This is a genomic window from Enterobacter sp. FW301-JW81 (assembly GCF_058788735.1).
This window is the reverse complement of sequence record NZ_JBYTBA010000004.1, coordinates 353,912-409,722: the sequence shown is the minus strand read 5'-3', so window position 1 is coordinate 409,722 and position 55,811 is coordinate 353,912. Positions and strand designations below refer to the sequence as shown.

52 protein-coding genes, 1 tRNA gene and 1 pseudogene are annotated in these 55,811 nt (G+C 58.5%); 32 read left to right on the top strand and 22 right to left on the bottom strand.

What is annotated here, in order from left to right; genetic code table 11:
• Nucleotides 1–170 precede the first annotated feature (170 nt).
• Nucleotides 171–701, bottom strand: coding sequence for an inorganic diphosphatase (ppa, locus tag AC3WOK_RS15345; RefSeq protein WP_010427397.1), 531 nt, complete (start codon nt 699–701; stop codon nt 171–173).
• A 309-nt stretch (nt 702–1,010) separates the two neighbouring features.
• On the opposite strand from ppa, the gene ytfQ reads away from it, so the two are divergent.
• The 5 genes from ytfQ (at nt 1,011) to AC3WOK_RS15320 (ending at nt 7,263) form a co-directional block, all read left to right on the top strand.
• Entirely contained in the window at nt 1,011–1,967 is a 957-nt protein-coding gene (gene ytfQ / locus AC3WOK_RS15340) for a galactofuranose ABC transporter substrate-binding protein YtfQ (protein WP_014882271.1), read from the top strand.
• Nucleotides 1,968–2,071: 104 nt separating this feature from the next.
• Complete coding sequence (gene ytfR / locus AC3WOK_RS15335; protein WP_492354768.1) at nt 2,072–3,574, top strand: galactofuranose ABC transporter, ATP-binding protein YtfR; 1,503 nt, start codon at nt 2,072–2,074, stop codon at nt 3,572–3,574.
• Between the two features lie 10 nt (nt 3,575–3,584).
• Nucleotides 3,585–4,610, top strand: coding sequence for a galactofuranose ABC transporter, ATP-binding protein YtfT (gene ytfT, locus AC3WOK_RS15330; protein WP_186437550.1), 1,026 nt, complete (start codon nt 3,585–3,587; stop codon nt 4,608–4,610).
• Nucleotides 4,597–5,598, top strand: a complete 1,002-nt coding sequence (yjfF, locus tag AC3WOK_RS15325) for a galactofuranose ABC transporter, permease protein YjfF (protein WP_492354767.1) — start codon at nt 4,597–4,599, stop codon at nt 5,596–5,598. Before ytfT ends, yjfF begins: the two co-directional genes overlap by 14 nt.
• Nucleotides 5,599–5,691: 93 nt before the next feature.
• Nucleotides 5,692–7,263: a methyl-accepting chemotaxis protein gene (locus tag AC3WOK_RS15320; RefSeq protein ID WP_059311896.1), complete on the top strand. Its 1,572-nt coding sequence runs from the start codon at nt 5,692–5,694 to the stop codon at nt 7,261–7,263.
• Here AC3WOK_RS15320 and AC3WOK_RS15315 read toward each other — a convergent pair.
• Entirely contained in the window at nt 7,235–7,591 is a 357-nt protein-coding gene (locus tag AC3WOK_RS15315) for a helix-turn-helix domain-containing protein (protein WP_047346166.1), read from the bottom strand. The two genes, AC3WOK_RS15320 and AC3WOK_RS15315, sit on opposite strands and share 29 nt — an antisense overlap.
• A 150-nt stretch (nt 7,592–7,741) precedes the next feature.
• Complete coding sequence (fbp, locus tag AC3WOK_RS15310; RefSeq protein WP_023310178.1) at nt 7,742–8,740, bottom strand: class 1 fructose-bisphosphatase; 999 nt, start codon at nt 8,738–8,740, stop codon at nt 7,742–7,744.
• Nucleotides 8,741–8,936: 196 nt separating this feature from the next.
• On the opposite strand from fbp, the gene mpl reads away from it, so the two are divergent.
• On the top strand, nt 8,937–10,316 hold the full coding sequence (gene mpl, locus AC3WOK_RS15305) for a UDP-N-acetylmuramate:L-alanyl-gamma-D-glutamyl-meso-diaminopimelate ligase (protein ID WP_059311895.1): 1,380 nt from the start codon (nt 8,937–8,939) through the stop codon (nt 10,314–10,316).
• A 101-nt stretch (nt 10,317–10,417) separates the two neighbouring features.
• On the opposite strand, the gene yjgA is transcribed toward mpl, so the two are convergent.
• Entirely contained in the window at nt 10,418–10,969 is a 552-nt protein-coding gene (gene yjgA, locus AC3WOK_RS15300; RefSeq protein ID WP_023334300.1) for a ribosome biogenesis factor YjgA, read from the bottom strand.
• A 95-nt stretch (nt 10,970–11,064) separates the two neighbouring features.
• On the opposite strand from yjgA, the gene pmbA reads away from it, so the two are divergent.
• Together pmbA and cybC are read left to right on the top strand one after the other, a co-directional pair.
• Nucleotides 11,065–12,417, top strand: coding sequence for a metalloprotease PmbA (gene pmbA, locus AC3WOK_RS15295; RefSeq protein ID WP_063430236.1), 1,353 nt, complete (start codon nt 11,065–11,067; stop codon nt 12,415–12,417).
• Between the two features lie 38 nt (nt 12,418–12,455).
• Complete coding sequence (gene cybC, locus AC3WOK_RS15290) at nt 12,456–12,842, top strand: cytochrome b562 (protein ID WP_023334302.1); 387 nt, start codon at nt 12,456–12,458, stop codon at nt 12,840–12,842.
• A 70-nt stretch (nt 12,843–12,912) separates the two neighbouring features.
• Here cybC and AC3WOK_RS15285 read toward each other — a convergent pair whose 3' ends face one another.
• Nucleotides 12,913–13,035: a Hok/Gef family protein gene (locus AC3WOK_RS15285; RefSeq protein ID WP_231686671.1), complete on the bottom strand. Its 123-nt coding sequence runs from the start codon at nt 13,033–13,035 to the stop codon at nt 12,913–12,915.
• 451 nt (nt 13,036–13,486) lie between these two features.
• Here AC3WOK_RS15285 and AC3WOK_RS15280 point away from each other — a divergent pair, with 451 nt between their 5' ends.
• From AC3WOK_RS15280 to AC3WOK_RS15225, 12 genes are all read left to right on the top strand, one after another.
• The gene (locus tag AC3WOK_RS15280) at nt 13,487–13,825 is read left to right on the top strand and encodes a glycine dehydrogenase (RefSeq protein WP_088208733.1); all 339 of its coding nucleotides are present in this window, start codon (nt 13,487–13,489) and stop codon (nt 13,823–13,825) included.
• Nucleotides 13,826–13,835: 10 nt separating this feature from the next.
• Nucleotides 13,836–14,198 (top strand): SFCGS family glycine-rich protein, encoded by a 363-nt coding sequence (locus AC3WOK_RS15275; RefSeq protein WP_023293430.1) that lies wholly within the window; start codon nt 13,836–13,838, stop codon nt 14,196–14,198.
• 2 nt (nt 14,199–14,200) lie between these two features.
• Nucleotides 14,201–14,500, top strand: coding sequence for a DUF4312 family protein (locus AC3WOK_RS15270; protein WP_006810338.1), 300 nt, complete (start codon nt 14,201–14,203; stop codon nt 14,498–14,500).
• A gap of 22 nt (nt 14,501–14,522) precedes the next feature.
• Nucleotides 14,523–15,299, top strand: coding sequence for a DUF4311 domain-containing protein (locus AC3WOK_RS15265; protein WP_024907277.1), 777 nt, complete (start codon nt 14,523–14,525; stop codon nt 15,297–15,299).
• 13 nt (nt 15,300–15,312) lie between these two features.
• Nucleotides 15,313–15,954, top strand: coding sequence for a DUF4310 family protein (locus AC3WOK_RS15260; RefSeq protein WP_014068673.1), 642 nt, complete (start codon nt 15,313–15,315; stop codon nt 15,952–15,954).
• 42 nt (nt 15,955–15,996) lie between these two features.
• Nucleotides 15,997–17,130 carry an amidohydrolase/deacetylase family metallohydrolase gene (locus AC3WOK_RS15255; RefSeq protein WP_492354766.1) on the top strand — a complete coding sequence of 378 codons (1,134 nt, stop codon included), beginning with the start codon at nt 15,997–15,999 and terminating at the stop codon, nt 17,128–17,130.
• A complete protein-coding gene (locus AC3WOK_RS15250; RefSeq protein ID WP_059311891.1) occupies nt 17,114–18,232 on the top strand; it encodes a DgaE family pyridoxal phosphate-dependent ammonia lyase in 1,119 nt (372 codons plus the stop codon). The genes AC3WOK_RS15255 and AC3WOK_RS15250 overlap by 17 nt, the downstream gene beginning before the upstream one ends.
• Nucleotides 18,229–18,969 carry a 2-dehydro-3-deoxy-phosphogluconate aldolase gene (dagF, locus tag AC3WOK_RS15245; protein WP_047346172.1) on the top strand — a complete coding sequence of 247 codons (741 nt, stop codon included), beginning with the start codon at nt 18,229–18,231 and terminating at the stop codon, nt 18,967–18,969. The genes AC3WOK_RS15250 and dagF overlap by 4 nt, the downstream gene beginning before the upstream one ends.
• Before the next feature lie 84 nt (nt 18,970–19,053).
• A complete protein-coding gene (locus tag AC3WOK_RS15240) occupies nt 19,054–20,190 on the top strand; it encodes a lactonase family protein (protein ID WP_063957381.1) in 1,137 nt (378 codons plus the stop codon).
• Nucleotides 20,191–20,209: 19 nt separating this feature from the next.
• Nucleotides 20,210–22,120 carry a BglG family transcription antiterminator gene (locus tag AC3WOK_RS15235; RefSeq protein ID WP_063431769.1) on the top strand — a complete coding sequence of 637 codons (1,911 nt, stop codon included), beginning with the start codon at nt 20,210–20,212 and terminating at the stop codon, nt 22,118–22,120.
• Nucleotides 22,121–22,197: 77 nt separating this feature from the next.
• Entirely contained in the window at nt 22,198–22,440 is a 243-nt protein-coding gene (locus AC3WOK_RS15230) for a type II toxin-antitoxin system RelB/DinJ family antitoxin (protein ID WP_025759087.1), read from the top strand.
• Entirely contained in the window at nt 22,430–22,714 is a 285-nt protein-coding gene (locus AC3WOK_RS15225; protein WP_447855005.1) for a type II toxin-antitoxin system RelE family toxin, read from the top strand. Before AC3WOK_RS15230 ends, AC3WOK_RS15225 begins: the two co-directional genes overlap by 11 nt.
• Nucleotides 22,715–22,717: 3 nt before the next feature.
• Here AC3WOK_RS15225 and nrdG read toward each other — a convergent pair whose 3' ends face one another.
• From nrdG to treR, 5 genes are all read right to left on the bottom strand, one after another.
• Nucleotides 22,718–23,182 (bottom strand): anaerobic ribonucleoside-triphosphate reductase-activating protein, encoded by a 465-nt coding sequence (nrdG, locus tag AC3WOK_RS15220; protein ID WP_447855006.1) that lies wholly within the window; start codon nt 23,180–23,182, stop codon nt 22,718–22,720.
• 123 nt (nt 23,183–23,305) lie between these two features.
• Complete coding sequence (gene nrdD, locus AC3WOK_RS15215) at nt 23,306–25,444, bottom strand: anaerobic ribonucleoside-triphosphate reductase (protein WP_059311886.1); 2,139 nt, start codon at nt 25,442–25,444, stop codon at nt 23,306–23,308.
• 376 nt (nt 25,445–25,820) lie between these two features.
• Entirely contained in the window at nt 25,821–27,464 is a 1,644-nt protein-coding gene (treC, locus tag AC3WOK_RS15210) for an alpha,alpha-phosphotrehalase (RefSeq protein WP_492354765.1), read from the bottom strand.
• 51 nt (nt 27,465–27,515) lie between these two features.
• Nucleotides 27,516–28,934 (bottom strand): PTS trehalose transporter subunit IIBC, encoded by a 1,419-nt coding sequence (gene treB, locus AC3WOK_RS15205; protein WP_047346434.1) that lies wholly within the window; start codon nt 28,932–28,934, stop codon nt 27,516–27,518.
• A 127-nt stretch (nt 28,935–29,061) separates the two neighbouring features.
• Nucleotides 29,062–30,009 carry a trehalose operon repressor TreR gene (gene treR / locus AC3WOK_RS15200; RefSeq protein WP_447855008.1) on the bottom strand — a complete coding sequence of 316 codons (948 nt, stop codon included), beginning with the start codon at nt 30,007–30,009 and terminating at the stop codon, nt 29,062–29,064.
• 391 nt (nt 30,010–30,400) lie between these two features.
• Between treR and mgtA the strand changes: the two genes are divergently transcribed.
• Both mgtA and AC3WOK_RS15190 read left to right on the top strand, forming a co-directional pair.
• Nucleotides 30,401–33,109: a magnesium-translocating P-type ATPase gene (mgtA, locus tag AC3WOK_RS15195; protein WP_492354764.1), complete on the top strand. Its 2,709-nt coding sequence runs from the start codon at nt 30,401–30,403 to the stop codon at nt 33,107–33,109.
• A 202-nt stretch (nt 33,110–33,311) separates the two neighbouring features.
• Complete coding sequence (locus tag AC3WOK_RS15190) at nt 33,312–35,696, top strand: beta-N-acetylhexosaminidase (RefSeq protein WP_492354763.1); 2,385 nt, start codon at nt 33,312–33,314, stop codon at nt 35,694–35,696.
• 51 nt (nt 35,697–35,747) lie between these two features.
• On the opposite strand, the gene ridA is transcribed toward AC3WOK_RS15190, so the two are convergent.
• From ridA to AC3WOK_RS15170, 4 genes are all read right to left on the bottom strand, one after another.
• Nucleotides 35,748–36,134, bottom strand: coding sequence for a 2-iminobutanoate/2-iminopropanoate deaminase (ridA, locus tag AC3WOK_RS15185; protein WP_003863373.1), 387 nt, complete (start codon nt 36,132–36,134; stop codon nt 35,748–35,750).
• A 73-nt stretch (nt 36,135–36,207) separates the two neighbouring features.
• A complete protein-coding gene (pyrI, locus tag AC3WOK_RS15180) occupies nt 36,208–36,669 on the bottom strand; it encodes an aspartate carbamoyltransferase regulatory subunit (RefSeq protein WP_028016502.1) in 462 nt (153 codons plus the stop codon).
• Between the two features lie 12 nt (nt 36,670–36,681).
• Entirely contained in the window at nt 36,682–37,614 is a 933-nt protein-coding gene (gene pyrB, locus AC3WOK_RS15175; protein ID WP_492354762.1) for an aspartate carbamoyltransferase, read from the bottom strand.
• 34 nt (nt 37,615–37,648) lie between these two features.
• On the bottom strand, nt 37,649–37,753 hold the full coding sequence (locus AC3WOK_RS15170) for a pyrBI operon leader peptide (RefSeq protein ID WP_022646880.1): 105 nt from the start codon (nt 37,751–37,753) through the stop codon (nt 37,649–37,651).
• Here AC3WOK_RS15170 and AC3WOK_RS15165 point away from each other — a divergent pair.
• Nucleotides 37,733–37,850, top strand: a pseudogene (locus AC3WOK_RS15165) (hypothetical protein). The gene AC3WOK_RS15170 and the pseudogene AC3WOK_RS15165 sit on opposite strands and share 21 nt — an antisense overlap.
• 3 nt (nt 37,851–37,853) lie before the next feature.
• Here the strand turns inward: AC3WOK_RS15165 and AC3WOK_RS15160 are convergent.
• The 5 genes from AC3WOK_RS15160 to arcA all read right to left on the bottom strand — a co-directional run bounded on the left by AC3WOK_RS15160 (nt 37,854) and on the right by arcA (nt 43,131).
• Nucleotides 37,854–38,333 carry an arginine repressor gene (locus AC3WOK_RS15160; protein WP_059311914.1) on the bottom strand — a complete coding sequence of 160 codons (480 nt, stop codon included), beginning with the start codon at nt 38,331–38,333 and terminating at the stop codon, nt 37,854–37,856.
• Nucleotides 38,334–38,413: 80 nt separating this feature from the next.
• A complete protein-coding gene (locus AC3WOK_RS15155) occupies nt 38,414–39,817 on the bottom strand; it encodes a YfcC family protein (RefSeq protein ID WP_492354761.1) in 1,404 nt (467 codons plus the stop codon).
• Nucleotides 39,818–39,863: 46 nt separating this feature from the next.
• Complete coding sequence (gene argF / locus AC3WOK_RS15150; RefSeq protein ID WP_032651476.1) at nt 39,864–40,868, bottom strand: ornithine carbamoyltransferase; 1,005 nt, start codon at nt 40,866–40,868, stop codon at nt 39,864–39,866.
• Between the two features lie 120 nt (nt 40,869–40,988).
• Entirely contained in the window at nt 40,989–41,900 is a 912-nt protein-coding gene (gene arcC / locus AC3WOK_RS15145) for a carbamate kinase (RefSeq protein WP_492354760.1), read from the bottom strand.
• A gap of 10 nt (nt 41,901–41,910) precedes the next feature.
• Nucleotides 41,911–43,131 carry an arginine deiminase gene (arcA, locus tag AC3WOK_RS15140; RefSeq protein ID WP_029739276.1) on the bottom strand — a complete coding sequence of 407 codons (1,221 nt, stop codon included), beginning with the start codon at nt 43,129–43,131 and terminating at the stop codon, nt 41,911–41,913.
• A 675-nt stretch (nt 43,132–43,806) separates the two neighbouring features.
• Here arcA and AC3WOK_RS15135 point away from each other — a divergent pair.
• The 5 genes from AC3WOK_RS15135 (at nt 43,807) to AC3WOK_RS15115 (ending at nt 50,620) form a co-directional block, all read left to right on the top strand.
• Nucleotides 43,807–44,259: a YhcH/YjgK/YiaL family protein gene (locus AC3WOK_RS15135; protein WP_492354759.1), complete on the top strand. Its 453-nt coding sequence runs from the start codon at nt 43,807–43,809 to the stop codon at nt 44,257–44,259.
• A 239-nt stretch (nt 44,260–44,498) separates the two neighbouring features.
• Complete coding sequence (gene yagE, locus AC3WOK_RS15130; RefSeq protein WP_492354758.1) at nt 44,499–45,407, top strand: 2-keto-3-deoxygluconate aldolase; 909 nt, start codon at nt 44,499–44,501, stop codon at nt 45,405–45,407.
• Nucleotides 45,408–45,421: 14 nt separating this feature from the next.
• Nucleotides 45,422–47,389 (top strand): xylonate dehydratase YagF, encoded by a 1,968-nt coding sequence (gene yagF, locus AC3WOK_RS15125; protein WP_492354757.1) that lies wholly within the window; start codon nt 45,422–45,424, stop codon nt 47,387–47,389.
• 226 nt (nt 47,390–47,615) lie between these two features.
• Nucleotides 47,616–48,998 (top strand): MFS transporter, encoded by a 1,383-nt coding sequence (locus tag AC3WOK_RS15120; RefSeq protein WP_059445123.1) that lies wholly within the window; start codon nt 47,616–47,618, stop codon nt 48,996–48,998.
• Between the two features lie 11 nt (nt 48,999–49,009).
• Nucleotides 49,010–50,620: a glycoside hydrolase family 43 protein gene (locus AC3WOK_RS15115; RefSeq protein ID WP_492354756.1), complete on the top strand. Its 1,611-nt coding sequence runs from the start codon at nt 49,010–49,012 to the stop codon at nt 50,618–50,620.
• A 4-nt stretch (nt 50,621–50,624) separates the two neighbouring features.
• On the opposite strand, the gene xynR is transcribed toward AC3WOK_RS15115, so the two are convergent.
• The 3 genes from xynR to argL all read right to left on the bottom strand — a co-directional run bounded on the left by xynR (nt 50,625) and on the right by argL (nt 53,009).
• Nucleotides 50,625–51,383: a DNA-binding transcriptional repressor XynR gene (gene xynR, locus AC3WOK_RS15110; RefSeq protein ID WP_492354755.1), complete on the bottom strand. Its 759-nt coding sequence runs from the start codon at nt 51,381–51,383 to the stop codon at nt 50,625–50,627.
• A gap of 556 nt (nt 51,384–51,939) precedes the next feature.
• Nucleotides 51,940–52,944, bottom strand: coding sequence for an ornithine carbamoyltransferase (argF, locus tag AC3WOK_RS15105; RefSeq protein ID WP_492354754.1), 1,005 nt, complete (start codon nt 52,942–52,944; stop codon nt 51,940–51,942).
• The gene (gene argL / locus AC3WOK_RS15100; RefSeq protein WP_213014347.1) at nt 52,914–53,009 is read right to left on the bottom strand and encodes a putative translational regulatory protein ArgL; all 96 of its coding nucleotides are present in this window, start codon (nt 53,007–53,009) and stop codon (nt 52,914–52,916) included. Before argL ends, argF (AC3WOK_RS15105) begins: the two co-directional genes overlap by 31 nt.
• 99 nt (nt 53,010–53,108) lie before the next feature.
• Between argL and rraB the strand changes: the two genes are divergently transcribed.
• From rraB to AC3WOK_RS15080, 4 genes are all read left to right on the top strand, one after another.
• Nucleotides 53,109–53,534 carry a ribonuclease E inhibitor RraB gene (rraB, locus tag AC3WOK_RS15095; protein ID WP_006810300.1) on the top strand — a complete coding sequence of 142 codons (426 nt, stop codon included), beginning with the start codon at nt 53,109–53,111 and terminating at the stop codon, nt 53,532–53,534.
• 46 nt (nt 53,535–53,580) lie between these two features.
• Nucleotides 53,581–54,339: a tRNA isopentenyl-2-thiomethyl-A-37 hydroxylase MiaE gene (gene miaE / locus AC3WOK_RS15090; RefSeq protein WP_095440249.1), complete on the top strand. Its 759-nt coding sequence runs from the start codon at nt 53,581–53,583 to the stop codon at nt 54,337–54,339.
• Nucleotides 54,340–54,369: 30 nt separating this feature from the next.
• Nucleotides 54,370–55,092, top strand: a complete 723-nt coding sequence (locus tag AC3WOK_RS15085) for a topoisomerase II (RefSeq protein ID WP_492354753.1) — start codon at nt 54,370–54,372, stop codon at nt 55,090–55,092.
• Nucleotides 55,093–55,197: 105 nt separating this feature from the next.
• Nucleotides 55,198–55,282: transfer RNA gene (locus AC3WOK_RS15080), tRNA-Leu, on the top strand.
• Nucleotides 55,283–55,811 lie beyond the last annotated feature (529 nt).

Below are 55,811 nucleotides of genomic sequence, written 5' to 3'. Positions count from 1 at the left end.
ACAGCCAGGCTATTCAACCACTCCCACCATAAATGATAGGGTGTCTTTTCTGTTTTTAATATCCAAATCAAAAAGAATGGGAATTATCTTAAATGATCCGTTTGTCCCGATTTTAACCAAAGAAATAAAAAAGCCCCGACCAGCGGGGCTTTATCGATTGGCAGTAAGAATTACTTCTTAGCAGCGCGTTCGAAAGAGGCGATGATTTCTGCTTTCGCCGCTTCTGCGTTGTCCCAGCCGTCAACTTTAACCCACTTGCCTTTTTCGAGGTCTTTGTAGTGCTCGAAGAAGTGAGTGATCTGCGCTTTCAGCAGTTCTGGCAGGTCGTTCACATCTTTGATGTGATCGTATTCTTTGCTCAGCTTGGTGTGCGGTACCGCAACCAGCTTCGCATCTTCACCGGATTCGTCGGTCATTTTCAGCACGCCAACTGGACGGCAGCGAATGACGGAGCCTGGCTCCAGTGGGTATGGCGTTGGGACCAGCACGTCAACCGGGTCACCGTCCAGAGACAGGGTGTGGTTGATGTAACCGTAGTTGCACGGATAGAACATCGCGGTAGACATGAAACGGTCTACGAACAGGGCGCCGCTCTCTTTGTCCACTTCGTATTTGATCGGATCTGCGTTAGCCGGGATTTCGATAACTACGTAGATGTCTTCTGGCAGTTCTTTACCCGCTGGGACGTTGAGTAAGCTCATGTCGGTGTCCTTTAAAATGGATGGTAAACAAGTGGCAGGTATTATAGCCAACTCGCGCTGAATGTCTCCGCCTGTTTTCGCCTTCTCTCCACGTTGTTACCACTTTTCAGACCGATTTCATGACAGGAAAATCCATAAACTCAGCCGCATTTTTCATGAAGAAATGAAAGCGATTACAAACTTGTGATTAACGTTTTATTCACTTTTCTGAAGTGTGATGTAACGCAATTCGTTACATATTTCATCGGCTATAGTCATTCCGCAGAACATCTTTTAACCAACAATAACTCACCCTACGAGGACGTTCATATGTGGAAGCGCTTACTCCTGGTCACAGCAGTTTCGGCAGCCATGTCGTCTATGGCGATGGCCGCCCCCTTAACCGTAGGTTTTTCGCAAGTCGGCTCTGAATCTGGCTGGCGAGCGGCGGAAACCAACGTGGCGAAAAGCGAGGCCCAGAAACGCGGCATCACCCTAAAAATCGCCGATGGTCAGCAAAAACAAGAGAACCAGATCAAAGCCGTACGCTCCTTTATCGCTCAGGGCGTGGATGCCATCTTTATTGCCCCCGTCGTGGCGACCGGCTGGGAGCCTGTCCTGAAGGAAGCGAAAGACGCCGAAATCCCGGTCTTCCTGCTCGATCGTTCCATAGATGTGAAAGACAAATCTCTCTATATGACCACCGTGACGGCCAACAACGTGCTTGAAGGGCAGTTAATTGGTGACTGGCTGGTGAAACAGGTCGACGGCAAGCCGTGTAACGTGGTTGAGCTGCAGGGAACCGTCGGCGCGAGCGTGGCCATCGACCGTAAGAAGGGGTTTGCTGAGGCCATTGCGAAAGCGCCAAACATCAAGATTATCCGCTCTCAGTCCGGCGACTTTACCCGCAGCAAAGGCAAAGAGGTCATGGAGAGCTTCATCAAGGCTGAAAACAACGGCAAAAACATCTGCATGGTTTATGCCCATAACGATGACATGGTGATCGGTGCGATTCAGGCGATTAAAGAAGCGGGCCTGAAGCCGGGCAAAGATATCCTGACCGGCTCTATCGACGGCGTGCCTGACATCTACAAAGCGATGATCGACGGCGAAGCCAACGCCAGCGTGGAACTCACGCCAAACATGGCGGGCCCGGCATTCGATGCGCTGGAGAAATTCAAGAAAGACGGCACGATGCCTGAGAAGGTGACGGTCACCAAATCCACGCTCTACCTGCCTGACACGGCGAAAGAAGAGTTAGAGAAGAAGAAAAATATGGGCTACTGATCCAGTGAAATTGCCGGGTGGCGCTGCGCTTACCCGGCCTACGATACGCTCTTTTGTAGGCCGGATAAGCGTAGCGCCATCCGGCTTGATGCAGGGGAAAAACCATGACCACTGAACAACACCAGGAAATCCTCCGCACAGAGGGCTTGAGTAAATTTTTCCCCGGCGTAAAAGCGCTGGATAACGTTGATTTCAGCCTGCGGCGCGGTGAGATTATGGCGCTGTTGGGCGAGAACGGCGCGGGGAAATCGACGCTGATTAAATCCCTGACCGGCGTTTATCACGCCGATCGCGGCACCATCTGGCTGGAAGGCAACGCCATTTCGCCAAAAAATACCGCCCATGCCCAGGAGCTGGGGATCGGGACGGTGTACCAGGAAGTGAACCTGCTGCCCAATATGTCGGTGGCGGATAACCTGTTTATTGGCCGCGAGCCACGGCGTTTTGGCCTGCTGCGCCGCAAAGAGATGGAGGCGCGGGCGACAGCGCTGATGGAATCTTACGGCTTCTCTCTTGACGTTCGCGAGCCGCTGAACCGCTTTTCCGTCGCCATGCAGCAGATTGTCGCGATTTGCCGCGCGATCGATCTCTCCGCAAAGGTGCTGATCCTCGACGAACCCACCGCCAGCCTCGATACCCAGGAAGTGGAGATGCTCTTTACCCTGATGCGCCAGCTGCGCGATCGGGGCGTCAGCCTGATTTTCGTGACGCACTTCCTCGATCAGGTGTATGAGGTGAGCGATCGCATTACGGTGCTGCGCAACGGCAGCTTTGTCGGCTGCCGCGAAACCCGCGAGCTGCCGCAGATCGAGCTGGTGAAAATGATGCTGGGCCGTGAACTCGACACCAACGCCCTTCAGCGCGCAGGCCGCACGCTGCTGAGCGATAAACCGATCGCAGCCTTCAGCGATTACGGCAAAAAAGGGGTGATCTCGCCGTTTAACCTGGAAGTCCGCCCGGGCGAAATTGTCGGTCTGGCGGGCCTGTTAGGATCGGGACGTACCGAAACCGCCGAGGTGATCTTCGGGATCAAACCTGCGGACAGCGGCAGCGCGCTGATCAAGGGCAAACCGCAAACTCTGCGATCGCCGCATCAGGCCTCTTGCCTCGGGGTGGGCTTCTGCCCGGAAGACCGGAAAACGGATGGCATCATTGCCGCGGCCTCGGTGCGGGAGAACATTATTCTGGCCCTGCAGGCCCAGCGCGGCTGGCTACGGCCGATCCCACGCAAAGAGCAAAACGCCATTGCCGAGCGCTTTATCCGCCAGCTCGGCATCCGCACCCCGAGCGCGGAACAGCCGATTGAATTTCTCTCCGGCGGTAACCAGCAGAAAGTGCTGCTGTCACGCTGGCTGCTGACCAAACCCCAGTTCCTGATCCTCGACGAACCGACCCGCGGCATAGACGTGGGGGCGCACGCCGAAATTATCCGCCTTATCGAAACGCTGTGTGCGGACGGGCTGGCGCTGCTGGTCATTTCGTCCGAGCTGGAAGAGCTGGTGGGGTATGCCGATCGCGTCATTATCATGCGCGATCGCAAACAGGTGGCAGAGATCCCGCTGGATAAGCTGTCCGTTCCGGCGATCATGAATGCCATCGCGGCATAAGGAGTGAATCGTGATGCCCCGTTCGCTTTCGCAAACCGGTGAGACAAAGCGCCGCTTCAGCTGGCCAACCGGCACGCCGCAAATCGCGGCGCTGCTGGTGGTACTGCTTATTGATAGCCTGGTCGCACCGCATTTCTTCCAGATTATTGTTCAGGATGGCCGCCTGTTTGGCAGCCCGATAGACATTTTAAACCGTGCCGCACCCGTGGCGCTGCTGGCCATCGGAATGACGCTGGTTATCGCCACCGGCGGGATTGATCTCTCCGTCGGCGCGGTGATGGCCATCGCCGGGGCCACGGCAGCCTCAATGACCGTCGCCGGGCATAGCCTGCCGGTCGTTCTGCTGGCGGCGTTAGGTACCGGCGTGCTGGCAGGATTATGGAACGGCATTCTGGTGGCGGTGCTGAAAATTCAGCCCTTTGTCGCCACCCTGATTTTAATGGTGGCCGGGCGCGGCGTGGCGCAGCTCATTACCTCCGGTCAGATCGTCACCTTTAATTCCCCGAGCCTCGCGTGGCTCGGTAGCGGCAACCTTCTGTTCTTCCCGACGCCGGTCATTATTGCCCTGGTGACGCTAGCGGTGTTCTGGCTCTTCACCCGCAAAACGGCGCTGGGGATGTTCATAGAAGCCGTCGGGATCAATATTCGTGCGGCACGCAACGCCGGGGTCAACACGCGGCTGATGGTCATGCTGACCTACGTGTTGAGCGGCGTGTGCGCCGCCATCGCCGGGGTCATCGTCGCGGCGGATATCCGCGGGGCCGACGCCAACAACGCGGGACTCTGGCTGGAGCTGGACGCGATCCTCGCGGTGGTGATCGGCGGCGGGTCGCTGATGGGCGGGCGCTTTAACCTGCTGCTCTCGGTGATTGGCGCGCTGATCATTCAGGGCATGAACACCGGGATCCTGCTCTCCGGTTTTCAGCCGGAACTCAACCAGGTGGTGAAAGCCGTGGTCGTGCTCTGCGTGCTGATCGTCCAGTCACCGCGCTTTGTCAGCATCATTAAGGGGATCCGTGGCCATGATAAAACGTAATTTACCGTTAATGATCACCCTGGGCGTGTTTGTTCTGGGGTATCTCTACTGCCTGACCCAGTTCCCGGGGTTTGCATCGACGCGCGTGATTTGCAATATCCTGACCGATAACGCCTTTTTAGGCATCATCGCCGTCGGCATGACCTTTGTGATCCTCTCCGGCGGGATCGATCTCTCCGTCGGCTCGGTGATCGCGTTTACGGGCGTGTTCCTTGCGAAGGCGATCGGCTTCTGGGGGATCTCTCCTCTGGTGGCGTTTCCGCTGGTGCTGGTGATGGGCTGCGCGTTTGGCGCCTTTATGGGGCTGCTGATCGACGCGTTAAAAATTCCGGCGTTTATCATTACCCTCGCGGGCATGTTCTTCCTGCGCGGGGTGAGCTATCTGGTGTCGGAAGAGTCGATTCCGATTAACCACCCCATCTACGACACGCTCTCCAGCCTGGCGTGGAAAATCCCCGGCGGCGGCCGTCTGAGCGCGATGGGGCTTCTGATGCTGGGCGTGGTGGTCATTGGCATCTTCCTCGCCCACCGCACCCGGTTTGGCAACCAGGTGTACGCCATTGGCGGCAACGCCACGTCGGCCAACCTGATGGGGATTTCTACCCGCAGCACCACCATCCGCATCTATATGCTTTCGACCGGGCTGGCGACGCTGGCGGGCATTGTCTTCTCGGTTTATACCCAGGCCGGTTACGCGCTGGCGGGCGTCGGCGTTGAGCTGGATGCGATTGCTTCTGTGGTCATCGGCGGCACGCTGCTCAGCGGCGGGGTAGGTACGGTGCTGGGCACGTTGTTCGGCGTGGCGATCCAGGGGCTGATACAAACCTATATCAACTTTGACGGCACGCTCAGCTCGTGGTGGACGAAGATCGCCATCGGCATTTTGCTGTTTATTTTTATTGCCCTGCAGCGCGGTCTGACGGTGCTCTGGGAGAACCGCCAGAGCTCGCCTGTTACACGCGTAGACACATCAGTAACAGAGCCATAACACGCTGAAATTGCTTAAAGTCTAAACATTTTCCGGTAGCGGCCGATACTCTTCTTTTACGCCAAGAAATATCTCGCTACCGGAAATAACATCATGCTTAAAACGCTATCGATTCGTACCGGCTTGCTCTCTTTACTGGCCGTTATGACCCTTCTGCTGCTGATTGTCAGCGGCATTGGTATTTATGCCCTCACACAGAGTTCTTCTTCGCTGCAGCGCATCAACCACCTTCAGGGTGAGCAGATGGTGCAGCTTAATTCTGGCTATACGCTGATCCTGCGCGCGCGCAACGAGGCGGGTCAGGCCGTCCGTATGATGGAAATCGGCATGCTGGACGATGCGGCCAAATCGGTAAAAAACATCAATCAGGAAGTGGCCGTCGCCCAGAAAACGCTCAAAGGCGTGATCGACGGCGGCGTGGCCGACAGGCAGGGGCAGCAGCTTCTCGATAAAGTCGCGGCCAGCCTGGCGACGTATAACCAGCAGGGGATCAACCCGATGCTGAAAACCCTGAATGACCAGAGCGCGGACAGCTATTACGATCTGCTGGAGAACGCGCTAATCCCGGTTGCGAAGCAGTTTGATAACGATATGCAGGCGTTTCAGAAATGGAGCGAAGCGCGGGGTCAGGCGGAAGTGAGTGCCGTGCAGGCGAGTAAAACCCGCGTGCTGATCCTGATTATCGTTGCGGCGCTGCTGACGGCAGGCATTATCGTGCTGGCCTGGCTGGTGCTGCGCCACATGCTGCTCAAGCCGCTCTCGGCGTCGATCGCTCAACTGGAGAACGTGGCGGCGGGCGATTTAACCCATACCCTGAATGCGCCAGCGAGCCAGGAGTTTAACCGTCTCAACGCGGCGATAGAGGAGATGCGCCAGTCGCTGATGAACTCGGTTCTGCGGGTACGTGATGCCAGCTCGCAAATTGACACCGGTAGCCGCGAGCTGACGGCGGGGAACCGGGATCTTGCCGAGCGTACGGAATCCACCGCCACCTCGCTGGAACAGACGGCGGCCAGCATGGAACAGATCACCGCCACGGTGAAACTCAACGCCGATAACGCCGAGCAGGCGCACCAGCTGGCGAAGTCAGTGTCCGACACGGCCGATCACGGCAGCGAAATGGTCTGCTACGTGATTGAAAAAATGCGCGATATCTCCGGCAGCTCGGCGCGGATCGCCGACATCCTGAGCGTGATCGACGGCATTGCCTTCCAGACCAATATTCTGGCGCTTAACGCCTCCGTGGAAGCGGCGCGCGCGGGCGAGCAGGGGCGCGGGTTTGCCGTCGTCGCTGGCGAAGTGCGAAATCTTGCCAGCCGCAGCGCCGACGCGGCGAAAGAGATCCGTTCGCTTATCAGCGATTCGCAGACCCACGTTAACGAGGGCAGCGAGCTGGCTCAGCAGGCTGGCGAAACGATGGATGAGATTGCAACAGAAGTGCTGCGCATGACTAAACTGATGCGCGAGATTGCGACCGCGTCCCAGGAGCAGAGCCGCGGCATTGAGCAGGTGAATATTGCGGTGAACCAGATGGACGAAACCGCGCAGCAGAATGCGGCGCTGGTGCAGCAATCCTCCGCCGCGACCCGCTCCCTTGAGGAGCAGTCGCGTCAGCTGATGGAAGCCATGTCATCATTCAAAGTGACGTCTCAGACCGCGGCATAATATTCCCCAGCCCCGGAACGTTCTGTGCCGGGGCTTTATTCCTCGCGGAATTAACTGCCGCAATATTATCGTGAATATCGCCCATTAATATTTCCAGTGAGCTGGTTAAGGCTAACGCTTTTTCAGTCGGCTCAAGATATAAACCCTTGCGGAAAAATAACGGCTCATCAAACAGCTGATTAAAACGCTTCAGGGCCAGACTTACCGCCGGGCGTGACATATCGAGGCGCACAGAGGCCTTTGCCATGCTGCCGCAGCGGACGATTTCAATAAATACAGGGATAAGATTTAAATCAATACCGGTAGTAGCACGAGAATAATTTTTCATTGCGGTTCTGCTCCAGGAAATATCTGTCAAACTGTTATGGAAATAATGCAGGAGCAGTGGTGAATATTAAAGCGTGTTTTTTATAAACACTTATACGTTAAAATATATAAATGACCAGGGGAGCCAGAACGGCTCCCCTGAAGAAAGGTATTACGCGTCCGGGTACTCACGGATAAAACGTTCAACGTCTTCAACCATGTGGTTGTTGCCGACGAAGAATGAACGGCGCTGGTGAAGGCTTTCCGGCACGATATCCAGAATACGCTCTTTACCGTCGCTCGCCTTACCGCCCGCCTGCTCGGCGAGGAACGCCATCGGGTTGCATTCGTACAGCAGGCGCAGCTTTCCGTCAGGGTGGCTTGCGGTGCTTGGATAGAGGTAGATACCGCCTTTCAGCAGGTTACGGTGGAAATCCGCGACCAGAGAGCCAATATAGCGGGAGGTGTAAGGGCGCTGCGTCGCTTTATCTTCTTCCTGGCAGAATTTGATGTACTTCTTCACGCCGTTCGGGAAGCGAATGTAGTTGCCTTCGTTGATGGAGTAGGTGTTGCCCTTCTCCGGGAAGCGCATGCGTTCCTGGCTCAGACAGAAAACGCCCAGTGAAGGATCGTACGTAAAGGCGTGAACCCCGCACCCGGTGGTGTATACCAGCATGGTGGAGGAGCCATAAACGACGTAACCGGCAGCCACCTGATTAATGCCCGGCTGCAGGAAATCTTCTTCGGTCACCGGCGTGCCAACAGGCGTGACGCGGCGGTAGATGGAGAAAATGGTACCGACAGAAACGTTAACGTCGATGTTTGAGGAGCCGTCGAGCGGATCCATCAGCACAACGTATTTCGCGTGTTCACACCCTTCGAAAACAACAATTTCATCTTCTTCTTCGGAGGCGATACCCGCAACGATGTCGCGCGCGCGCAGTGCAGCTTTCAGTTTTTCATTTGCGAACAGATCGAGTTTCTGCTGAACCTCGCCCTGAACGTTCTCGGCACCGCTGGCACCCAGGATATCGACCAGACCGGCCTTGTTGATATCACGGTGGATGATCTTAGCGCCCAGCTTTATTGCCGACAGCAAAGCAGTGAGCTCACCGGTAGCATGAGAGAACTCGTGCTGCTTTTCGACAATAAATTCACCTAACGTTTTCATAACACTTTCCCTGCATCTTTGTGAGTAGAGCGATTTATGTTCACTAAAACGACTAAAGCCCAACAATCTTAACAAATATTCAAATAGTAGCGCAGAGGTGAATCGCGCCAGCAGGATACGGATTTTCCTGAAATGCGTTTCACACCCGCTGACATGTGAGTAAAATGTGCGCCACATTGAAGAAGGATAGTGACGTATGCGCATTCATATATTGGGGATTTGTGGCACTTTCATGGGCGGACTGGCAATGCTGGCGCGCTCGCTGGGCCACGAAGTGACAGGTTCGGACGCCAATGTGTATCCGCCAATGAGCACGCTTCTGGAAAAGCAGGGCATCTCTTTAATTCAGGGCTACGATGCCAGCCAGCTGGATCCCGAGCCGGATCTGGTGATCATTGGCAACGCCATGACCCGCGGCAATCCGTGCGTCGAGGCGGTACTGGAACGCAATATTCCGTTCATGTCCGGCCCGCAGTGGCTGCATGATTTCGTGCTGCGCGACCGTTGGGTGATTGCCGTGGCCGGCACGCACGGCAAAACGACCACCGCCGGGATGGCCACCTGGATCCTCGAAGCCTGCGGCTACAAGCCGGGCTTTGTGATCGGCGGCGTACCGGGCAACTTTGACGTTTCTGCCCGCCTGGGAGACAGCCCGTTCTTCGTTATCGAAGCCGACGAATATGACTGCGCGTTCTTCGACAAACGCTCCAAATTCGTCCATTACTGCCCGCGGACGCTGATCCTCAATAACCTTGAGTTCGACCATGCGGATATCTTTGACGACCTGAAAGCGATCCAGAAACAGTTCCACCACCTGGTGCGCATCGTGCCGGGTCAGGGACGCATCATCCTGCCGGAAAACGACATCAACCTGAAACAGACGATGGCGATGGGCTGCTGGAGCGAGCAGGAGCTGGTGGGCGAGCAGGGCCACTGGCAGGCGAAGAAACTCAACGCCGATGCCTCCGAGTGGGAAGTGCTGCTCGACGGCGAGAAAGTGGGCGAGGTGAAGTGGGGACTGGTGGGCGAGCACAACATGCACAACGGCCTGATGGCCATTGCTGCCGCACGCCACGTGGGCGTTCTGCCTGCGGATGCAGCGAATGCGCTGGGCTCGTTTATCAATGCCCGTCGCCGCCTGGAGCTGCGCGGTGAAGCCCACGGCGTCACGGTGTACGACGATTTCGCGCACCACCCAACGGCGATTCTGGCGACGCTTGCGGCTCTGCGCGGAAAAGTCGGCGGTACCGCGCGCATTCTGGCGGTGCTGGAACCGCGCTCGAACACCATGAAGATGGGCATCTGTAAAGACGATCTCGCGCCGTCATTAGGACGCGCCGACGAGGTCTTCCTGCTGCAGCCGCAGCATATTCCGTGGCAGGTGGCGGAAGTGGCCGATGCCTGCATTCAGCCTGCGCACTGGAGTGCGGATGTGGATGTGCTCGCGGATATGGTCGTAAAAGCGGCCCAGCCCGGTGACCATATTCTGGTCATGAGCAACGGCGGTTTCGGTGGTATCCATCAGAAGCTGCTGGACGGTCTGGCGAAAAAAGCGGAAGCGGCCGCCGACGCGTAAAAAAAAGCCCGGTGGCGCTCGCGCTTACCGGGCTTACATTTGCACGACCTTGTAGGCCGGATAAGGCGTTTACGCCGCCATCCGGCGCAAAACCGCACGGATTACTCTTCGTTCTCAGACAGCTCGCGCAGATACTGGAAAATCAGGCGCGCAGACTTCGGCGGCTTATTCCCTTCTTTCTCTTTCTTCGCGTTGCGGATCAAGGAACGCAGCTGCTGGCGGTCGGCATCCGGCCACAGGTTCAGCACTTCCGGTACGGCGTCATCACCCTGTTCAATCAGACGATCGCGGATCTGCTCAAGCTTATGGAAAAACGCAACCTGCTGGTTGTGGCGGTTTTTCAGCTTGTCCAGCGCCTGGCGGATCGGATCGACGTCGCGCTGACGCAGCATTTTCCCGATAAGCTGAAGCTGGCGACGACGGCCTTCTTTTTTGATTTTCTGTGCCAGTTCAATGGCATCACGCAGATCCTGGTCGAGCGGGATCTTATCCAGCGCGTTTTTACCCAGTTCTACCATTTCCGCGCCAAGCTGTTTTAACTCTTCGGCGTCACGTTTAATTTCACTTTTACTGACCCAGATGATCTCATCATCTTCGTCTTCGATGTCATCACCGGGAACGTCGTCGAGCCAGTCTTCGGGCTGCTTAGTCATGTCAGGCTCCTTAAAAAAAGAGGCTAATGTTACCAGTTAAGACGCGCACTGAAAAACGGTTCTCTGTTAGACTTCAGATAACTCTCTCTTACAGTATGGCATTTGCGATGAAAGTAACCTCACAAGTTGAAGCGCAGCGTAAGATTCTGGAAGAAGCCGTCTCCACCGCGCTGATGCTTGCTTCAGAAAAATCAGATGGCGCCGAAGTGGCGGTCAGCAAAACCACCGGCATTAGCGTGAGCACCCGCTATGGCGAAGTGGAGAATGTTGAATTCAACAGCGATGGCGCGCTGGGGATCACGGTCTATCACCAGAATCGCAAAGGCAGTGCGTCATCCACCGATCTCAGTCCGGATGCCATCGCCCGTACGGTGCAGGCCGCGCTGGATATTGCCCGTTACACCTCGCCGGATCCTTACGCTGGCGTGGCGGATAAAGAGCTGCTGGCGTTTGATGCGCCGGATCTCGATCTTTTCCACCCGGCAGAGGTTACGCCGGACGAAGCGATTGAACTGGCTGCCCGCGCAGAGCAGGCGTCTTTGCAGGCTGACAAGCGCATCACCAATACCGAAGGCGGCAGCTTTAACAGCCACTACGGCATCAAAGTGTTCGGCAACAGCCACGGCATGCTGCAGGGCTACTGCTCCACCCGCCACTCGCTCTCCAGCTGCGTCATCGCCGAAGAGAACGGAGACATGGAGCGCGACTACGCCTACACCATTGGCCGCGCGTTGGGGGATTTACAGTCTCCGGAGTGGGTGGGTAAAGAGTGCGCCGAGCGCACGTTGTCCCGCCTGTCGCCGCGCAAGCTCTCCACCATGAAGGCCCCGGTCATTTTTGCCAACGAAGTGGCGACCGGTCTGTTTGGTCATCTGGTGGGCGCGATTGCCGGTGGCTCCGTTTACCGTAAATCGACCTTCCTGCTCGACTCGCTGGGCAAGCAGATCCTGCCGGAATGGCTGACCATCGAAGAGCATCCACACCTGCTGAAAGGGCTGGCCTCCACGCCGTTCGACAGCGAAGGCGTGCGCACCGAACGTCGCGATATCATCAAAGACGGTATTCTGACCCAGTGGCTGCTGACCAACTACTCCGCGCGCAAGCTGGGGCTGAAAAGCACCGGTCACGCGGGCGGTATCCACAACTGGCGGATTGCCGGCCAGGGCCTCAACTTTGAGCAGATGCTGAAAGAGATGGGCACCGGTCTGGTGGTGACCGAGCTGATGGGCCAGGGCGTAAGCGGTATTACCGGGGATTACTCTCGCGGTGCGGCGGGCTTCTGGGTGGAAAACGGCGAAATCCAGTATCCGGTGAGCGAAATTACGATTGCCGGCAACCTGAAGGACATGTGGCGCAACATCGTTACGGTCGGTAACGATATTGAAACACGTAGCAATATACAGTGTGGTTCAGTTCTTCTGCCCGAAATGAAAATTGCGGGTCAATAAAGATAGCGTTTTGTTAATAATAAAAAAGGAAGTGAGCAATGCGTAAACACCTGTTAGCGATCGTCGCAGCTTCAACGCTGGTTCTTGGCTCTTCTGCGTTTGCTGCCGATCTTGAAGACGACATGGGCATCCTCGGTCAAAACCTGAAGGTGGTGCAGAAAACGGACAATGCGGCTGAAATGAAAGACGCACTGACCAAAATGCGTGAAGCGGCGCTGGACGCCCAAAAAGCCACCCCGCCAAAGCTGGAAAGCAAAGCGGCAGACAGTGCTGAGATGAAAGACTACCGCCACGGCTTTGACGTGCTGGTCGGCCAGATCGACGGCGCGCTGAAGCTCGCCAACGAAGGCAAAGTGAAAGAAGCCCAGGCGGCGGCCGAGCAGTTTGTGACTACGCGCAACACGTATCATCAAAAGTATCGTTAATTGGGTGCCTGAGCTGTACGTCCTTTCTCCGTATGCGGGGGCGCATTATGCGCCCCCGCATCTTTGCTCCCTACCGGTCGGAGCGACACTCCATCCGCGCTGTCACTTCAAGCGAGCCGTTTCGAAAACGGATCTCGCACAGTGTTTTCCTCGTCACCAGCGTTAAGATGATTATCGTCAAAGAAATAATCATCAAAACCCCGATACTTGGGGATTGGCGTTTCATGGATGCCTCCTTGCTTTAAAGCGGGCGAGGTAGCAAACATCACGTGGCTAGACGTGTCGTTTACAGCCCCGTCCTGATTTACATTCAGGTAGGGGCTTTCCACTTTCCGTCCCATGCCTGAGACGGTCAGTCTCAAGCACCCGTCGCCACTCTAGCGAATCCCCATAAGAAAACCTTATCCACATCACATTTCTACGAGCCCGCTCGGAAACTTTTCCACTCTGCTTGCCTGTTTATTGCCGCTTAATAGCGTGATATTCATCACGCAAATACAGCGATTTATCCATATTCAGCGCATTTATGTGGCACAGATCACTGCTGCGGCTCGCCTTTCCACTTCGAAGTGGAAAACAACTCGCTACAAACAATTCCCCCCCAACGTTAGTTTCATTCCAGAGCCATTAACGGGGTAAGACCAGTGATTAACGGAGCGGTAATGAACGACGTTGGGGAACAGGCAGTGCAAACAGAGCAGCTCGCGAACACTATGCTGCAGCAGGTTTATGCCCTGCTGGCCCGGCACGACATCATCCCCAATGCGGTACAGGAACAGATGCTGACCTCCCACGTTCGCGCAATGGCGCACCGGTCCGTGACCGGCGAGCCGCTGCCGGAGGTTGAAGCGGAACTGTTCGACGAAATTTCACCGGATTCAATGCGGCTGGCACGAGAAGTGGTAGCGCAGTTTGGCAACCTTCCTGATGAAGAGGCCTGGCTGCTCTCCGTTCACTTTGAAGTCGCGAAAGACAACCTTTAAGGAGCAACACATGGAACAGATTACAGTCGTGATTGGCGATCGCCTGGGCAAAGGTCAGAAAGTGGCCGCTGGTGTGGAAAAAGCAGGTGGACGCGCGGTTGTCGTACCGGGTATGGCTGCCGATATGAAGCTCGGCGACGTGATGAAAGCGGAAAACGCCACCTTCGGCATCTCCTTCTGCGGCAGCGGCGGCGCGGGTGCCATCACGGCGCAAACCAAATATGGCTACAAAGCCAAATACGGCATGCGTTCCGTGGAAGAGGGCGTGACCGCCATCAACGAAGGCTGCAACGTGCTGGGCTTTGGCTTTATGGATAAAGAAGAGCTGGGCGAGCGTCTGGTACAGGCGTGGCAGAAGAAATACGGCGCATAAGCATGAAAGAACAGTTCACAACCACGGTGAGAGTGAAGGGCAAAGGCGACGCCAAAGCGCGCGCTTTTGCCGACGCGCTCAACCACGTTCAGGCCGCGGTGATGAAAGCCTCACCGCATATCTTACTGCGTATTGAGCCACAGGATGTGCAGGTCGTTCAGGCGCAAGAAGCGGTGCGAAAAGAAGCCTTTCTGTTCTTCTTTTTGCGCCGGGAAAGACGCACCTACAGCGTGGAGCTGGATGTGACCGTCAACGTGACCGCTATCAATCTTGACCAGGTGGATTTCGTCACGCAACGCTGATTATTCATAAAAGGGCAGACTGATGTTCTTAATTATATTAATAAAATCGCTCATCATCGGCGGCCTGGTAGGCGTCGGTGTCGGAGCCGGGGCTGCACGCATGTTTCATGCGCCTACCACTCAGGGTATGGGCGCGTTTCGTACGTTGGGGGAACTGAACTCCTGCGAAGGGGACCCAGCGTCTCACTTCTCCTTTGGGTTAGGTTTCTTCTTTAACGCCTGGGCCTCTTCCGTGGCCGCAGGGGCTTTCACACAGGACGTTGACCACCGCATCATCCCGAACTGGGGTGCTGCTGCACTGATGATCAAAAACCGTAACGTCGGCGAAACGCTGCACGATCCGCGCAAAATGGCGATTGCCTGCGGCCTGATCGGCATGATTGTCGTGACCTTCCTTAACCTTACCGCCTCCTCCGTACCGGCTGCGCTTCAGGTCACCGCCGTCAAGGTGCTGGTGCCGGCGGCAAACCTGCTGGTGAACACCGTGATGCCGGTGATCTTCTGGCTGGCGGCCATCGACGCGGGTAAAAAATCGGGCTTCTGGGCGACCATTTTCGGCGGCGCAGCGCAGCTGATTATGGGCAACGCCGTGCCGGGCCTGGTGCTGGGGATCCTGATTGGTAAAGGCGTAGAGGAGAGCGGCTGGAACCACGTCACCAAAGTGATGATGGCGGCTATCGTCCTGCTGTTCGTGCTGAGCGGCTTCTTCCGCGGCTTCGACATGAAGATGATCGAATCCTTCCATCTGACCGTGCCGAACTGGCTCGACATGATCCACAACTCGCTCAGCGGTAAATAACAGGAGCCTCTACATGGAACAGAATAAAGGTTTTTGGTATGCCGACTGGTCGTTCCCGATCTTCGTTGGCCTGCTCTCCTCCGGCGTGTTTGCCGGGACGCACATGTACTACCTCTACGGCATCGGCGCGTTTAACGAAGTGGCCTTCGTGGCGATGCTGAAAGCGGGGATTGATACCGGCGTCTACGGCGCGGTGGCGGCGTTCGGCGCAAGCTTCCTGTTCGCCCGCATTATCGAAGGCTCGCTGGTCGGTATTCTCGACATCGGCGGCGCCATTCAGACCGGCGTGGGTCTTGGCGTTCCGGCGCTGCTGCTGGGCGCGGGGATCATGTTCCCGGTGACCAACTTCATTGCCGCGCTGATTACCGGCCTGGTGATTGGCCTGGCGATTGGCTACGTCATTATCCTGGCGCGTAAGTTCACCATCAATCAGAGCAACTCCACCTACGGTGCAGACGTGATGATGGGCGCGGGTAACGCCTCCGGCCGCTTCCTCGGGCCGTTGATTATCCTCAGCGCCATGACCGCCTCCATTCCGATTGGCGTGGGTTCTCTGCTGGGGGCACTGCTGTTCTACATCTGGCAGAAGCCCATTACCGGCGGTGCGATCCTCGGTGCCATGCTGTTGGGCTGGCTGTTCCCGGTCGCCCTTTAATACCCGCGGGCGCTCAGGCGCCCGCCTTATCAGGAGATCCTCATGTTTGATTTACTCCTGCGCCGCGCGCGCCTTGCCGACGATACCCTGACCGATATCGCCATCCAGGACGGGAAGATTGCGGCGCTGGGCGACATTGACGCTCCCGCCAGCAAAACGGTTGAGCTGAACGGCAACGTATTCGTTAGCGCAGGCTGGATTGACTCCCACGTCCACTGCTACCCGAACTCCCCGATTTACCACGACGAACCGGACAGCGTCGGCATTGCCACCGGCGTCACCTCCGTAGTGGATGCAGGCAGCACCGGGGCCGACGACGTGGACGATTTCTATGAAATCACCCGTAAAGCGACAACCGACGTCTTTGCCCTGCTGAACATCTCCCGCGTGGGGCTGATTGCCCAGAACGAGCTGGCCAATATGGCCAACATCGACGCCGACGCGGTCAAACAGGCGGTTAAACGTCACCCCGATTTTATCGTTGGCCTGAAAGCGCGCATGAGCAGCAGCGTGGTCGGTGAAAACGGCATTACGCCGCTGGAGCGCGCGAAAGCCATTCAGAAAGAGAACGGCGACCTGCCGCTGATGGTACACATCGGCAACAACCCGCCGAACCTCGACGAAATTGCCGAGCTGCTGAGCTCGGGCGACATCATCACCCACTGCTACAACGGCAAGCCCAACCGCATTCTGACGCCCTCCGGCGAGCTGCGCGCCTCCATTACGTCTGCGCTGAAGCGTGGCGTGCGTCTGGACGTCGGCCACGGCACGGCGAGCTTCAGCTTTGAGGTGGCGAAACGCGCCATCGCGATGGGTATTCTGCCGCACACCATCAGCTCGGATATCTACTGCCGCAACCGCCTTAACGGCCCGGTAGGCTCGCTGGCAAGCGTGATGTCGAAGTTTCTCGCTATCGGCATGTCATTGCCACAGGTGATTGACTGCGTAACCGCCAACGCCGCCGACGGCCTGCGCCTGACGCGCAAGGGCCGCATTCAGCCGGGTCTCGACGCCGACCTGACGCTGTTCACCCTTAAACGTCAGCCGACGGTGCTGACGGATGCCGAAAACGACAGCCTGCAGGCTGAACACATTCTGGTGCCGCTTGCCGCGATCCGCGCGGGCAAGGGCTACATGACCGAACAAGGGAGCACGGAACATGCCTTCGATTTATGAGAAGTACAACTTAAAGCAGGTTATCAACACCTCCGGCCGCATGACGGCGCTGGGCGTCTCCACGCCGCGCCCGGAAGTGGTGCAGGCGGCAATGGACGGCATGAATCACTATTTTGAGATGAAGGATCTGGTTAACAAAACCGGGGAATACATCGCGAAGCTGCTGGACGTGGAAGGGGCGACGGTGGTCTCCTGCGCGTCGGCGGGCATTGCCCAGTCCGTGGCGGCGGTGCTGGTGAAAGACAGCGACTGGCTGCTGGAAAATCTGCACGTTACGCCGGTTGAGAACAACGAAATCGTCCTGCCGAAAGGCCATAACGTTAACTTCGGCGCGCCGGTTGGCACCATGGTGGCGCTGGGCGGCGGTAAGCTGGTGGAAGCGGGCTACGCCAACGAATGCTCCGCCGATCAGCTGGCGGCGGCGATCACTCCGCGTACGGCGGCGATCCTTTACATCAAATCTCACCACTGCGTGCAGAAAAGCATGCTCAGCGTCGAGCAGGCGGCGGTGGTTGCGCGTAAGCACGATCTCCCGCTGATCGTCGACGCGGCAGCGGAAGAAGATCTGCATACCTACTACCGATCCGGCGCCGATCTGGTGATCTACAGCGGCGCGAAGGCGATTGAAGGGCCAACCAGCGGGCTGGTGATCGGCAAGACCCAGTACGTTGAGTGGGTGAAGCGTCAGACGGCGGGCATTGGCCGCGCGATGAAGGTGGGTAAAGAGGGCATTCTTGGCCTGACCTGCGCCATCGAACACTACCTGACGGCGACCAAAGAGAGCGGTGCAGAGATGGTGGCGAAGATGACGCCGTTTATCGACGCGCTCAACACCCTGAACGGCGTCACCGCGCGCGTGGTCTGGGACAGCGCGGGACGCGACATCGCGCGCACCGAGATTAAGTTTGACGAAGCTACTACCGGCGTCGGCACCGGCGAGCTGGTGAACGCGCTCAAGCAGGGCGAATACGCCATTTATTTCCGCGGCTACAAGGCCAACGAAGGGATTATCGAAGCGGACGTGCGCAGCGTAAACGCAGACCAGCTGAACATCGTGTACCGCCGCATTAGCGAAGTCTTAGGACAGGAGAAAAAAGCATGAAACTGACCCCCAATTTTTACCGTGACCGCGTCTGTCTGAACGTGCTGGCAGGCTCCAAAGCCAACGCCAGCGCCATTTACGAGGCGGCGGAAGGTCATGTGCTGGTGGGCGTGCTCTCCAAAAATTACCCGGACGTGGACAGCGCCGTCGCCGATATGCGTGAATACGCCGCGCTGATTGATAACGCGCTCTCTGTGGGCCTGGGCGCGGGCGACCCGAACCAGTCGGCGATGGTGAGCGAAATCTCCCGCCAGGTGCAGCCGCAGCACGTTAACCAGGTCTTTACCGGCGTCGCCACCAGCCGCGCGCTGCTGGGGCAGAACGACTCCGTGGTCAACGGTCTGGTCTCCCCGACCGGCACCGTCGGCATGGTGAAAATCTCCACCGGCCCGCTGAGCAGCGCGGCACCGGACGGTATCGTACCTGTGGAAACCGCGATTGCCCTGCTGAAAGATTTCGGCGGCAGCTCCATCAAATACTTCCCGATGGGCGGCCTCAAGTGCCGTGACGAGTATAAAGCGGTGGCGGAAGCCTGCGCCCGTCACGACTTCTGGCTGGAACCGACCGGAGGTATCGATCTGGAAAACTTTGAGGAGATCCTGCAGATCGCCCTGGACGCGGGAGTGAGCAAAATCATCCCGCATATCTACAGCTCGATTATCGACAAAGCCAGCGGTGATACGCGTCCGGAAGACGTGCGTACGCTGCTGGCGATGACGAAGAAGCTGGTGAAGTAAAACCTGCCCCTCACCCTAACCCTCTCCCTTTGGGAGAGGACCGGGGTGAGGGGAAACACACCGCACTCACCTGAAGGAGCCACCATGCACACCCGTAACCTGCTTGTTGCTTCACTCTCTTTACTTGCTACCGCCGCAGTCGCCCAGACGCAGTACGCCTGGGTGGGCACCTACAACCCCAACGGTGAAGGGCTGTACCGCTTTACCGTTGACCCGCAAAGCGGCGCGCTCGGCAATAAAACGCTGGTGAGCAAGCTGCCTAACGCCGCGCAGCTGGCCGTCTCGCACGACGGCAAAACGCTCTACCTGGCAAGCGAGGTGGAGCAGGGCGTGGTGCAGGCGCTGCGGATAGGCGATAACGGTGAGCTGAGCGAGCTCAATCAGGCGGCGTCCGGCGGCGCGGGGCCGGTCTATCTTTCGCTGACGCCGAACGGCAAGCACCTGCTGGTGGCCAACTACGTCAGCGGGTCGATTGCCGTTTTACCGATCAAGGCAGACGGCAGCCTGGGTGACGCCACGGACAAGCATCAGGATCAGGGTGAGCCTGGCGCGGCAAAACCGGAAGCCGCTGCTGAGGGCAGCTTTGCCATCAGCGATCATAACGGCCCCCACGCGCACATGATCGCCGCCGATCCGAGCGGCAAGTACGTATTTTCTACCGATCTGGGACTGGATCGCATCTACCAGTACCGCTTTGACGATCGAACCGGCAAGCTGACGCCGAACGATCCGCCGTTTATCAGCGCCTCCTCAAAAGGAGCCGGGCCGCGCCACTTTGTCTTTACGCCGAAAGGCGATGCCCTGTGGCTGATTAACGAAGAGGCGTCTACGCTCACCCATTATACCGTGAGCGCCAACGGCACCTTAAAAGAGGGCAAAACGCTTTCAGCCCTGCCGGAAGGTTACAAAGGCACCAGCTTTGCCGCCGGGCTGGCGTTAAGCGCCGACGGAAAGCAGCTGTATGTGGCTAACCGTTTGCATAACAGCATCGGGCACTTTACCGTAACAGCGGAGGGCACGCTGACGCATCAGGACGATGTGTGGACGCGCGGTGATTACCCGCGCACCCTGACGCTCGATAAACAGGGGCGCTGGCTGTACGTCATGAACCAGCGGAGCGACAACATTACCCGTTTCCGCGTCGGTCAGGACGGCAAGCTGAGCTTTGAGCCAGACTATACCCCGGTCGGCAGCCCATCCCAGATGGTCATTTCACCTTAAGCCGTAAGAGGACAACGACGTGCGATTCCCGAACCAACGTTTAGCGCAACTTTTCGATCTGTTGCAAAACGAGACGCTGCCGCAGGACGAGCTGGCGCAGCGGCTGTCGGTCTCCACGCGAACCGTCCGTGCGGATATCACCGCCCTTAACGCGCTGCTGGCAAGCCACGGCGCGCAGTTCATCCTGAGCCGGGGCAACGGCTACCAGCTCAAAATTGAGGATGCCGAGCGCTATCAGCAGCTGCAGGCCTCCCACCCGCGCGCGCTGCGCATTCCGCGGACCGGGCCGGAGCGCGTGCATTATCTGGTGGTGCGTTTTCTCACCTCGGCGTTTTCCCTCAAGCTTGAGGATCTGGCGGACGAGTGGTTCGTTAGCCGCGCCACGCTGCAAAGCGATATGGCGGAAGTGCGCGAGTGGTTCCACCGCTATAACCTGACGCTGGAAACCCGTCCGCGTCACGGGATGAAGCTGTTTGGCAGCGAGATGTCGACCCGCGCGTGCCTGACAGATCTGCTCTGGGAGCTGGCGCAGCAGGACAGTCTGAACCCGCTGGTGACCGACGTGGCGCTGAATGCGGGCGTGGCGGAGCAGATGGTGCCCGTGTTGCACGACGCGCTGACGCGTCATCACATTCGCCTGACCGACGAGGGCGAGCTGTTCCTGCGCCTGTACTGCGCGGTGTCGGTGCGCCGCATCAGCGAAGGTTACCCGCTGCCGGAGTTCCATGCCGAAGACGTGGAGGAGAACGTGCGCGAGGCGGCGAAAGATATCGCCGTGACAATCCAGCAGCTGGCGGGCAAGGCGCTTTCACCCTCGGAGGAGAGCTGGCTGTGCGTCCACATCGCCGCGCGGCAGATTCAGGAGATCGCGCCCAGCGCCATTAACGCCGACGACGACGAAGCGCTGGTCAACTACATCCTGCGCTACATCAACACCCACTATAACTACAACCTGCTCAGCGACGAACAGCTGCACGCGGATCTGCTCACGCACATCAAAACCATGATCACCCGCGTGCGCTATCAAATCATGATCCCGAACCCGCTGCTGGATAACATCAAGCAACACTATCCGATGGCGTGGGACATGACGCTGGCGGCGGTGTCGAGCTGGGGCAAATATACGCCGTACGTGATCAGCGAAAACGAGATTGGCTTCCTGGTGCTGCACATCGGCGTCGGGCTGGAGCGCCACTACAACATCGGCTACCAGCGCCAGCCGCGCGTGCTGCTGGTGTGCGACGCCGGTAACGCCATGGTGCGCATGATCGAGGCGGTGCTGCAGCGCAAATACCCGCAAATTGAGATGACGCGCACCCTCACCCTGCGCGAGTACGAGCTGACCGAATCCATCAGCGAAGACTTTGTTATTTCCACCGCCCGCATCAGCGAAAAGTCGAAACCTGTGGTGACGATCGCCCCGTTCCCGACCGACTATCAGCTGGAGCAGATTGGCAAACTGGTGCTGGTGGACCGCACCCGCCCGTGGATGCTGGATAAATACTTCGACGCGGCCCATTTCCGCATTATTGACACGCCCGTCGACCAGCAAACGCTGTTCCGTGAGCTGTGCGAGCAGCTTGAAGAAGAAGGCTTTGTCGGGGAGGCGTTTCTGGATTCCGTCGTCGAGCGTGAAGCCATCGTCAGCACCATGCTAGGCGACGGCATCGCGCTGCCGCACTCCCTCGGCCTGCTGGCGCAGAAAACGGTGGTCTACACCGTGCTCGCCCCGCACGGCGTCCAGTGGGGCGACGAAACCGCGCACGTCATCTTCCTGCTCGCCATCAGCAAAAGCGAATACGAAGAGGCGATGGCGATTTACGATATTTTCGTCACCTTCCTGCGCGAACGCGCGATGTCACGGCTCTGTAGCTGCAGGGATTTTGCCGAGTTTAAGGCGGTGGCGATGGAGAGTTTGAGCCGGTTTTGAGAGGCGTTATCCAGAATTCGATGTAATGCGAATGTAATGCTAAAATGCATTACATATTCGTTTTTACTGGAGGCATAATGGCCACGCTTAACGTCCGTCTGGATGACAAACTCAAAAACGAGGCTTACGCCGTGCTGGAAAAACTCAATATCACCCCTACGGAAGCGGTGCGACTACTGTTTCAGTACGTAGCTGAAACAGGGCGCATGCCCGTGAAAACGGTCACGATTAGCGACAGCGAAGATGCGCTGATACAGACGGTCCGGGAGCGGCTGGCTAATCCGCAGAAGGGCGTTAAGGTTAGTCTGGATGACTTATGAGCTGGCATTTGACCCCAGGGCGCTAAAAGAGTGGCACAAGCTGGGCGATACGGTGAAAGCCCAGTTTAAGAAAAAACTTGCCGACGTGCTGGCGAAACCCAGGATTGAATCAGCCCGCTTACAGGGCCTGCCTGATTGCTACAAAATCAAACTTAAAGCGTCCGGCTATCGCCTGGCCTATCAGGTTCAGGACGAAGTGGTGCTGGTTGTTGTGATTGCCATTGGGAAGAGAGAGAAATCAGCCGTTTATCATGATGCAAACAAACGGCTTTAGCATTTAACGCAGATGATGCACAACCTGGTTACTGCTGCCGCGCCAGATAAGCGACGGGTCTTTTAAATCCTGCACAAACTTGCCGTCGACCAGTACGTTAATCAGATTCACCACTTCCATTTGCTGCGCGTTCAGCTCATCCAGCCTGTAGCCCGTCCAGACCCAGATGTCTTTTCCCGCACATTCGCGGCGAATGCGTTTCACCAGCTTCAGGATATCCGGCACGTTTTGCGGATGCAGCGGATCGCCACCGGAAAGTGAGATCCCCTGACGCTTGATGCGCGTGTCGTTCAGGTCGTTGACGATCCTGTCTTCCATCTCGGCGGTAAACGGCATGCCGGAATTGAGGCGCCAGGTGCTTTTGTTGTAGCAGCCGGGGCATTCGTGCACGCAGCCTGAAACAAACAGGGTGCAGCGGGTGCCAGGGCCGTTAACGATGTCGACGGGGTAGTACTGGTGATATCGCATAGAAAATGTCCAGAGAATGTGTGCGCGCTGATGCCCTCACCCCGGCCCTCTCCCAATGGGAGAGGGTGAAGAGTTCCCTCTCCCTTGAGGGAGAGGGGGAGGGTGAGGGGGAGAACACGGAACTTACCCGATCTGCCCATTCCCTAAATGCTTCACGCGGCGCTTCACCTCTTCCTGCTTGCCGGCGTTAAACGGACGCGCGTCCGGGCTGCCGAGATAGCCGCACACGCGGCGGGTGACGGAGACGCGGGCCGCGTCGTGGTTGCCGCATTTCGGGCAGGTAAAGCCTTTGCTGGTGCACTCAAACTCACCGGTAAATCCGCACTCGTAGCACTCGTCGATAGGCGTGTTGGTGCCGTAATACGGCACGTGCTGGTAGCTGTAATCCCACACGTCTTCCAGCGCCTTCAGGTTGTGCTGAATGTTCGGGTACTCGCCGTAGCAGATGAAGCCGCCGCTGGCGATCGGCGGATACGCCGCTTCGAAGTCGATCTTGTCGTACGGGTTAACCTTTTTCTCCACGTCGAGGTGGAAGCTGTTGGTGTAGTACCCTTTATCCGTCACCCCTTCCACAATCCCGAACTCGGCGGTATCCAGACGGCAGAAGCGGTCGCACAGGTTTTCGCTCGGCGTGCTGTAGAGGCTAAACCCGTAGCCGGTTTCCTCTTTCCACTGGTCTACCGCGTCGCGCAGGCGCTGAACGATGGCGATGCCTTTCTCACGCAGCGCTTCGCTGTCGTACATGTGCGTATCGCCGGCCAGCGCGTTGATGGTTTCATGAATGCCGATATAGCCCAGCGAAATCGACGCGCGACCGTTTTTGAAGATTTCGGACACGTCATCGTCCGCCTTCAGGCGCACGCCGCAGGCTCCTTCCATATAGAGGATGGGCGCGACGCGGGCTTTCACCCCTTCCAGACGCGCGATGCGGGTCATCAGGGCTTTACGCGCCAGCTGCAGGCGCTCGTCCAGCAGCGTCCAGAAGGCGTCTTCATTCCCTTTTGCTTCCAGCGCGATGCGTGGCAGGTTCAGGCTGATTACGCCCAGGTTGTTGCGACCGTCGTGGATCTGCTCACCGTTTTCGTCTTCGTACACGCCGAGGAAGCTGCGGCAGCCCATTGGCGTTTTAAACGAACCGGTCACTTTGACGACCTGATCGTAGTTCAGGATGTCCGGGTACATGCGCTTGCTCGCGCACTCCAGCGCCAGCTGTTTGATGTCGTAGTTCGGATCGCCAAACTTGTGGTTCAGGCCGTCGCGGATGGCGAACACCAGTTTCGGGAACACGGCGGTTTTGCGGTTTTTGCCGAGCCCGGAGATGCGGTTGCGCAGGATAGACTGCTGGATCAGACGCGATTCCCAGCTGGTGCCCAGACCGAAGCCGAAGGTCACAAACGGCGTCTGGCCGTTGGCGGTGTGCAGGGTGTTTACCTCATACTCCAGCGACTGAAACGCGTCATAGCACTCTTTCTCGGTGCGGGAGTGGGCGTAGCCGTCCGCGTCCGGGATCTGCCACTCTTCGGCCGTTTTACGGTGCTTGTTGAAGCTTGCCGTCACGAACGGAGCCAGCACTTCATCAATGCGGTTAATGGTGGTGCCGCCATAAATGTGGCTGGCAACCTGAGCGATAATCTGCGCGGTGACGGCGGTGGCCGTGGAGATGGACTTAGGCGGTTCAATCTCGGCGTTACCCATTTTAAAACCGTGGGTCAGCATGCCTTTCAGGTCGATCAGCATGCAGTTGAACATCGGGAAGAACGGCGAGTAGTCGAGATCGTGGTAGTGGATCTCGCCGCGCTCGTGCGCCGACACCACGTCGCGCGGCAGCAGATGCTGGCGGGCATAGTGTTTAGCCACGATACCGGCCAGCAGGTCGCGCTGGGTCGGGATCACTTTACTGTCTTTATTGGCGTTTTCATTGAGCAGCGCAGAGTTGGTCTGCTCGACGAGGCCACGGATCTCCTGGTTCAGACGGCCGCGCTTCTCGCGCTGCACGTCACGATCGTGGCGGTATTCAATGTAGGCGCGCGCCAGTTGCTTGTACGGGCCCGCCATCAGCTGGTTCTCAACCGCGGTCTGGATCTCGTTGATATCGACCTGGCTGCGTTCATTCATCTGGCTGCTAACGATTTCTGCGACGGTGGCGCAGTAATCTGCGTCATCGACTCCCGCTGCTTTAGCTGCACGCAGAATGGCTTCCTGGATGCGCTCTGATTTAAACGGCACTTTACAGCCATCACGTTTCATCACATGCGGTGTCATGATCACTCCATTTTTTAAAAACAGGTTATCCACAGAGGCGGAGAAGTATTCAAAGGCTGTATTGTCAGCCAGGTGAGAGACTTCCCTCGTTCCCGACCCTTGTTATCCACAATTCCGGAGAGCTGAGTCGCCGTCTTGTTGTTGGAATAGTAGACGATTAATACAAGATGTTGGGTCGGCGTGCATTTTAAGTGCTACATATAGTGATTTGCATCAAACATGTTTGCGATTTATTTGATTCAGAACAAAGTAAAAAGACGAGAGTACAAACGGCGGGCGCTGTAGCGATTGTAAATCCGGGAAGGAAAAATCTGATTAATTATTCAACAAAAACAGTAAAGTAAGCCGGGCGCAACGGGTGCGCCCGGTAAAGCTATTACGCCTGTAGCCACCAGACGGCTTCAAACGGACGCAGCGTCGTTTTATTTGGCGACGGATAGTTGCTCATCACCGTCTGCCACTCGCCGCTCAGGAGGTCATTCGTCCATTCATGAGGCTTATCGCTCAGGTTCGCCATCACTATCAGCGTCTGCCCCTGCCACCGGCGGCGATAGCACCACAGGGAAGGGTGGTCAGGCAGTAAATCCTCATAATCCCCCCACGTCAGCACCGGCAGGGTTTTGCGCAGGCTAATCAGCGACTGGTAGGTGTAAAACACCGAATCCGGGTCATCGAGTGCCGCGCGGGCGTTCACGGTTTCGTAGTTGTCGCAGACGCCAATCCACGGCTCGCCCTCGCTAAAACCCGCATTGTGCGACGCGTCCCACTGCATCGGCGTGCGTCCATTATCGCGGGACTTACTCGCCAGAATCGCCAGTAGCTCGTCCGGCTCGCGGCCGTTGGCCCGCAGTTCCGCGAACATGTTCAGGCTTTCCACGTCGCGGTAATCGGTGATGCGGCTGAAGTGCGGGTTGGTCATGCCCAGCTCTTCGCCCTGATAGATATACGGCGTACCCTGCATGCCGTGCAGCACCATGCCGAGCATCTTTGCCGCAGCCACGCGGTGTTCCCCTTCGTCACCAAAGCGCGATACGATGCGCGGCTGATCGTGGTTACACCAGAACAGCGCGTTCCAGGCTTTATTGTGCATCCCCTGCTGCCAGTGGCGGAAGAGGGTTTTCAGCGCGACGAAGTCCGGCTTCGCCTTCGTCCACTTTTCGCCGCCGGGGTAGTCCACCTTCAGATGATGGAAGTTAAAGGTCATCGACAGCTCGCTGCCGTCGAGCGACGCGTACTGCTGGCAGTTCTCCAGCGAGGTCGAGGACATCTCGCCTACCGTCATCAGGTTGCGTGGGGTGAAGACGTCGCGGCTCATCTCCTGCAGATATTCGTGGATGCGCGGCCCGTCGGTATAGAAGCGGCGGCCGTCTCCGATGTTGTCGTCCGGGAAATCCTGATCTTTTGAAATCAGGTTAATCACGTCCAGACGCAAGCCGTCCACGCCGCGATCGGCCCAGAACTCGCACACTTTTTTCAGCTCGGCGCGCACCTCCGGGTTCTCCCAGTTGAGGTCCGCCTGCTCCGGCGCAAACAGGTGCAGATAGTACTGCTCGCTCTCGGCGTGCCAGCGCCAGGCGTTGCCGCCAAACTTGGAGCGCCAGTTGTTGGGAAGCTGCTCCGGCGTGCCGTCGCGCCAGATGTAGAACTGGCGGTACGGGCTCGATTTGTTCAGCGATTCGCGGAACCAGGCGTGCTGCGTGGAGGTGTGGTTAAACACCATATCCAGCACGATGCGAATGCCGCGCGCGTGCGCCCCGGCAACCAGCTCGTCGAAGTCATCCAGCGTGCCGTAGGCCGGGTCAATGGCGGTGTAATTCGCCACGTCGTAGCCATTATCCACCTGCGGGGAGATATAGAACGGCGTCAGCCAGATGGCGTCAATGCCGAGGGTTTTCAGGTAGTCCAGACGCTGCGTCACGCCGCGCAGATCGCCGGTGCCGCTGCCCGTGGTGTCCTGGAAGCTCTTGGGATAGATCTGATAGATGACGCCGTTTTGCCACCAGTGAGGAAGAGTATTCATAGTACGTTCCTGCAAATGCGAAGGGGCGCAACTGCGCCCCGAAAGAAGACGTTAAACAATCTGCAGCGTGCCCTGACGGAACTTACGCTGGTAAACCACGGTGGTGAGCGCCATTGGGACGATAATCGCTACCGCCATCGCCAGCGCAAACACCTGCCAGAACGCGGGCTGGATGGAGAGGATGCCCGGCAGCCCGCCGACGCCAATCCCGTTTGCCATCACGCCGTTCAGGCCACACAGCAGGCCCGCCAGACCGGAACCGATCATCGCGCAGAGCATCGGGAAGCGGTATTTCAGGTTGATGCCGTACATCGCCGGTTCGGTGACGCCGAGGTAGGCGGAGATGGCTGCCGGAACGGAGATTTCACGCTCGTTATGCTTGCGGCTAACGATGATGATGCCGGTCACCGCCGATGCCTGCGCAATGTTAGACAGCGCGATAATCGGCCAGACCGGCGTGCCGCCGAGGCTTTGGATCATCTGCATATCAATCGCCAGCGTGGTCTGGTGAACGCCGGTGATCACCAGCGGGGCGTACAGGAAGCCGAACAGCGCGGCGCCGATCGGCGCGAAGCTGCCGGTCATCAGGTGACGCACCGCGAAGGCCACGCCGTCGCCGATCATGCGGCCAAACGGACCGATAAAGGCGTGCGCCAGGAACACCGCCAGGATCAGCGAGCAGACCGGCACCACCACCAGATAGAGGTAATCCGGCACGATGCGCTTCAGGCGCGTTTCAATAAAGCCCAGCGCCAGACCGGCCAGAAGTGCCGGGATCACCTGCGCCTGATAGCCCACCTTAGCGATGGTAAACAGGCCGAAGTTCCACACCTCAGGCACCTGCTGACCAAGTAAGTAAGCGTTCATTAACTGTGGAGAGACCAGCGTGACGCCCAGCACGATACCCAGAATCGGCGTGCCGCCCATTTTGCGCACCGCGGACCAGCAAATCCCCACCGGCAGGTAGAAGAAGATCGCTTCGCCAATCAGCCACAGGAAGTCATAGATGCTTTGCAGCGCCGGGTACATCTGCGCCAGGGTTTTGCCGTCGCTCATCGGAACATCGCCGATGACGTTACGGAAGCCTAAGATTAAGCCCCCGCTGATCAGCGCCGGCAGTAGCGGGAAGAAGATCTCCGCAAAGTGGGAAATCAGCTGCTCATGCCATTTCATATTCTGGCGCGCGGCCTTCTTCGCCTGCTCTTTATCAGCGGAAGAGTGCCCGGTTGTCGCCAGCAGAGCCTGATAGTAATCGCCCACTTCGGTACCGATAACGACCTGGAACTGACCGGCGTTGGTGAAGCAGCCTTTTACCATGGAAAGTTCTTCAATCGCCTTCGGATTGGCTTTGGCCGGGTCGTTCAGCACGAAGCGCAGGCGGGTAATGCAATGGCTGACGGTGGCGATGTTCTCGCGGCCGCCGACCAGGACGATCAGCCGATCGATATCTGCTTGTTTGACTTTACTCATCATGAAACCTCATGACAGATGGGAGGGGTGTAATGACCTGAGCGCAAGCCTACTCCTTCAGCGTGACGGCGAAAATGGGAACGTTCCCGAAATCGGGCGAAGATCACAATAAACCGTTGAGCGGGGCTTAAGAAAGGTGGGCGGGAATAACGATCTGACGCGGCTCAGCGCGCCCGTTGATCTGCTCGATCAGCTGCGCGGCGGCCTGCCTGCCGGACTCGGCGTAGCCCGGATCGACGGTGATAATTTCCGGGTGCAGGAACTTCATCAGCGGCGTGCTGCCGACGCTCGCCACCTGCAGGTTATCGATGCGCTGCTCCTGGATATATTTGCTCGCGCCCAGCGCCAGGGTATCCGTGGCGCACACCAGCGCGGTGGTCTGCGGCGTCAGAACGCTGGCGGCCTGCTCGTAGCCCTGCTTCATGCCCAGCCCCGGCAGGGAGGCCACGGCGGAGAGGTTGTGCTGTTTGCAAAACGCCAGATAGGCTTCATGGCGGCGCTTGCCGGTGGTGACGTCCGCATGGGGAACGCCGAGGAAGCTGATGTGGCGATGGCCTTGCTCGTACAGGCGCTGCATCAGGGTTACGATGGCGCCTTCATCGTCATAGCAGACGGACGCGAAACCGTGGGCATCGCGCGCCAGCAGCACCAGCGACGGCTGCCAGGGTTTCAGCATTTCGTCTTTTATGCCGGTAAAGCCAAACAGCACCACGCCGTCAATGTTGCGCCGCTTGAGCATACCCAGATGCTCTTCAACCAGCTGCACAGAGAACTGGCTCTCCATCATGATCGGGTCATAGCCCTGCTCGTAGAAGGCGGGCAGCATGGTCTGGACGGCGAGATTCTCGGAGAGCGAATCCAGACGCGAGACAATGATCGCGACCACTTTGTCGCTCTGCCCGCGCATGGCGCGCGCGGAGCGGGAAGGGGAAAAGCCGTGCTGGTTCATGACCGCCTCGACGCGTTCGCGGGTGCGTTCGCTGACGCCGCTTTCGTTGTTCAGCACGCGTGAGACGGTCGATTTCCCCACGCCGCTTAAACGCGCGATGTCTTTAATCGTTAGGCGGTTCTGCATGCTGTATTCCCTGTAACAACGACGATGTAGTGAATTGAGCCTAATGCTATAGCGCGATTTCGCTATGGGCAAAGTCTGGTTTACGTTCGGTTTATTTGCAGGGGGGTATAATACCGCCCGAATCGCCACAAAGGGTACGCTTAAATCCTTATACTGCGCGGCGACACCCTACTTTTTACTTACCGGAGGCTTTATGGATCCCGATCCCACACCTCTCCTGAACGGGAGAATGCGTTCTTTCCGGTAAGCCAGCCTGTTGCTGACTCACCGGTGATGTGAGGCAGCAACGTCATAAACGTTCCTGCTTGAAAAATTGAGTGCCTCTCAGGTACGGCCTTGCCACGCCTGAAGGAAATGCTGCGTCCGCGCTTGCGGATGCGGAGGAATGACTATGTTTAAAAATATCACCCGGCAGTTGCAGGCGCTGCTGAGCCGCCACCTGCCACACCGTCTTGTTCAACGCGACCCGCTGCCCAATGGCAAAAACGTGGCGGGCGCCGCGATCCCCGCGTCCCTGACCGAGCGCTGCCTGAACGTGGCGGCGATGGATGAAAACGAAGTCTGGCGCGCGTTCGGCGGACACCCGGAAGGGCTGAACGCTTCAGAAGTGGAAAAAATCCGCGCCGTGCACGGCGATAACCAGATCCCGGCGCAAAAGCCGTCTCCGTGGTGGGTGCATCTCTGGCTCTGCTACCGTAACCCGTTCAACCTGCTGCTGACCGTGCTCGGCCTCATCTCCTACGCGACGGAAGATCTGTTTGCCGCAGGGGTGATTGCCCTGATGGTGGGCATTTCCACGCTGCTGAACTTTATTCAGGAGGCCCGCTCCACCAAAGCGGCGGACGCCCTGAAGGCGATGGTCAGCAACACCGCGACCGTCTCGCGCGTGATCAACGATCTCGGTGAAAACGCGTGGGTCGAACTGCCCATAGACCAGCTGGTGCCGGGCGATCTGGTGAAGCTGGCGGCGGGAGATATGATCCCGGCGGATTTACGCATCATTCAGGCACGCGATCTGTTCGTGGCCCAGGCCTCGCTGACCGGGGAATCCCTGCCCGTTGAAAAGGTGGCGCGCAGCCGTGACCCGCAGCAGATGAACCCTCTCGAGTGCGACACCCTGTGCTTTATGGGCACCACGGTGGTCAGCGGCACCGCGCAGGCGATTGTCACCGCCACCGGGGGCAACACCTGGTTTGGCCAGCTTGCCGGGCGCGTCAGCGAGCAGGAGAGCGAGCCGAACGCCTTCCAGAAAGGCATTGGCCGCGTCAGCATGCTGCTGATCCGCTTTATGATGGTGATGACCCCGATCGTGCTGCTGATCAACGGCTACACCAAAGGCGACTGGTGGGAAGCGGCCCTGTTTGCGCTCTCCGTGGCCGTCGGCCTGACGCCGGAAATGCTGCCGATGATCGTCACCTCCACGCTGGCGCGCGGGGCGGTGAAGCTCTCTAAACAGAAAGTGATCGTTAAACACCTCGACGCTATTCAAAACTTTGGCGCGATGGACATCCTGTGCACCGATAAAACCGGCACGCTGACGCAGGACAAAATCGTGCTGGAGAACCACACCGACATTTCCGGCAAAACCAGCGAGCGCGTCCTGCACAGCGCGTGGCTGAACAGCCATTACCAGACCGGGCTGAAAAACCTGCTCGACGTCGCGGTGCTGGAAGGGGTGGATGAAGAGTCAGCCCGCACGCTCTCCGGCCGCTGGCAGAAGGTGGATGAGATCCCGTTCGACTTCGAGCGCCGCCGCATGTCGGTGGTGGTAAGCGAGCAGCAGGACGTCCACCAACTGATCTGCAAAGGGGCGCTGCAGGAGATCCTCAACGTGTCGACGCAGGTGCGCTATAACGGCGACATCGTGCCGCTGGACGACACCATGCTGCGCCGCATCAAGCGCGTCACCGATAACCTGAACCGTCAGGGGCTGCGCGTGGTGGCGGTGGCGAGCAAGTGCCTGCCCGCGCGTGAAGGGGACTATCAGCGTATCGACGAATCCGATCTGATCCTCGAGGGTTACATCGCCTTCCTCGATCCGCCGAAAGAGACCACTGCGCCGGCGCTGAAGGCGCTAAAGGCGAGCGGCATCACGGTGAAAATCCTCACCGGCGACAGCGAGCTGGTGGCGGCCAAAGTGTGCCATGAGGTGGGGCTGGACGCGGGAGACGTGGTGGTGGGAAGCGATATTGAGCACCTCTCCGATGACGAGCTGGCTAGGCTTGCCCAGCGCACCACGCTGTTTGCCCGCCTGACGCCGATGCACAAAGAGCGCATTGTCACCCTGCTCAAGCGCGAAGGGCACGTGGTGGGCTTTATGGGCGACGGCATCAACGATGCGCCCGCACTGCGTGCGGCGGATATCGGCATCTCCGTGGACGGCGCGGTTGATATCGCCCGCGAAGCGGCGGATATCATCCTGCTGGAAAAGAGCCTGATGGTGCTGGAGGAGGGCGTGATCGAAGGGCGTCGCACCTTCGCCAACATGCTCAAGTACATCAAGATGACCGCCAGCTCCAACTTCGGTAACGTCTTCAGCGTGCTGGTGGCAAGCGCGTTCCTGCCGTTCCTGCCGATGCTGCCGCTGCATCTGCTGATCCAGAACCTGATGTACGACGTGTCTCAGGTGGCGATCCCGTTTGATAACGTGGACGACGAGCAGATCCAGAAGCCGCAGCACTGGAACCCGGCGGATCTCGGTCGTTTTATGCTGTTCTTTGGGCCGATCAGCTCCATCTTCGACATTCTCACCTTCTGCCTGATGTGGTTTGTGTTCCACGCCAACACCCCAGAACACCAGACCCTGTTCCAGTCCGGCTGGTTCGTGGTAGGTCTGCTGTCGCAGACGCTGATTGTGCATATGATCCGCACCCGCCGCATTCCGTTCATCCAGAGCCGCGCCGCGTGCCCGCTGATTGTGATGACGGGGATTGTGATGGCGCTCGGCATCGCGCTGCCGTTCTCCCCGCTGGCGAGCTACCTGCAGCTGCAGGCGCTGCCGCTGAGCTACTTCCCGTGGCTGGTGGCGATCCTCGCTGGTTATATGGTGCTGACGCAGATGGTGAAAGGGTTCTATGCGCGTCGGTATGGGTGGCAGTAAGTTATGTTTGCCGGGTGGCGGCTTCGCCTTACCCGGCCTACTCACGAAACGTAGGCCCGGTAAGCGCAGCGCCACCGGGCAATAGCTTTCCTCTCAAATTCAACAACCTGTGATCTCCGTCGGCTCAATCGCTTGACGACAAATTGAGCGCATGTTAACAGAATGTTTTGCCTTTATTTGGCCCGTCAGATAAGGAACATTCATGTTACGGTACAGTCTCTTAACCGCCGGGCTGATGCTCGGTGCGTCGGCGTTTGCCGCTCCGGCAGGCGATCTCCCCTTAATGCCCTGGCCTGCGAAGGTTGAACGCCCAACCACCCAGGGCGCGCTGGTGCTCAGCAACAACGTATCCATTAGCGTCAGCGGCGACGATCTGGGCGACGCGGTCAACCGCCTGCGCCAGCGCATTGCCCTGCAAACCGGCTGGACGCTGCAGCCGCAGGCTGAAAAGCCAGACAAATCGACCATCCGCATTGCTATCGCCAAAAAGGTGAAGCCGCAGCCGCTGCCGGACAGCGACGAAAGCTATAAGCTCACGGTGGACGCCAACGGCGTCGATATCTCCGCCAACACCCGCTTCGGCGCGCTGCGCGCCATGGAAACCCTGCTCCAGCTGATGCAGAACGGCGCGGAAAACACCTCGCTGCCGTGGGTCACCATTGAAGATTCCCCGCGCTTCCCGTGGCGCGGGCTGCTGCTGGACTCGGCGCGCCACTTTATCCCGCTGCCGGACATCAAGCGCCAGATTGACGGCATGGCCGCCGCCAAGCTGAACGTGCTGCACTGGCACCTGACAGACGATCAGGGCTGGCGCTTCAGCTCGAAGCGTTACCCTAAGCTGACGCAGCTTGCCAGCGACGGGCTGTTCTACACGCCGGAACAGATGCGCGAGGTCGTGCGTTACGCTACCGAGCGCGGCATCCGCGTAGTGCCGGAGATCGACATGCCGGGCCACGCCTCGGCGCTTGCCGTGGCCTATCCTGAGCTGATGAGCGCGCTAGGGCTGTATCAGATGGAGCGCCACTGGGGCGTGCTGAAGCCGGTGCTGGATCCGACAAAAGACGCAACCTACGCCTTCGCCGAGGCGATGGTCAGCGAACTGGCGGCGATCTTCCCCGATCCGTATCTGCATATTGGCGGCGATGAGGTGGACGACAGCCAGTGGAAAGAGAATGCGGCGATCCAAAAATTCATGCGCGATAACAAGCTCTCGGACAGCCACGCGCTGCAGGCGTATTTCAACCGCAAGCTGGAGACGATCCTCGAGAAACACCACCGGCAGATGGTCGGCTGGGACGAGATCTACCATCCCGATCTGCCGAAAAGCATTCTGATCCAGTCCTGGCAGGGGCAGGATGCGCTGGGGCTGGTGGCGCAGAACGGCTACAAGGGGATCCTCTCGACGGGCTTCTATCTCGACCAACCGCAATCTACCGCTTACCACTACCGGAATGAAATCGTGCCGCAGGGCTTAAACGGCGTGGATGTGATTGCAGACACCGACAGCGTCCAGAGCTGGGCCTTCACCATGCCTCGCCTGAAGGGCAAGCCGGTTGAGGGGAGCTTCACGCTGGTGAAAGGGGATGCCGGCTGGCGTGGATTTATTGATTTTGCCGGGAAATCTCGCCGCGCGGTGCAGGATATTGAATGGCGTGACGACAATCAGGTCACGTTTACCGTCGATACCTGGATGGGCGAAACGCGGCCGGTGGTCTCCGTCGATAACGATAAGCTGAGCGGCTACTTCCTGGTGGGTAATGCCCGGTATCCAATTAGCGGCACGCGCCTGGACGAGGTGCCGAAAGGCATTCCACCGGTCGTGCCGGAAGTGGCGAATCAGGCCAACCTGCTCGGCGGAGAAGCCGCGCTGTGGGCGGAAAACGTGGTGGCACCAGTGCTGGATATCCGCCTGTGGCCGCGCGCCTTTGCGGTGGCGGAACGGCTGTGGTCAGCGAAGGACGTCAACGATGTCGACAACATGTACACCCGCCTGCAGGCGATGGACAGCTGGTCGACGGTGTCGGTCGGGCTGCAGCAGCATACCCAGCAGCAGGTGCAGTTCACGCGGTTGGCGAACAATGCCGATACCCTGCCGCTGCAGATCCTCGCGCAGGCGGTGGAGCCCGCGCAGTATTACACCCGTCAGCACCTCAAGTTCCAGGCGGGAAATTATCATCAGTTCGAACCGCTCAACCGCTTCGCGGATGCGCTGAACGCCGAAAGCGCCACGGTGCGGCAGATGAACAAATGGGCCGACCGTCTGGTGAGCGACGCGGAAGACACGGAAAGCGCCGACGCGCTGCGCCACGTCTTTAACCGCTGGCAGAGCAACACCAGCGACGCGCTGGCGCTAAGCGAAAACAGCTATCAACTGAAGGCGATGAAGCCGGTGATTCAGGAAGTGGATAAGCTGGCCTCGATTGGCCTGCGGCTCACCGACCTGGTGGCGCGTCAGGGCACGCTGGATGATAAAGAGATCGCGTCGATTCAGGGCGAGCTGGATAACGCGGCGAAGGTGCAGGACGAGGTGGTCATTGCGGCGGTGTATCCGCTGGAGACGCTACTTCGCGCCACGCGGAATCAGTAGCGGGCCATAAAAAAAGGCAGCCCCAGGCTGCCTTATCGTCGACAAAGCGAATTAGCGACGTACGGCAATCGCTTCGATTTCAATTTTCACGTCTTTTGGCAGACGGGCCACTTCCACACAGGAGCGCGCCGGGAAGGTGGCATTGTGCTCGGTGAAGAACGCTTCGTAGGTGGCGTTAACGGTCGCGAAATCGTTCAGATCTTTCACGAAAACGGTGGTTTTCACGATATCGCCCACTTTCAGGCCTGCGGATTCCACGATCGCCTGCACGTTTTCCAGCGACTGACGCGCCTGTGCCGCCACGTCTGCCGGTACTTCACCGGTTTTCGGGTTCACCGGGATCTGACCTGAAGTGATGATCATGCTGCCCAGATCAACGCCCTGAACGTAGGGGCCGATAGCCGCAGGTGCATTTTCCGTCGCGAGTACTTTGCTCATGTTTTCTCCAGAATTACAGCGTTAAGAATGTTCCCGGCCATTATAACAGCCGGGATTTCATTACCAACCTCAATTAGTTGGCCAGCACCACATAATGAGAAAACTCTTTTTCGCAGTATTTGCATTTGAGTGCGATGTCATCGGCGCGTTTTTTCACTGCAAAGCTGGAGGATACTGGCTCAGCGTGGCTGATGCAGTTGCTGTTCGGGCAGACCAGCACGCTCTCAATGCGCTCCGGCAGGCTCGGACGGGATTTGCCGACCACTTCATACTCGTCGATGCGGTTGACGGTGGCGTCCGGTGCGTACAGCGACAGCTGGTTAACCTGCTCGTCGGTCAGGAAGGTGTTCTCAATTTTGATCAGATCCTTGCGGCCCATTTCCCCTGACGGCAGGTTCAGGCCGATGGTGATGCGCTGGTCGGTTTCGGTCAGTTTGAACAGCGTCAGCAGCTTAAAGCCCACCTGCGCAGGGATGTGGTCAATCACGGTGCCACGCTTGATGGCTTCAACCTGGAGTTTGTTATCGTGTGTCATGGTCGTTTCCCCTTACAGAGCTAAGTCGCGATTCAGAACCAGTGCCAGTAACGCCTGGCGGGCGAAGATGCCGTTTCCGGCCTGCTGGAAGTACCAGGCGTGCGGCGTTTTATCCACGTCTGTGGCGATCTCATCGATGCGCGGCAGCGGGTGCAGGACCTTCATGTTGTCGCGCGCGCCCTCAAGGTCGTTGGCGCGCAGCACGAACTGCGCCTTCACGTTGGCGTATTCGGACGGGTCCAGGCGCTCTTTCTGCACGCGGGTCATGTACAGAATATCCACGTTGCCCACGACCTCTTCGATGCTGGCGTGCAGGCTCCACTGAATGCCTTTTTCGTCCAGCATGTCGAGAATGTACTGCGGCATCGCCAGCGCGTCAGGCGCGATGAAGAAGAAGCGGTTGCCGTTAAATTTCGCCAGCGCCTGGGTCAGGGAGTGGACGGTGCGGCCGTACTTCAGGTCACCGACCATGGCGATGTTCAGGTTCTCGAGCGTGCCCTGGGTCTCCTGAATGGTGAACAGATCCAGCAGGGTCTGCGTCGGATGCTGGTTGGCACCGTCACCGGCGTTCAGCACCGGAATGCCGCCGGAAAACTCGGTTGCCAGGCGCGCCGCGCCCTCCTGCGGGTGACGCATCACAATCGCGTCGACGTAGGTGCTGATGACTGAAATGGTATCCGCCAGGGTTTCGCCTTTTTTACCCAGCGACGTGTTGCTGCTGTCCGAGAAGCCCACCACGCTCGCGCCCAGGCGGTGCATGGAGGTTTCAAAGGAGAGGCGGGTGCGGGTCGACGCTTCGAAGAAGCAGCTCGCAATCACCTTGTGCTTCAGCAGCTCCGGTTGCGGATTGGCCTTCAGTTTTGCCGCGGTTTCCAGAACCAGTTCCAGCTCTTCGCGGCTGAGGTCGTTTATGGAAATGATGTGTTTTTGATAAAGCGGATTCATGTTTATCTCCTGACGCCGGGCAAAAAAAAGCCCCTCAAATGAGGGGCTCTGGGAATAGGTTTAGCAACGGGAAGAAAAACGGCAGGCCAGCGTCTGATTTCAGACGCGGTAAAACGTTATGTCGAACACGCTTGACCATGCTTCCTCCCGGCAAATTGTCGGGCATTATACGCAGCTCGCTTTTCGGATCAAGCGATTTAATGCACGCTTTACTCAATGCAAACGGTTCTTTATGAATATTAATTCGTTCTGAGTAAATAATTAATTTGCTTATGCACCAGCGCGGTACGCTTCACCACCCGGGGAGCGACCCAGACGATACTGCTGCCGGCCACCACGCCTAAAATTTCCGGTAACTGGTGATAATCCAGAATACGCGCCACCGCGCGGCCATATCCGGCGACGGTATGCACAAGGATAAACTCGCTATTATGCTCGACGCTCACCACCATTTCAGAAACAGTGCGCGCGGCGTCGGGGGCAGGGCGCAGCTGAGGATTCAACGAATAAATTTTTAGCCCTTTGGCATTTCGAATTTTTATGACTCCGAGCAACTTCAGCAGACGCGAAACGGTCGACTGGCTGATGCTGTCAAACCCTCTCTCCTGCAGGTCGCGGCGGATCTCTTCCTGCGAAAGATACCCCTTTTCGGCGATCAGACGCTTGCACACCGTGAGCTGCAGTTGTTCTTTGGGAGAGTACTCTTCGTAATCCATCATGTTTCCCATATCAGTTCCCGAAATAACCGGTGACACCGCACCGATCCGTAGGCCGGATAAGCGCAGCGCCATCCGGCAAATTACATCAACGCCCCCAGGCTTAACGCCACCATAATCACTACCGTTAATATCCCCAGCAGCGGCGCAACCCATTTCAGGTAGCGCACATAGGGCACCCGGGCGATAGCCAGACCGCCCATCACGACGGCTGAGGTGGGAGTGACCAGGTTAACGATGCCGGACGCCGACTGGTAAGCCGTGACCACCAGGTCGCGGTTGACGTTAGCGAAATCGGCAAGCGGTGCCATGATCGGCATCGTCAGAACGGCCAGGCCGGACGAAGAAGGCACAAGAAACGACAGCACGACCTCCAGCCAGTACATCACGTTGATAAACGCCACCGTGGACAACCCGCTGACCAGCCCTTCCGCGCTGTGCAAAATGGTGTGGGTAATCATGCCCTTATCCATGATGACTACGATACCGCGCGCGATGCCGATAATCAGCGCGACGCCCAGCAAATCTCGCGCGCCGTTGATAAACGTCGACGTCAGCTCTTCTTCGCTCATGCGGGCAATCAGGCCGACGATAATCGCGCTGGCGAGAAACACCGCCGAGATCTCCGCCATCCACCAGCCCAGCACCGCCACGCCGTAGATCATCACCGCGAAGGCGAGGGCGAAAATCACGAGGATGATTTTGCGCACCGGGGTAAATTCCAGCGACTGCTCGCCCCTGCTGCCGAGGAAGTGGGCGCGGTTCTCCTCCTGCTTATCCGCAACGATCGACAGCGACGGATCCTGACGCACCTTACGGGCGTAACGCATCACCCACGCCACGCAGATGACCCAGCCGATGACCAGCAGCGCCACGCGCAGGGCGATACCGTTGGTGAAGGGGATCCCCGCGGAGTTGGCGGCGATCACCGTGGCAAACGGGTTGATGGTGGAACCGAGCGTGCCGATCCCCGCGCCAAGCAGCACGGTGGAGGCGGCGACCACCGGGTCGAACCGCGCGGCCAGCATTACCGGCACCAGCAGGGTGTAGAACGGCAGAGACTCTTCGGCCATACCGTAAATCGTGCCGCCTGCGGCAAACAGCGCCATCAGGATCGGGATCATCCACTCCTCGCGGCCGCGCAGCCGGGTGGTGACGCGCTCGATCCCGGCGTCAATTGCCCCGGTTTTGGTGACGATCCCGAGAAATCCCCCGATGATCAGGATAAACAGCGCCACGTCGATCGCCCCGGCCTGGCCGGATTCCGGATCGTACAGCCCGGCAATCGGCGCCATCAGGACGGAAACCAGCCCCTGCGGATGCGCCGCCACGTGCGCGTAGGTTCCGGCAACCGGCACTTCTTTGCCGAGCGCCTCGTTCATTGCCATATGGTACTGACCGGCCGGGACAACCCAGCTCAGCGCTGCGACGACGGCGATCAGAAAGAAGAGAATGGTGTAAGCGGAGGGAAACTTGAACTTGCCCATGATGTTCTCCTTAACCCGGCGCACCCCGCGGCGCGCCGGGCGGTGATTAGTCGCCGAGTGTCGCCACCATGACCGCTTTAATGGTGTGCATGCGGTTTTCTGCTTCGTCGAAGACGATGGAGTTCGGTGATTCAAAGACCTCTTCCGTCACCTCCAGCCCCTTCAGGCCGTACGCCATCTCGATCTCGCGGCCCACTTTGGTGTGCTCGTTGTGGAACGCGGGCAGGCAGTGCATGAACTTGACGTTCGGGTTGCCGGTGGCTTTCATCACCTGCGCGTTAATCTGATACGGCTTCATCAGGCTGACGCGCTCGGCCCAGGCCTCCTTCGGCTCGCCCATGGAGACCCACACGTCGGTGTAGAGGAAATCGGTCCCCCGCACGCCTTCTTCAACGTCGTCGGTCAGCGTGATACGCGCGCCCGTCTCTTTGGCGATGGCGCGGCACTGCTCAACCAGACCCGCTTCCGGCCAGAAGGATTTCGGTGCGACGAGGCGGATATCCATCCCCATTTTGGCCGCGCCGACCATCAGCGAGTTGCCCATGTTGTTACGCGCGTCGCCGAGATAGGCAAAGCTCAGCTCCGGCAGGGTTTTGCCCGGCGCGTGTTCCAGCATGGTCATCAGGTCGGCGAGGATTTGGGTGGGGTGGAACTCGTCGGTCAGGCCGTTCCACACCGGTACGCCCGCGTATTCGCCCAGCTCTTCGACGATGGCCTGGCCGTAGCCGCGATATTCGATGCCGTCATACATGCGGCCCAGCACGCGGGCGGTGTCTTTCATCGACTCTTTATGGCCGATCTGCGAGCCGCTTGGGCCGAGGTAGGTCACCTGCGCGCCCTGGTCAAACGCGCCCACTTCAAAGGCGCAGCGGGTGCGGGTGGAGGTTTTTTCAAAAATCAGGGCGATGTTTTTCCCGACCAGGGTTTGCTTTTCGCGCCCGGCTTTTTTGGCCGCTTTCAGCTCGATGGCGAGGTCGATCAGGTACTGGATCTCTGCCGGGGTGTAGTCCAGCAGCTTGAGGAAGTTGCGGTTTTTCAGGTTGATGGTCATGTGGGAAATCCTTTTTAAAATTTAGCTGTCTGATGCCCTCACCCCGGCCCTCTCCCACGGGGAGAGGGGGCTTACATTCCCTCTCCCTGTGGGAGAGGGTTAGGGTGAGGGGAAAACGACTCAGTTACGAATCAACGTGCCTTTCTCGCCTGCCAGGATCTCCGCGCCGTCATTCAGCGCGCCGATCCCGGCTATCCCATTGCAGGCTTCAACAAACTCGCGGCAGGCGGCCACTTTCGGCCCCATCGATCCGGCGTCGAACTGCATGCCCCTGAGCAGTTCCGGCGTGACCTGCGCCAGCGGGCGCTGGGTCGGTTTGCCCCAGTCGAGGTACACCGCGTCGGCGTCGGTCAGGATCAGCAGGGCATCGGCTTCGATCTGGCGCGCCAGCAGGGCGGCGGAGAGGTCTTTGTCGATCACCGCCTCAATGCCGCGATAGCCGTTGGCGTTTTCCACCACCGGCACGCCGCCGCCGCCGTTGCAGATCACCAGGTGGTCGCGCTGGATCAGCGCCGTGATGGCGTCGCGCTCTACGATGCGCTTCGGCTGCGGTGAGGGCACCACGCGGCGGACGTAGCTGCCGTCGGCCCTGAACACCCAGCCTTTTTCCGCGGCCAGCGCTTTCGCCTGGGCTTCGCTGTACACCGGGCCGATGTACTTGGTCGGGTTGCGGAAGGCCGGGTCGGCGGCGTCCACTTCCACCTGGGTGAGCAGGACGCTCACCTCGCGCTGGGGCAGGTTATTTTTCAGCGCCTGCTGGAGCATGTAGCCGATCATCCCCTGGCTTTCGGCGCCGAGAACGTCCAGCGGGTAGGGCGTCACTTTGTCGTAGGCGCTGTTCTGCAGCGCCAGCAGCCCGACCTGCGGCCCGTTGCCGTGCACCAGTACTACGCGCCACTGCGCCGTCAGCCCGGCGATGGTGCGGGCGGCCTGCTCGATGTTCTGACGCTGGATCTCCGCTTCCAGCGGCTCGCCGCGCTTGAGCAGCGCGTTGCCGCCCAGGGCCACAACCAGAGTGGGTTTTCGTTCCATGATGGCTCCTTTAAATTCCGTCGCGTTCCAGCGGGCAGCTCATGCAGCGCGCGCCGCCGCGCCCGCGTCCCAGCTCGTCGCCCGGGATGGGCAGTACGGTGATACCCGCCTTGTCGTACTTCTCGTTGGTCCAGACGTTGCGCTCGTAGCCAATCACCACGCCCGGGCGGATGGTTAGCACGTTGTTGGCGTCGTTCCACTGCTCGCGTTCGGCTTCAAAGGCGTCGCCGCCGGTGGTGATCAGACGCACCTGGTTAATGCCGAGCGCTTTCTCGATGGCGTGCAGCAGGTCGGTTTCCTGGGTGCGCAGCAGGCCGCCGCGTCCGTCCGGGGTGAGCGTCCAGCACTGGGCGTCTTTGCGCACCACTTCCGGGTAAACGGAGAAGGTGTCCACGTCGATGTGGGTCATAACGGTGTCGAGGTGCATGCAGGAGCGGTGTTTTGGCAATTCAACGGCGATCACGCGCTCGGCCTGGCGGTGTTTGAACAGGCTGTTGGCGAGAAACTCCACGCCCTGCGGGGTGGTGCGTTCGGACATGCCGATCAGCACCGCACCGCGGCCAATCACTAATACGTCGCCGCCTTCTAAGGTGGCGTGGTCGTAATTAATATTCTCGTCGCCGAAATACTTAATAAAATCGCCGTCGGCAAACGCCGGGTGCCAGCGATATATTGCCCGCAGGTTATTCGTTTCGCGCTGACGGGCCGGTTTGGCCATCGGGTTAATGGACACGCCGTTATAAATCCAGCAGGAGGTATCGCGGGTAAATAAATGGTTCGGCAGCGGCTTCATAATAAAATCATTTGCCGTGTGGGTATCGACCACCATATTTTTAATGGCCGCCGGAATTTCACCGTAGGTTAATCCGCCGCTTAATCTGCGCGCCAGCTCGCGGTGCGGCATATCCGCCAGCCAGCCGCGGACGTCACCGGCAAAGGTGGGGCCGAGGCGGTAGTCGGAGATTTGCGTATCCAGAAGCCAGGCCTTCGCTTCTGCAATATCAAGAGTTTGTGTCAGAAGGTCGGTCAACAGCAGGACTTCCACACCCTGCTCGCGCAGCGTGTTTGCGAAAATGTCATGCTCCTCACCCGCCCGTTCAACCGAGAGCACGTCATCGAAAAGTAGCTCCTGACAATTCGATGGCGTTAAGCGCTTCAGACTTAAATTTGGGCGGTGCAGCATAACGCTACGCAATTGACCAATTTCAGAACCGACGTAATGCTTTTCCATAATTATTCCTTTAACTGTTTTTCAGAATAAAAAGGGCATGCGCCATGTGATGTATTTAATTGCATGGCGGCTAAGCTCAATTGATTTCGTGATTTATACTAGGCAGTTAAATAATCCGTAATGTGATATTGCTCACGTGAAGCCGGATATTAAGGGGTTTGTTTTCATTTGCATGATTCGCATCAGATAATGATTAATTGGTTATTTTGATAAGGTGAATAGCTAAGCAGGATCCGCTGACATTATTTGAGGTTGTTATTGTTTTGTAGAATTTCACGCTTTGACATATTTTATTATGTGATTGATTTTAAATGAATAAAAAGTTAGTGGGGAATGGCTATGCAGTATTGCTACTTAATTATTTTTGGCTTAAGGAAAATCAATAAATAGTTATGGGATTTAATCGCAAATTATCAAAGTGATAAAGTGTGAGGCTGCAGCGAGTTTTATTGTTATGGCCTGACGATCAGTGAGTTAGCGCGCGGGAGAAATAATAAGGAAATGAAGATATGCATAATGAATGCATAAATGCCTGCGATGGGTTAACAGCAAATTAACACCATTCCCGATAAACATGCGCTGGCGCAAAACCCATCGAGAAAGCGGTGGTATGGCAGTGAGAATTCTCGTATAAAAGGTAAAAATGAAACGTTGTTTTATATCGAGGGTATTCTCATGATTATCGGCAACATCCACCATCTGCAGTCCTGGCTGCCTGACGAGCTGCGTCAGGCCATTGAGCACGTCAAAGCCCACGTCACCGACGCCACGCCGCTCGGGAAACACGACATCAACGGCAACAGCCTGTTTTATCTGGTCTCGGAAGACATGACCCAACCGTTCGCCGAGCGCCGCGCCGAGTACCACGTGCGTTATCTGGATATCCAGATTGTGTTGAAGGGCCAGGAAGGGATGACCTTCAGCACCCTGCCGCCCGGCACGCCGGACACTGACTGGCTGGCGGACAAAGACATCGCGTTCCTGCCGGAAGGCGAGCAGGAAAAAACCGTGGTGATGAGCGAAGGGGATTTCGTGGTGTTCTGGCCGGGTGAAGTGCATAAGCCGCTGTGCGCGGTGGGGGCGCCTGCTAAGGTCAGGAAAGTAGTCGTTAAAATGCTGGTGGAGTAATTTCCCCTCACCCCGGCCCTCTCCCAGAGGGAGAGGGTGTAAAAGTCCCCTCTCCCTCTGGGAGAGGGTTAGGGTGAGGGCACCAGACCGCACCCACGCATAATGTGATCCAGCTTAAATTTCCCACACTCCTTCTTCCCTTCCCATTTACCTGCGCTTTTTCTGCGTCATAGTATGATCGTTAAATTAATGAACGCTGTTCTATAATGTAGAACAAAATGATTCAGCAAGGAGATCTTATGCCGCAGTCCGCGTTGTTCACGGGAATCATTCCCCCTGTCTCCACCATTTTTACCGCCGATGGCCAGCTCGATAAGCCGGGCACCGCCGCGCTGATCGACGATCTGATCAAGGCAGGCGTCGACGGCCTGTTCTTCCTGGGCAGCGGCGGCGAGTTCTCCCAGCTCAGCGCCGAAGAGCGTAAAACCATTGCCCGCTTTGCTATCGATCATGTCGATCGTCGCGTGCCGGTGCTGATCGGCACCGGCGGCACCAACGCCCGGGAAACCATTGCGCTGAGCCAGCACGCGCAGCAGGCGGGCGCGGACGGCATCGTGGTGATTAACCCCTACTACTGGAAAGTGTCGGAAGCGAATCTGATCCGCTACTTCGAGCAGGTGGCGGACAGCGTCACGCTGCCGGTGATGCTCTATAACTTCCCGGCGCTGACCGGGCAGGATCTGACCCCGGCGCTGGTGAAAACCCTCGCCGATTCGCGCAGCAACATCGTCGGAATTAAAGACACCATCGACTCCGTCGCCCACCTGCGCAGCATGATCCACACCGTCAAAGCCGCCCATCCGCACTTCACCGTGCTGTGCGGCTACGACGATCATCTGTTTAATACCCTGCTGCTCGGCGGCGACGGGGCGATTTCGGCGAGCGGCAACTTTGCCCCGCAGGTGTCGGTGAATCTTCTGAAAGCCTGGCGGGATAAAGACGTGGCGAAAGCGGCTGAGTATCATCAGACCTTACTGCAAATACCGCAGATGTATCAGCTGGATACGCCGTTTGTGAACGTCATTAAAGAGGCGATTGTGCTCTGCGGCCGCCCGATTTCCACGCACGTGCTGCCGCCCGCCTCTGCGCTGGACGAGCCGCGTAAGGCGCAGCTGAAAACCCTGCTGCAACAGCTCAAGCTCTGCTGAGCCGGACGATAACCATGACCATCGAGAACATTTTCACCCCACAGGACGATGCGTTTTATGCGGTGATCACCCACGCGGCGGGGCCGCAGGGCGCGCTGCCGCTGACTCCGCAGATGCTGATGGAATCCCCCAGCGGCAACCTGTTCGGCATGACGCAGAACGCCGGGATGGGGTGGGACGCCAACAAGCTCACCGGCAAAGAGGTGCTGATTATTGGTACCCAGGGCGGCATCCGCGCCGGAGACGGACGCCCGGTTGCGCTGGGCTACCACACCGGGCACTGGGAAATCGGCATGCAGATGCAGGCGGCGGCGAAGGAGATCACCCGCAACTGCGGGATCCCGTTTGCGGCCTTCGTCAGCGATCCCTGCGACGGGCGCTCTCAGGGCACGCACGGCATGTTCGACTCCCTGCCGTACCGCAACGACGCGGCGATCGTGTTTCGCCGCCTGATCCGTTCCCTCCCTACGCGCCGGGCGGTGATTGGCGTCGCGACCTGTGATAAAGGGCTGCCCGCCACCATGATTGCCCTGGCCGCGATGCATGACCTGCCGACCATTCTGGTGCCGGGCGGGGCGACGCTGCCGCCAACCGTGGGGGAAGACGCAGGCAAGGTGCAGACCATTGGCGCGCGCTTTGCCAACCACGAACTCTCCCTGCAGGAGGCCGCCGAGCTGGGCTGTCGCGCCTGCGCCTCGCCGGGCGGCGGATGTCAGTTCCTCGGCACGGCGGGCACCTCGCAGGTGGTCGCGGAAGCGCTGGGTCTGGCGCTGCCGCACTCCGCGCTGGCCCCGTCCGGGCAGGCGGTGTGGCTGGAGATCGCCCGCCAGTCGGCGCGCGCGGTCAGCGAGCTGGATAACCGCGGCATCACCACGCGCGATATCCTCACCGATAAAGCCATCGAAAACGCCATGGTGATCCATGCGGCCTTCGGCGGCTCGACCAATTTACTGCTGCACATTCCGGCCATCGCCCACGCGGCGGGCTGCACTATTCCGGACGTTGAACACTGGACGCGCGTCAACCGTAAGGTGCCGCGCCTGGTCAGCGTGCTGCCCAACGGCCCGGACTATCACCCGACCGTGCGCGCCTTCCTCGCGGGCGGCGTGCCGGAGGTGATGCTTCACCTGCGCGATCTTGGCCTGCTGCATCTGGACGCCATGACCGTGACCGGCCAGACGGTGGGCGAGAACCTCGACTGGTGGCAGGCGTCCGAGCGCCGGGCGCGCTTCCGCCAGTGCCTGCGCGAGCAGGATGGCGTGGATCCGGATGACGTGATCCTGCCGCCGGAGAAGGCAAAAGCGAAAGGGCTGACCTCAACGGTTTGCTTCCCGACGGGCAACATCGCGCCGGAAGGATCGGTGATCAAGGCCACGGCGATCGACCCGTCGGTCGTCGGTGAAGATGGCGTTTACCGCCACACCGGCCGGGCTCGGGTGTTTGTCTCGGAAGCGCAGGCGATCAAGGCCATCAAGCGGGAAGAAATTGCGCAGGGGGATATCATGGTGGTGATCGGCGGCGGGCCGTCCGGCACCGGCATGGAAGAGACCTACCAGCTCACCTCCGCGCTGAAGCATATCTCGTGGGGCAAGACGGTGTCGTTAATCACCGATGCGCGCTTCTCGGGCGTGTCGACGGGCGCCTGCTTCGGCCACGTGTCGCCGGAGGCGCTGGCGGGCGGGCCGATTGGCAAGCTGCGCGACAACGACATCATCGAGATTGCCGTGGACCGCCTGACCCTGACGGGCAGCGTGAACTTTATCGGCACGGAGGACAACCCGCTGACGCCGGAAGAGGGGGCGCGCGAGCTGGCAGTCAGGCAGACGCACCCGGACCTGCACGCCCACGACTTTTTGCCGGACGATACCCGGCTGTGGGCGGCGCTGCAGTCGGTGAGTGGCGGCACCTGGAAAGGCTGTATTTATGACACCGATAAAATTATCGAGGTAATTAACGCCGGTAAAAAAGCGCTCGGCATTTAATTATTTTCTGAGATAAAACCGTCTGCGGGAAATATTCCGCGGACGGTTTTATCTCGCCTGTAATTTGCTAATTTAAACAACAAGTTGAGATATATCGTTGGCGTCACAAAAGCAAAATAACGTAATTCAGAAATAAGATATGACCATTGCTGGTTAATTGAACAGCTCATTACACTCCATTAACACGATGTTGTAATTCAGCACACTACATAAGGGTGTAATTCTGATGACGCAATTAACCATGAAAGACAAAATTGGCTACGGGCTGGGTGACACCGCCTGCGGCTTCGTCTGGCAGGCCACGATGTTCCTGCTGGCCTACTTCTACACCGACGTCTTCGGCCTGTCGGCGGGGATTATGGGCACGCTGTTTTTGGTCTCCCGCGTGCTCGACGCCGTGACCGACCCGCTGATGGGGCTGCTGGTAGACCGCACCCGCACGCGTCACGGCCAGTTCCGCCCGTTCCTGCTGTGGGGCGCCATCCCGTTCGGCATCGTCTGCGTGCTGACCTTCTACACGCCGGATTTCTCCGCGCAGGGCAAAATCATCTACGCCTGCGTGACCTACATTCTCCTGACCCTGGTCTATACCTTCGTTAACGTGCCGTACTGCGCCATGCCGGGGGTCATTACCGCCGACCCGAAAGAGCGTCACGCCCTGCAGTCCTGGCGTTTCTTCCTGGCGGCGGCGGGCTCGCTCGCCATCAGCGGCATCGCGCTGCCGCTGGTGAGCATCATCGGCAAAGGGGACGAGCAGGTGGGTTATTTCGGCGCCATGTGCGTGCTGGGGCTGAGCGGCGTGGTGCTGCTCTACGTCTGCTTCTTCACCACCAAAGAGCGCTACACCTTTGAGGTGCAGCCGGGCTCGTCGGTGGCGAAAGATCTCAAGCTGCTGCTGGGCAACGGCCAGTGGCGCATCATGTGCGCGTTCAAGATGATGGCGACCTGCTCTAACGTGGTGCGCGGCGGGGCGACGCTCTACTTCGTGAAATACGTGATGGATCATCCGGAGATGGCGACCCAGTTCTTACTCTACGGCAGCCTCGCCACCATGTTCGGCTCGCTCTGCTCCTCCCGCCTGCTGGGCCGCTTCGACCGCGTCACCGCCTTCAAGTGGATCATCGTCGCCTACTCGCTGATCAGCCTGCTGATTTTCGTCACCCCGGCCGAGCATATCGCGCTGATTTTCGCCCTCAACATCCTGTTCCTGTTCGTCTTTAACACCACTACGCCGCTGCAGTGGCTGATGGCCTCTGACGTGGTGGACTACGAGGAGAGCCGCAGCGGGCGCCGCCTCGACGGGCTGGTGTTCTCCACCTACCTGTTCAGCCTGAAGATTGGCCTGGCGATTGGCGGGGCGGTGGTGGGCTGGATCCTGGCGTATGTGAACTACTCCGCCAGCAGCAGCGTGCAGCCGGTCGAGGTACTTACCACCATCAAAATTCTGTTCTGTGTGGTGCCCGTGGTGCTCTATGCGGGCATGTTCATCATGCTGTCGTTTTATAAGCTCACCGACGCCCGCGTGGAGGCCATCAGCCAGCAGCTGATTAAGCACCGCGCGGCGCAGGGCGAGGCCATTCCCGACGCTGCGACAGCCGCATCCCATTAACCGGAGGCAATATGCAAATCACTAACCCGATACTCACCGGCTTCAACCCGGACCCGTCCCTGTGCCGTCAGGGCGAGGACTACTACATCGCCACTTCGACCTTCGAGTGGTTCCCGGGCGTGCGCATCTACCACTCCCGTGACCTGAAAAACTGGTCGCTGGTCAGCACCCCGCTGGACCGCGTGTCGATGCTGGACATGAAGGGCAACCCGGACTCCGGCGGCATCTGGGCGCCGTGCCTGAGCTACGCCGACGGTAAATTCTGGCTGCTCTATACCGACGTGAAGATTGTCGACTCGCCGTGGAAAAACGGCCGTAACTTTCTGGTAACCGCGCCCTCCATCGAGGGGCCGTGGAGCGAGCCGATCCCGATGGGCAACGGCGGGTTTGACCCGTCCCTGTTCCACGACGACGACGGCCGCAAGTACTACCTCTACCGCCCGTGGGGGCCGCGCCACCATAGCAACCCGCACAACACCATCGTGTTGCAGGAGTTTGACCCGCAAACCGGCACCCTCTCGCCCGAGCGCAAAACCCTGTTTACCGGCACGCCGCTCTGCTACACCGAGGGCGCGCACCTTTATCGCCACGCGGGATGGTACTACCTGATGGTCGCCGAGGGCGGCACCAGCTACGAGCACGCGGTTGTGGTGCTGCGTTCAAAAACCATCGACGGGCCGTACGAGCTGCATCCGGAGGTGACGATGATGACCAGCTGGCACCTGCCGGAGAACCCGCTGCAGAAGAGCGGCCACGGCTCGCTGCTACAGACCCACACCGGGGAATGGTACATGGCCTACCTCACCAGCCGCCCGCTGCGCCTGCCCGGCGTGCCGCTGCTGGCCTCCGGAGGACGCGGCTACTGCCCGCTGGGGCGCGAGACCGGCATCGCCCGCATTGAGTGGCGCGATGGCTGGCCGTACGTGGAAGGCGGCAAGCACGCGCAGCTGACAGTGAAAGGCCCGCAGGTGTCGGAGCAGCCCTCAGCCGTTCAGGTCAGCTGGCGGGAGGATTTCGACGCCAGTTCGCTCGACCCGGAGCTGCAGACCCTGCGCATCCCGTTCGACGACACCCTCGGCTCGCTCACCGCGCGCCCCGGCTATTTACGGCTCTACGGCAACGACTCGCTCAACTCCACCTTTACCCAGTCGACCGTGGCACGCCGCTGGCAGCACTTCGCTTTCCGCTCAGAAACGCGGATGCAGTTCTCGCCGGTCCACTTCCAGCAGAGCGCGGGGCTGACCTGCTACTACAACAGTAAAAACTGGAGTTACTGCTTTGTGGACTACGAGGAGGGGCAGGGGAGAACGATTAAGGTGATCCAGCTCGACCACAACGTGCCGTCATGGCCGCTGCACGAGCAGCCGATTCCAGTGCCGGAGCGCGCGGAGAGCGTCTGGCTGCGCGTGGACGTGGATAAGCTGGTCTACCGCTACAGCTACTCGTTTGATGGCGAGACGTGGCACGCCGTGCCGGTAACGTATGAGGCGTGGAAACTGTCGGACGACTACATCGGCGGGCGCGGCTTCTTCACCGGCGCGTTTGTGGGGCTGCACTGCGAGGACATCAGCGGCGACGGCTGCCACGCGGACTTCGACTACTTCACCTACGAGCCAGCCTGACGGCTCAGGCCGGGTAGCCCAGCGCGCGTGATAGCTGGAGCCCGGCCTGCTGAAGCTGCTCGCGGAAATCAGCCAGCCCGGCATCGTCCACGCGGGAGGTCAGGGTCGACAGGCTCAGGGCGGCAATCACGCGGGATTCATGGTTCCACACCGGCACCGCCACGCAGCGCACGCCCTGCTCGTTCTCTTCGCTATCCAGGGCAAAACCCTGCTCGCGGGTCTGCGCCAGGGCGCTCATTAGGGCTTCACGAGAGGCGAGGGTGGAAGGCGTAAAGGTAGTGTACTGATAGCCCTCCAGCAGGGCGTTCAGCTCGCCCTCGCCTAGCCAGGCAATCAGCACCTTGCCGATGGCGGTGGCGTGAACCGGCAGGCGGCGGCCGATGCGCGAATAGGCGATGGCCGCCAGCTTGCCTTCAATCTTCTCGATATAAACCCCTTCACGCCCGTCCAGGATCCCCAGATGGGTGGTCTGCCCGGTACGCTGGGACAGCTCCGTCAGCCAGCCCTTCGCCTTTTGACGAATATCGATGGAGCCCACGACGAAATGGCCGCGCTCGACCAGCTTCATGCCGAGGCGATACTTACCGTTTTCCGGGTTCTGATCGATATAGCCGTGAAGCTGCAGGGTTTTCAGCAGCGAGTGGAGGGTACTCTTGCTCAGCCCCATCAGTTTGCTGATGTCGGTGATCTTAAGCTCGGTGGCCTGCTCGTTGAACAGGTCGAGGATCTGCAACGCACGTTCAACAGACTGAATAATCGGCATAATGCTGGCATGTCCACGCTGGAATTAAGGCGAAAACGTACCTTTTTCGGGGTGAAAAATCAATGAAATGGAGCCGGTTTGCTCCCTCTTCCCGTGAGAGAGGGCCGGGGTGAGGGCATCAGGCCGCATTGTCGCCTGATTCGCCCGGCGGCGCTGCGCTTGCACGGGCCTACGGGCTGGGTGTTCTCCCTCTCCCTGTGGGAGAGGGCTGGGGTTGAGGGCATCAGGCCGCATCGCCGCCTGATTCGCCCGGCGGCGCTTCGCTTGCACGGGCCTACGGGCTGGGTGTTCTCCCTCTCCCTGTGGGAGAGGGCCGGGGTTGAGGGCATCAGGCCGCATCGCCGCCTGATTCGCCCGACGGCGCTTCGCTTGCACGGGCCTACGGGTTGGGTTTTCTCCCTCTCCCTGTGGGAGAGGGTCGGGGTGAGGGCATCAGGCCGCATCGCCGCCTGATTCGCCCGGCGGCGCTACGCTTGCACGGGCCTGCGGGCTGGGTGTTCTCCCTCTCCCTGTGGGAGAGGGCCGGGGTGAGGGCATCTGAACGCAGAGGACCCAATCACTCCCCAAGCGTCGCCACCATCACCGCCTTAATCGTATGCATCCGGTTTTCCGCCTGGTCAAACACAATGCTCGTCGCCGATTCAAACACCTCGTCCGTCACTTCCATCCCGCCGTGCAGATCGTACTCTTTCGCCATCTGCTTGCCGAGCGTGGTCTGGTCGTCATGGAACGCCGGCAGACAGTGCAGGAACTTCACGTTTGGGTTGCCGGTCAGCGCCATCATATTCGCATTCACCTGATACCCGCGCAGCAGCGCAATCCGCTCCGCCCACTTCTCTTTGGCTTCGCCCATCGACACCCACACGTCGGTATAAATAAAGTCCGCGCCCTTCACGCCCGCCGCCACGTCTTCCGTCAGCGTGATTTTCCCGCCGTGCTTCTCCGCCAGCGCGCTGCACTCCGCCACCAGGCTCTCTTCCGGCCAGCAGGCTTTCGGGGCCACCAGGCGCAGATCCAGCCCGGTCAGCGCCGCTGCTTCCAGCATCGAGTTACCCATGTTGTTGCGCGCGTCGCCCGCGTAGACCAGCGTCATCTCGTTAAACGCCTTGCCCGGCAGGTGCTCCTGCATGGTCAGCAGATCCGCCAGCAGCTGCGTGGGGTGGAACTCGTTGGTCAGCCCGTTCCACACCGGCACGCCCGCGTACTGCGCCAGCGTTTCGACCACTTCCTGCCCGTGGCCGCGATACTGAATGCCGTCGTACATCCGCCCGAGCACGCGCGCGGTGTCCTTAATTGACTCTTTATGCCCAATCTGGCTGCCGCTCGGCCCTAAATAGGTGACGCGCGCGCCCTGGTCAAATGCGGCAACTTCGAAAGAGCATCGTGTACGGGTTGAGTCTTTTTCGAAGATGAGCGCGATGTTTTTACCGGTAAGCTTTTGTACTTCCTTGCCATTTTTTTTATCGGCTTTGAGCTGTGCGGCAAGGGTCAGCAGAGAAGTGAACTGTGCAGGGGTAAAGTCGAGCAATTTCAGAAAGTGTTTCTTGTACAGATCAGACATTTTATCCTCACATGGCGAACGCCACTTATTGAATTAAAATTCACTTTATATGTGTAATTATTCATTTGCAACCCCGTTTAACAAATCTTTCTCACAAAGGTGGAGGCAAACACGTCCGTGTGTGAAAATAGAAGTATCTGCCGCACTTTAAAGAGGAATGAGCCATGGCAAACCCGGAACACCTGGAAGAACAACGCGAAGAGACGCGTCTGATTATTGAAGAGCTGCTGGAAGACGGTAGCGATCCGGACGCGCTGTACACCATCGAGCACCATTTCTCTGCGGATGATTTCGACGCGCTGGAAAAAATGGCGGTGGAAGCTTTTAAACTGGGTTACGAAGTGACCGAGCCGGAAGAGCTGGAAGTGGAAGAGGGCGATACCGTCATCTGCTGCGACATCCTGAGCGAAGGCGCGCTGAAGGCGGAGCTGATCGACGCGCAGGTAGAACAGCTGATGAACCTGGCCGAGAAGTTTGACGTGGAGTACGACGGCTGGGGAACCTACTTCGAAGATCCGAACGGTGAAGACGGCGAAGAGGGCGACGACGAAGATTACGTCGACGAAGACGACGACGGCGTGCGTCACTAAGCGTTTCAGGCGGTGGCGCACGCCACCGCTTTTTCAAGGCAGAACCATGGATTACCCGCAGATACTCTCCCCCGTACTTAACTTCCTCCAGTGCCCGACCCCGCAAGCATGGATTGATAAAGCCCGCGACCCGGCGAACCTGCCGCTGCTGCTCACCGACCACATGGTGTGCGAGCTCAAGGCCGCCCAGACCGCGCTGCTACTCGTGCGTAAATACGTCGCCGACGAAAGCGGTGCCGACGCGTTGCTCGACTGGCTCAAACCCTATGAACTGTTCACCTTCCGCGACGGCCCGGAGCCGGACTTCATCGCCCTGCACAGGCAGATTGGCAAAAGCGTGATGCCCAAAACCGACGACCCGTGGGGCCAGGCGCTTATCGACAGCATGGTGCTGCTGATTAAAGAGGAGCTGCACCACTTCTGGCAGGTGCGCGAGGCGATGCTGGCCCGCGACATTCCGTACGTCAAAATCACCGCCAGCCGCTACGCCAAAGGGATGCTGAAGGAAGTGCGCACCCACGAGCCGCTGACGCTGATCGACAAGCTCATCTGCGGCGCCTACATCGAAGCCCGCTCCTGCGAACGCTTCGCCGCGCTGGCCCCGTTCCTCGACGACGACCTGCAGAAGTTCTATCTCTCGCTGCTGCGCTCGGAAGCGCGCCATTATCAGGACTACCTGACGCTGGCCCAGCAGGTGAGCGACGACGATATCTCACCGCGCATAAAGCTTTTTGGCGAAATTGAAGCCACACTTATCTCGACACCGGACAACGAGTTTCGCTTCCACAGCGGCGTGCCGGTGTAAACCGGCATAACTCAAGGATAAGGATGCGAGATGAATAAAACGTGGACCCGTATTGTGATTGTCGTCATTGCGGCTGCCGCCGTGGCGTTCTGGGTGTTTTTCGACAGGCAGCGCGCCCCGGAACGGCAGATGGATAACGCCCTCAACGCGATGCCCGCCTGGCAGGTGATTAAGGAGCAGGAGCCCGCGCTGCATCAGCGCATCCTCGACCAGATGGCCGCGCTGCAAAAAGCGGGCGAGCCGGAGCAGCAGATTATCGACACCATCCAGCCGCAGATCCTGCATCTGCAGATGTCGCGCCTGCAAAACGCCCCGGACGCCAACGTGGTGAACTACATGACCATCAATATGGAGCAGACCGCCGCCATCCAGAAGGTGAGCGATGACGCCTGCTTCCGCTTCCTCTACCCGATGGTGAAGGGCGGCATCAACCCGATGCGCATGCTGGATAAAGACCTGATGGCGCGGCGCATGCAGGCCGATGCCGACATGATGCGCGCAGCCTACGGCAAAAATCGCCACACCGTAACCCCGGCCGAGCGCGAGGCGGCTGTCGAAGATGTGCGACCGATTATGAAGGAGCTTGCCGATAAGTACGGCGAGGACATCCAGCTGCTGCAGATGCCGGAGAAGGCGGTGGGCAAAGAGAAGCTCTCCTGCGATATGGTGCAGGAGATGTGGGCCAAGGTGCTGGCGCTGCCGGAGCAGAAGGCGGCGAGGGTGATTCGGCTGGCGGTGTCTGAGCTGGACTGAGGGTAGCGCTGATTTTTTGGGCACTTAGCGCGGGTTTCGCGCGTCGTCGCTTGCATGGCGGCGCGCGACAGGTATAATCCACAACGTTTCCGCATCCCCTTCAGTGCCGAAGTGGCGAAATCGGTAGACGCAGTTGATTCAAAATCAACCGTAGAAATACGTGCCGGTTCGAGTCCGGCCTTCGGCACCAAAAGATGCAAATCAAAGTCGCTTAAGGGCGGCTTTTTTTGTGTCTGAAGTCTGAACGAATAGCATTGTCTATACATTTCTTGTACAAAAATCAAACTGTTCAAACTATAATGCGGATGCTTACGATTGAAAGAGTAAGTAATTTATAATTTGATAATGCGCAAACATTCTATATCGTACAGTGATTGTGAGGGTTATGGCTTGTAAAGATACAAGTGTGTAATCACAGGAACATTAGTTTATCTATCATTGAAACGGTGAGTATGTAAGCTAATCATAATCGATCTACGTAGCAAGAAGATAAATTTACCAATTTTAGTCGTTCTTAAATTTAAGTGAGATATTAACTTAATAGATTCTGTGAGCTCGTGAATAGATCTCCACAGCAAATTGTACGTTTTTTAAAGAATTAATGATAAAATTGCGTTACTAATTGGTTGAATCATACTATGGTCAGTAGACTTTTAGTAGTTTATGCCTTATGAGCAAAATGGTAATGTTGCAATCTAAAGTTGAGTAATCGAAACTAG

What these genes read in the sequence shown, in the direction of transcription:
- ppa (WP_010427397.1), bottom strand. Translation starts at nt 701, where the DNA reads ATGAGCTTACTCAACGTCCCAGCGGGTAAAGAACTGCCAGAAGACATC.
- ytfQ (WP_014882271.1), top strand. Translation starts at nt 1,011, where the DNA reads ATGTGGAAGCGCTTACTCCTGGTCACAGCAGTTTCGGCAGCCATGTCG.
- ytfR (WP_492354768.1), top strand. Translation starts at nt 2,072, where the DNA reads ATGACCACTGAACAACACCAGGAAATCCTCCGCACAGAGGGCTTGAGT.
- yjfF (WP_492354767.1), top strand. Translation starts at nt 4,597, where the DNA reads ATGATAAAACGTAATTTACCGTTAATGATCACCCTGGGCGTGTTTGTT.
- AC3WOK_RS15320 (WP_059311896.1), top strand. Translation starts at nt 5,692, where the DNA reads ATGCTTAAAACGCTATCGATTCGTACCGGCTTGCTCTCTTTACTGGCC.
- AC3WOK_RS15315 (WP_047346166.1), bottom strand. Translation starts at nt 7,591, where the DNA reads ATGAAAAATTATTCTCGTGCTACTACCGGTATTGATTTAAATCTTATC.
- fbp (WP_023310178.1), bottom strand. Translation starts at nt 8,740, where the DNA reads ATGAAAACGTTAGGTGAATTTATTGTCGAAAAGCAGCACGAGTTCTCT.
- mpl (WP_059311895.1), top strand. Translation starts at nt 8,937, where the DNA reads ATGCGCATTCATATATTGGGGATTTGTGGCACTTTCATGGGCGGACTG.
- yjgA (WP_023334300.1), bottom strand. Translation starts at nt 10,969, where the DNA reads ATGACTAAGCAGCCCGAAGACTGGCTCGACGACGTTCCCGGTGATGAC.
- pmbA (WP_063430236.1), top strand. Translation starts at nt 11,065, where the DNA reads ATGGCATTTGCGATGAAAGTAACCTCACAAGTTGAAGCGCAGCGTAAG.
- cybC (WP_023334302.1), top strand. Translation starts at nt 12,456, where the DNA reads ATGCGTAAACACCTGTTAGCGATCGTCGCAGCTTCAACGCTGGTTCTT.
- AC3WOK_RS15285 (WP_231686671.1), bottom strand. Translation starts at nt 13,035, where the DNA reads ATGATTATTTCTTTGACGATAATCATCTTAACGCTGGTGACGAGGAAA.
- AC3WOK_RS15275 (WP_023293430.1), top strand. Translation starts at nt 13,836, where the DNA reads ATGGAACAGATTACAGTCGTGATTGGCGATCGCCTGGGCAAAGGTCAG.
- AC3WOK_RS15270 (WP_006810338.1), top strand. Translation starts at nt 14,201, where the DNA reads ATGAAAGAACAGTTCACAACCACGGTGAGAGTGAAGGGCAAAGGCGAC.
- AC3WOK_RS15265 (WP_024907277.1), top strand. Translation starts at nt 14,523, where the DNA reads ATGTTCTTAATTATATTAATAAAATCGCTCATCATCGGCGGCCTGGTA.
- AC3WOK_RS15260 (WP_014068673.1), top strand. Translation starts at nt 15,313, where the DNA reads ATGGAACAGAATAAAGGTTTTTGGTATGCCGACTGGTCGTTCCCGATC.
- AC3WOK_RS15255 (WP_492354766.1), top strand. Translation starts at nt 15,997, where the DNA reads ATGTTTGATTTACTCCTGCGCCGCGCGCGCCTTGCCGACGATACCCTG.
- AC3WOK_RS15250 (WP_059311891.1), top strand. Translation starts at nt 17,114, where the DNA reads ATGCCTTCGATTTATGAGAAGTACAACTTAAAGCAGGTTATCAACACC.
- dagF (WP_047346172.1), top strand. Translation starts at nt 18,229, where the DNA reads ATGAAACTGACCCCCAATTTTTACCGTGACCGCGTCTGTCTGAACGTG.
- AC3WOK_RS15240 (WP_063957381.1), top strand. Translation starts at nt 19,054, where the DNA reads ATGCACACCCGTAACCTGCTTGTTGCTTCACTCTCTTTACTTGCTACC.
- AC3WOK_RS15230 (WP_025759087.1), top strand. Translation starts at nt 22,198, where the DNA reads ATGGCCACGCTTAACGTCCGTCTGGATGACAAACTCAAAAACGAGGCT.
- AC3WOK_RS15225 (WP_447855005.1), top strand. Translation starts at nt 22,430, where the DNA reads ATGACTTATGAGCTGGCATTTGACCCCAGGGCGCTAAAAGAGTGGCAC.
- nrdG (WP_447855006.1), bottom strand. Translation starts at nt 23,182, where the DNA reads ATGCGATATCACCAGTACTACCCCGTCGACATCGTTAACGGCCCTGGC.
- nrdD (WP_059311886.1), bottom strand. Translation starts at nt 25,444, where the DNA reads ATGACACCGCATGTGATGAAACGTGATGGCTGTAAAGTGCCGTTTAAA.
- treC (WP_492354765.1), bottom strand. Translation starts at nt 27,464, where the DNA reads ATGAATACTCTTCCTCACTGGTGGCAAAACGGCGTCATCTATCAGATC.
- treB (WP_047346434.1), bottom strand. Translation starts at nt 28,934, where the DNA reads ATGAGTAAAGTCAAACAAGCAGATATCGATCGGCTGATCGTCCTGGTC.
- treR (WP_447855008.1), bottom strand. Translation starts at nt 30,009, where the DNA reads ATGCAGAACCGCCTAACGATTAAAGACATCGCGCGTTTAAGCGGCGTG.
- mgtA (WP_492354764.1), top strand. Translation starts at nt 30,401, where the DNA reads ATGTTTAAAAATATCACCCGGCAGTTGCAGGCGCTGCTGAGCCGCCAC.
- AC3WOK_RS15190 (WP_492354763.1), top strand. Translation starts at nt 33,312, where the DNA reads ATGTTACGGTACAGTCTCTTAACCGCCGGGCTGATGCTCGGTGCGTCG.
- ridA (WP_003863373.1), bottom strand. Translation starts at nt 36,134, where the DNA reads ATGAGCAAAGTACTCGCGACGGAAAATGCACCTGCGGCTATCGGCCCC.
- pyrI (WP_028016502.1), bottom strand. Translation starts at nt 36,669, where the DNA reads ATGACACACGATAACAAACTCCAGGTTGAAGCCATCAAGCGTGGCACC.
- pyrB (WP_492354762.1), bottom strand. Translation starts at nt 37,614, where the DNA reads ATGAATCCGCTTTATCAAAAACACATCATTTCCATAAACGACCTCAGC.
- AC3WOK_RS15170 (WP_022646880.1), bottom strand. Translation starts at nt 37,753, where the DNA reads ATGGTCAAGCGTGTTCGACATAACGTTTTACCGCGTCTGAAATCAGAC.
- AC3WOK_RS15160 (WP_059311914.1), bottom strand. Translation starts at nt 38,333, where the DNA reads ATGATGGATTACGAAGAGTACTCTCCCAAAGAACAACTGCAGCTCACG.
- AC3WOK_RS15155 (WP_492354761.1), bottom strand. Translation starts at nt 39,817, where the DNA reads ATGGGCAAGTTCAAGTTTCCCTCCGCTTACACCATTCTCTTCTTTCTG.
- argF (WP_032651476.1), bottom strand. Translation starts at nt 40,868, where the DNA reads ATGACCATCAACCTGAAAAACCGCAACTTCCTCAAGCTGCTGGACTAC.
- arcC (WP_492354760.1), bottom strand. Translation starts at nt 41,900, where the DNA reads ATGGAACGAAAACCCACTCTGGTTGTGGCCCTGGGCGGCAACGCGCTG.
- arcA (WP_029739276.1), bottom strand. Translation starts at nt 43,131, where the DNA reads ATGGAAAAGCATTACGTCGGTTCTGAAATTGGTCAATTGCGTAGCGTT.
- AC3WOK_RS15135 (WP_492354759.1), top strand. Translation starts at nt 43,807, where the DNA reads ATGATTATCGGCAACATCCACCATCTGCAGTCCTGGCTGCCTGACGAG.
- yagE (WP_492354758.1), top strand. Translation starts at nt 44,499, where the DNA reads ATGCCGCAGTCCGCGTTGTTCACGGGAATCATTCCCCCTGTCTCCACC.
- yagF (WP_492354757.1), top strand. Translation starts at nt 45,422, where the DNA reads ATGACCATCGAGAACATTTTCACCCCACAGGACGATGCGTTTTATGCG.
- AC3WOK_RS15120 (WP_059445123.1), top strand. Translation starts at nt 47,616, where the DNA reads ATGACGCAATTAACCATGAAAGACAAAATTGGCTACGGGCTGGGTGAC.
- AC3WOK_RS15115 (WP_492354756.1), top strand. Translation starts at nt 49,010, where the DNA reads ATGCAAATCACTAACCCGATACTCACCGGCTTCAACCCGGACCCGTCC.
- xynR (WP_492354755.1), bottom strand. Translation starts at nt 51,383, where the DNA reads ATGCCGATTATTCAGTCTGTTGAACGTGCGTTGCAGATCCTCGACCTG.
- argF (WP_492354754.1), bottom strand. Translation starts at nt 52,944, where the DNA reads ATGTCTGATCTGTACAAGAAACACTTTCTGAAATTGCTCGACTTTACC.
- argL (WP_213014347.1), bottom strand. Translation starts at nt 53,009, where the DNA reads ATGAATAATTACACATATAAAGTGAATTTTAATTCAATAAGTGGCGTT.
- rraB (WP_006810300.1), top strand. Translation starts at nt 53,109, where the DNA reads ATGGCAAACCCGGAACACCTGGAAGAACAACGCGAAGAGACGCGTCTG.
- miaE (WP_095440249.1), top strand. Translation starts at nt 53,581, where the DNA reads ATGGATTACCCGCAGATACTCTCCCCCGTACTTAACTTCCTCCAGTGC.
- AC3WOK_RS15085 (WP_492354753.1), top strand. Translation starts at nt 54,370, where the DNA reads ATGAATAAAACGTGGACCCGTATTGTGATTGTCGTCATTGCGGCTGCC.